Origin of the sequence: Curtobacterium sp. ME12 (assembly GCF_903970855.1) — a bacterium.
GTDB classification, from domain to species: Bacteria; Actinomycetota; Actinomycetes; order Actinomycetales; family Microbacteriaceae; genus Curtobacterium; species Curtobacterium poinsettiae_A.
Genome location: NZ_CAJCKD010000010.1, coordinates 57,293 through 104,921, shown reverse-complemented (window position 1 = coordinate 104,921; position 47,629 = coordinate 57,293). Strand labels below are relative to the sequence as shown.

At 70.6% G+C, this 47,629-nt stretch carries 50 protein-coding genes and 2 tRNA genes (1 of these 52 only partly in view); 32 read left to right on the top strand and 20 right to left on the bottom strand.

The window, feature by feature from the left end:
- Together H7A73_RS07415 and H7A73_RS07410 are read right to left on the bottom strand one after the other, a co-directional pair.
- Positions 1 to 232, bottom strand: a 232-nt coding sequence (locus H7A73_RS07415) for a GNAT family N-acetyltransferase (protein ID WP_182065344.1), incomplete at its 3' end; no start/stop codon positions are given.
- The gene (locus tag H7A73_RS07410; protein WP_017888078.1) at positions 232 to 915 is read right to left on the bottom strand and encodes a DNA-binding response regulator; all 684 of its coding nucleotides are present in this window, start codon (positions 913 to 915) and stop codon (positions 232 to 234) included. The genes H7A73_RS07415 and H7A73_RS07410, both read right to left, overlap by 1 nt.
- Before the next feature lie 129 nt (positions 916 to 1,044).
- Here H7A73_RS07410 and H7A73_RS07405 point away from each other — a divergent pair, with 129 nt between their 5' ends.
- From H7A73_RS07405 to H7A73_RS07395, 3 genes are all read left to right on the top strand, one after another.
- Complete coding sequence (locus H7A73_RS07405) at positions 1,045 to 1,326, top strand: hypothetical protein (protein WP_182065343.1); 282 nt, start codon at positions 1,045 to 1,047, stop codon at positions 1,324 to 1,326.
- Between the two features lie 136 nt (positions 1,327 to 1,462).
- Positions 1,463 to 2,065, top strand: coding sequence for an FABP family protein (locus tag H7A73_RS07400; RefSeq protein ID WP_182065342.1), 603 nt, complete (start codon positions 1,463 to 1,465; stop codon positions 2,063 to 2,065).
- On the top strand, positions 2,065 to 3,147 hold the full coding sequence (locus H7A73_RS07395; protein WP_182065341.1) for a YgfZ/GcvT domain-containing protein: 1,083 nt from the start codon (positions 2,065 to 2,067) through the stop codon (positions 3,145 to 3,147). The genes H7A73_RS07400 and H7A73_RS07395 overlap by 1 nt, the downstream gene beginning before the upstream one ends.
- A 95-nt stretch (positions 3,148 to 3,242) precedes the next feature.
- Here H7A73_RS07395 and H7A73_RS07390 read toward each other — a convergent pair whose 3' ends face one another.
- On the bottom strand, positions 3,243 to 4,016 hold the full coding sequence (locus tag H7A73_RS07390) for a class I SAM-dependent methyltransferase (protein ID WP_182065340.1): 774 nt from the start codon (positions 4,014 to 4,016) through the stop codon (positions 3,243 to 3,245).
- Between the two features lie 44 nt (positions 4,017 to 4,060).
- Here H7A73_RS07390 and H7A73_RS07385 point away from each other — a divergent pair, with 44 nt between their 5' ends.
- Entirely contained in the window at positions 4,061 to 4,807 is a 747-nt protein-coding gene (locus H7A73_RS07385) for a phosphoglyceromutase (RefSeq protein ID WP_182065339.1), read from the top strand.
- Between the two features lie 64 nt (positions 4,808 to 4,871).
- On the opposite strand, the gene H7A73_RS07380 is transcribed toward H7A73_RS07385, so the two are convergent.
- Positions 4,872 to 5,420, bottom strand: coding sequence for an AAA family ATPase (locus H7A73_RS07380; RefSeq protein ID WP_182065338.1), 549 nt, complete (start codon positions 5,418 to 5,420; stop codon positions 4,872 to 4,874).
- A 49-nt stretch (positions 5,421 to 5,469) separates the two neighbouring features.
- The gene (gene phoU / locus H7A73_RS07375) at positions 5,470 to 6,138 is read right to left on the bottom strand and encodes a phosphate signaling complex protein PhoU (protein WP_027466613.1); all 669 of its coding nucleotides are present in this window, start codon (positions 6,136 to 6,138) and stop codon (positions 5,470 to 5,472) included.
- A 146-nt stretch (positions 6,139 to 6,284) separates the two neighbouring features.
- On the opposite strand from phoU, the gene H7A73_RS07370 reads away from it, so the two are divergent.
- Both H7A73_RS07370 and H7A73_RS07365 read left to right on the top strand, forming a co-directional pair.
- Entirely contained in the window at positions 6,285 to 7,451 is a 1,167-nt protein-coding gene (locus tag H7A73_RS07370) for a sensor histidine kinase (protein WP_182065337.1), read from the top strand.
- Positions 7,448 to 8,128, top strand: coding sequence for a response regulator transcription factor (locus H7A73_RS07365; protein WP_027466611.1), 681 nt, complete (start codon positions 7,448 to 7,450; stop codon positions 8,126 to 8,128). The genes H7A73_RS07370 and H7A73_RS07365 overlap by 4 nt, the downstream gene beginning before the upstream one ends.
- A 124-nt stretch (positions 8,129 to 8,252) precedes the next feature.
- Here the strand turns inward: H7A73_RS07365 and H7A73_RS07360 are convergent, their stop codons facing one another.
- Positions 8,253 to 8,909 (bottom strand): hypothetical protein, encoded by a 657-nt coding sequence (locus tag H7A73_RS07360; RefSeq protein WP_182065336.1) that lies wholly within the window; start codon positions 8,907 to 8,909, stop codon positions 8,253 to 8,255.
- 141 nt (positions 8,910 to 9,050) lie between these two features.
- Here H7A73_RS07360 and H7A73_RS07355 point away from each other — a divergent pair, with 141 nt between their 5' ends.
- The 4 genes from H7A73_RS07355 (at position 9,051) to rlmB (ending at position 13,314) form a co-directional block, all read left to right on the top strand.
- A complete protein-coding gene (locus H7A73_RS07355; protein WP_017888066.1) occupies positions 9,051 to 9,533 on the top strand; it encodes a CarD family transcriptional regulator in 483 nt (160 codons plus the stop codon).
- 61 nt (positions 9,534 to 9,594) lie between these two features.
- Positions 9,595 to 10,833 (top strand): 2-C-methyl-D-erythritol 4-phosphate cytidylyltransferase, encoded by a 1,239-nt coding sequence (gene ispD, locus H7A73_RS07350; RefSeq protein WP_182065335.1) that lies wholly within the window; start codon positions 9,595 to 9,597, stop codon positions 10,831 to 10,833.
- A 32-nt stretch (positions 10,834 to 10,865) separates the two neighbouring features.
- Entirely contained in the window at positions 10,866 to 12,275 is a 1,410-nt protein-coding gene (cysS, locus tag H7A73_RS07345) for a cysteine--tRNA ligase (RefSeq protein ID WP_182065334.1), read from the top strand.
- A gap of 28 nt (positions 12,276 to 12,303) precedes the next feature.
- Positions 12,304 to 13,314: a 23S rRNA (guanosine(2251)-2'-O)-methyltransferase RlmB gene (rlmB, locus tag H7A73_RS07340; protein ID WP_182065333.1), complete on the top strand. Its 1,011-nt coding sequence runs from the start codon at positions 12,304 to 12,306 to the stop codon at positions 13,312 to 13,314.
- A 286-nt stretch (positions 13,315 to 13,600) separates the two neighbouring features.
- On the opposite strand, the gene H7A73_RS07335 is transcribed toward rlmB, so the two are convergent.
- The gene (locus H7A73_RS07335) at positions 13,601 to 14,908 is read right to left on the bottom strand and encodes a DUF4032 domain-containing protein (protein WP_182065332.1); all 1,308 of its coding nucleotides are present in this window, start codon (positions 14,906 to 14,908) and stop codon (positions 13,601 to 13,603) included.
- 84 nt (positions 14,909 to 14,992) lie between these two features.
- Positions 14,993 to 16,093 carry an ABC transporter ATP-binding protein gene (locus H7A73_RS07330; RefSeq protein ID WP_182065331.1) on the bottom strand — a complete coding sequence of 367 codons (1,101 nt, stop codon included), beginning with the start codon at positions 16,091 to 16,093 and terminating at the stop codon, positions 14,993 to 14,995.
- A gap of 242 nt (positions 16,094 to 16,335) precedes the next feature.
- On the opposite strand from H7A73_RS07330, the gene H7A73_RS07325 reads away from it, so the two are divergent.
- Entirely contained in the window at positions 16,336 to 17,268 is a 933-nt protein-coding gene (locus H7A73_RS07325) for a DsbA family protein (protein WP_182065330.1), read from the top strand.
- Between the two features lie 216 nt (positions 17,269 to 17,484).
- Here the strand turns inward: H7A73_RS07325 and H7A73_RS07320 are convergent, their stop codons facing one another.
- A complete protein-coding gene (locus tag H7A73_RS07320; RefSeq protein WP_182065329.1) occupies positions 17,485 to 18,378 on the bottom strand; it encodes a neutral zinc metallopeptidase in 894 nt (297 codons plus the stop codon).
- Between the two features lie 114 nt (positions 18,379 to 18,492).
- On the opposite strand from H7A73_RS07320, the gene H7A73_RS07315 reads away from it, so the two are divergent.
- Positions 18,493 to 19,635, top strand: coding sequence for a glycerol dehydrogenase (locus H7A73_RS07315; protein WP_182065328.1), 1,143 nt, complete (start codon positions 18,493 to 18,495; stop codon positions 19,633 to 19,635).
- 19 nt (positions 19,636 to 19,654) lie between these two features.
- Here H7A73_RS07315 and H7A73_RS07310 read toward each other — a convergent pair whose 3' ends face one another.
- Complete coding sequence (locus H7A73_RS07310) at positions 19,655 to 20,458, bottom strand: NAD(P)H-hydrate epimerase (protein ID WP_259362764.1); 804 nt, start codon at positions 20,456 to 20,458, stop codon at positions 19,655 to 19,657.
- Between H7A73_RS07310 and H7A73_RS07305 the strand changes: the two genes are divergently transcribed.
- Together H7A73_RS07305 and H7A73_RS07300 are read left to right on the top strand one after the other, a co-directional pair.
- Positions 20,457 to 21,242, top strand: coding sequence for an alpha/beta fold hydrolase (locus H7A73_RS07305; RefSeq protein WP_071244025.1), 786 nt, complete (start codon positions 20,457 to 20,459; stop codon positions 21,240 to 21,242). The two genes, H7A73_RS07310 and H7A73_RS07305, sit on opposite strands and share 2 nt — an antisense overlap.
- A 53-nt stretch (positions 21,243 to 21,295) precedes the next feature.
- The gene (locus tag H7A73_RS07300) at positions 21,296 to 22,327 is read left to right on the top strand and encodes an aldo/keto reductase (RefSeq protein ID WP_182065327.1); all 1,032 of its coding nucleotides are present in this window, start codon (positions 21,296 to 21,298) and stop codon (positions 22,325 to 22,327) included.
- Between the two features lie 231 nt (positions 22,328 to 22,558).
- Here H7A73_RS07300 and H7A73_RS07295 read toward each other — a convergent pair.
- Positions 22,559 to 22,634: transfer RNA gene (locus H7A73_RS07295), tRNA-Thr, on the bottom strand.
- A 37-nt stretch (positions 22,635 to 22,671) separates the two neighbouring features.
- On the bottom strand, positions 22,672 to 23,079 hold the full coding sequence (gene msrB, locus H7A73_RS07290; RefSeq protein ID WP_027466599.1) for a peptide-methionine (R)-S-oxide reductase MsrB: 408 nt from the start codon (positions 23,077 to 23,079) through the stop codon (positions 22,672 to 22,674).
- 65 nt (positions 23,080 to 23,144) lie between these two features.
- Between msrB and H7A73_RS07285 the strand changes: the two genes are divergently transcribed.
- The 7 genes from H7A73_RS07285 (at position 23,145) to H7A73_RS07255 (ending at position 29,151) form a co-directional block, all read left to right on the top strand.
- Positions 23,145 to 23,618: a GNAT family N-acetyltransferase gene (locus H7A73_RS07285; protein WP_182065326.1), complete on the top strand. Its 474-nt coding sequence runs from the start codon at positions 23,145 to 23,147 to the stop codon at positions 23,616 to 23,618.
- Positions 23,618 to 24,619, top strand: coding sequence for a DUF2332 family protein (locus H7A73_RS07280; RefSeq protein ID WP_182065325.1), 1,002 nt, complete (start codon positions 23,618 to 23,620; stop codon positions 24,617 to 24,619). Before H7A73_RS07285 ends, H7A73_RS07280 begins: the two co-directional genes overlap by 1 nt.
- 96 nt (positions 24,620 to 24,715) lie before the next feature.
- Complete coding sequence (locus H7A73_RS07275) at positions 24,716 to 25,057, top strand: DUF3263 domain-containing protein (RefSeq protein ID WP_259362763.1); 342 nt, start codon at positions 24,716 to 24,718, stop codon at positions 25,055 to 25,057.
- Positions 25,054 to 25,659 (top strand): LytR C-terminal domain-containing protein, encoded by a 606-nt coding sequence (locus H7A73_RS07270; protein WP_111235678.1) that lies wholly within the window; start codon positions 25,054 to 25,056, stop codon positions 25,657 to 25,659. The genes H7A73_RS07275 and H7A73_RS07270 overlap by 4 nt, the downstream gene beginning before the upstream one ends.
- A 203-nt stretch (positions 25,660 to 25,862) precedes the next feature.
- On the top strand, positions 25,863 to 26,066 hold the full coding sequence (locus H7A73_RS07265) for a cold-shock protein (protein ID WP_017888049.1): 204 nt from the start codon (positions 25,863 to 25,865) through the stop codon (positions 26,064 to 26,066).
- A gap of 257 nt (positions 26,067 to 26,323) precedes the next feature.
- A complete protein-coding gene (groL, locus tag H7A73_RS07260; protein ID WP_071404070.1) occupies positions 26,324 to 27,946 on the top strand; it encodes a chaperonin GroEL in 1,623 nt (540 codons plus the stop codon).
- A gap of 359 nt (positions 27,947 to 28,305) precedes the next feature.
- On the top strand, positions 28,306 to 29,151 hold the full coding sequence (locus tag H7A73_RS07255; protein WP_182065323.1) for a hypothetical protein: 846 nt from the start codon (positions 28,306 to 28,308) through the stop codon (positions 29,149 to 29,151).
- Positions 29,152 to 29,306: 155 nt separating this feature from the next.
- Here H7A73_RS07255 and H7A73_RS07250 read toward each other — a convergent pair whose 3' ends face one another.
- The 5 genes from H7A73_RS07250 to H7A73_RS07230 form a co-directional block, all read right to left on the bottom strand.
- On the bottom strand, positions 29,307 to 31,004 hold the full coding sequence (locus H7A73_RS07250) for a sensor histidine kinase (RefSeq protein ID WP_110863081.1): 1,698 nt from the start codon (positions 31,002 to 31,004) through the stop codon (positions 29,307 to 29,309).
- Positions 31,005 to 31,083: 79 nt separating this feature from the next.
- A complete protein-coding gene (locus tag H7A73_RS07245) occupies positions 31,084 to 31,779 on the bottom strand; it encodes a response regulator transcription factor (RefSeq protein ID WP_017888045.1) in 696 nt (231 codons plus the stop codon).
- 51 nt (positions 31,780 to 31,830) lie between these two features.
- Positions 31,831 to 33,528 (bottom strand): DNA repair helicase XPB, encoded by a 1,698-nt coding sequence (locus tag H7A73_RS07240; RefSeq protein ID WP_182065322.1) that lies wholly within the window; start codon positions 33,526 to 33,528, stop codon positions 31,831 to 31,833.
- A 48-nt stretch (positions 33,529 to 33,576) separates the two neighbouring features.
- On the bottom strand, positions 33,577 to 35,343 hold the full coding sequence (locus H7A73_RS07235) for a helicase-associated domain-containing protein (RefSeq protein WP_182065321.1): 1,767 nt from the start codon (positions 35,341 to 35,343) through the stop codon (positions 33,577 to 33,579).
- A gap of 28 nt (positions 35,344 to 35,371) precedes the next feature.
- Positions 35,372 to 35,671 (bottom strand): multidrug ABC transporter ATPase, encoded by a 300-nt coding sequence (locus H7A73_RS07230; protein ID WP_182065320.1) that lies wholly within the window; start codon positions 35,669 to 35,671, stop codon positions 35,372 to 35,374.
- 55 nt (positions 35,672 to 35,726) lie between these two features.
- On the opposite strand from H7A73_RS07230, the gene H7A73_RS07225 reads away from it, so the two are divergent.
- Entirely contained in the window at positions 35,727 to 36,104 is a 378-nt protein-coding gene (locus H7A73_RS07225) for a cold-shock protein (protein ID WP_017888041.1), read from the top strand.
- A 4-nt stretch (positions 36,105 to 36,108) separates the two neighbouring features.
- Entirely contained in the window at positions 36,109 to 36,936 is an 828-nt protein-coding gene (locus tag H7A73_RS07220) for a DUF3027 domain-containing protein (protein ID WP_182065319.1), read from the top strand.
- 82 nt (positions 36,937 to 37,018) lie between these two features.
- Here the strand turns inward: H7A73_RS07220 and serC are convergent, their stop codons facing one another.
- Complete coding sequence (serC, locus tag H7A73_RS07215) at positions 37,019 to 38,134, bottom strand: phosphoserine transaminase (RefSeq protein ID WP_182065318.1); 1,116 nt, start codon at positions 38,132 to 38,134, stop codon at positions 37,019 to 37,021.
- A gap of 184 nt (positions 38,135 to 38,318) precedes the next feature.
- On the opposite strand from serC, the gene H7A73_RS07210 reads away from it, so the two are divergent.
- From H7A73_RS07210 to H7A73_RS07175, 8 genes are all read left to right on the top strand, one after another.
- Positions 38,319 to 39,014 (top strand): metal-dependent transcriptional regulator, encoded by a 696-nt coding sequence (locus H7A73_RS07210; protein ID WP_182065317.1) that lies wholly within the window; start codon positions 38,319 to 38,321, stop codon positions 39,012 to 39,014.
- Between the two features lie 242 nt (positions 39,015 to 39,256).
- On the top strand, positions 39,257 to 40,228 hold the full coding sequence (locus H7A73_RS18200; RefSeq protein WP_182065316.1) for a C40 family peptidase: 972 nt from the start codon (positions 39,257 to 39,259) through the stop codon (positions 40,226 to 40,228).
- Positions 40,229 to 40,580: 352 nt separating this feature from the next.
- Positions 40,581 to 41,075 (top strand): HNH endonuclease, encoded by a 495-nt coding sequence (locus tag H7A73_RS07200; protein WP_027466591.1) that lies wholly within the window; start codon positions 40,581 to 40,583, stop codon positions 41,073 to 41,075.
- A gap of 142 nt (positions 41,076 to 41,217) precedes the next feature.
- Positions 41,218 to 42,321 carry an epoxide hydrolase family protein gene (locus H7A73_RS07195; protein WP_182065315.1) on the top strand — a complete coding sequence of 368 codons (1,104 nt, stop codon included), beginning with the start codon at positions 41,218 to 41,220 and terminating at the stop codon, positions 42,319 to 42,321.
- A 13-nt stretch (positions 42,322 to 42,334) separates the two neighbouring features.
- A tRNA-Arg gene (locus H7A73_RS07190) sits at positions 42,335 to 42,406 on the top strand.
- 73 nt (positions 42,407 to 42,479) lie between these two features.
- Complete coding sequence (argG, locus tag H7A73_RS07185) at positions 42,480 to 43,922, top strand: argininosuccinate synthase (protein WP_182065314.1); 1,443 nt, start codon at positions 42,480 to 42,482, stop codon at positions 43,920 to 43,922.
- A gap of 274 nt (positions 43,923 to 44,196) precedes the next feature.
- A complete protein-coding gene (locus H7A73_RS07180; protein ID WP_182065313.1) occupies positions 44,197 to 44,364 on the top strand; it encodes a hypothetical protein in 168 nt (55 codons plus the stop codon).
- Between the two features lie 70 nt (positions 44,365 to 44,434).
- A complete protein-coding gene (locus tag H7A73_RS07175) occupies positions 44,435 to 45,034 on the top strand; it encodes a copper resistance protein CopC (protein WP_182065312.1) in 600 nt (199 codons plus the stop codon).
- A 184-nt stretch (positions 45,035 to 45,218) separates the two neighbouring features.
- Here H7A73_RS07175 and H7A73_RS07170 read toward each other — a convergent pair whose 3' ends face one another.
- Positions 45,219 to 46,646 (bottom strand): MATE family efflux transporter, encoded by a 1,428-nt coding sequence (locus tag H7A73_RS07170; RefSeq protein WP_182065311.1) that lies wholly within the window; start codon positions 46,644 to 46,646, stop codon positions 45,219 to 45,221.
- A gap of 249 nt (positions 46,647 to 46,895) precedes the next feature.
- Positions 46,896 to 47,333, bottom strand: a complete 438-nt coding sequence (locus H7A73_RS07165; protein ID WP_182065310.1) for a MarR family winged helix-turn-helix transcriptional regulator — start codon at positions 47,331 to 47,333, stop codon at positions 46,896 to 46,898.
- A gap of 190 nt (positions 47,334 to 47,523) precedes the next feature.
- On the opposite strand from H7A73_RS07165, the gene nadE reads away from it, so the two are divergent.
- A protein-coding gene (gene nadE / locus H7A73_RS07160) for an ammonia-dependent NAD(+) synthetase (RefSeq protein ID WP_182065309.1) crosses the window boundary here: on the top strand, positions 47,524 to 47,629 show its beginning. The gene runs 722 nt beyond the window's last position; 106 of the gene's 828 nt are visible here — the first part of the coding sequence; its start codon is at positions 47,524 to 47,526; its stop codon lies beyond the right edge, outside the window.

Below are 47,629 nucleotides of genomic sequence, written 5' to 3'. Positions count from 1 at the left end.
GAGGAGCGGCCCCGCCGCCCAGCGCGAGTGCCTGGGACACCAGGGCCGTGCCGATGCCCTGGCCACGGGCCTCCTGGGCGACGACCATCTCGAGCTCACCGTCACGGACCACCGCGACCCCGTGATCGACGGTCAGGACGGTCGCGCGCCCCGCGCGGACGTCCACCAGGGTCTGATCGGAGAACGGGGGAGCCTCGCCGGGGGCGACGAAGCTGCCGAGGTCGGGCAGCACTACTGCCCCATCAGGCGCTCGGCCTCGTCGTCGTAGACGTTGAAGCGGTACCCGACGTTGCGCACGGTGCCGATGAGCGACTCGAGGTCGCCGAGCTTGGCGCGCAGCCGTCGGACGTGCACGTCGACCGTGCGGGTGCCACCGAAGTAGTCGTAGCCCCAGACCTCGCTGAGCAGCTGCTCGCGGGTGAAGACGCGTGACGGGTGGGTGGCGAAGAAGCGCAGGAGCTCGAACTCCTTGAACGTCAGGTCGAGGGGCCGGCCGCGCACCTTGGCCGAGTAGCTGGCCTCGTCGATGACGACACCGGATGCCTGGATCTTCGAGCTCGTCTGGCCCTTCGCCGCACGACCGGCCGACAGCCGGATGCGGGCGTCGATCTCGGCCGGGCCGGCGCTCTCGAGCACGACGTCGTCGACGTTCCAGTCGCTGTTCACGGCGGTCAGCCCGCCCTCGGTGACGACGAGAACGATCGGCGTGGTAGACCCCGACGAGGCGAGGATCTTGCACAGGGCCTTCGCGCTGACCAGGTCGGTGCGGGCGTCCACGAACATCAGGTCGCTCTGCGGGGCGTTCACCAGCTGTGCGGCCTCGGCCGGCACGTGGCGGATCCGGTGGCTCAGGAGGCCCAGGCTCGGCAGGACGTCTCCGGGCGCGGTCGAGGTGAGTACCAGGAGCTGTGCCACAGGACCTCCGGAGGTGGATGACGTCGTGGACACATCCTAGTGATGCTCGGGAAGTCCTCATCCGGCCGGACGGTTTGCGCGGCAAGCCGCAAGCGCGCGCCGGGCGTCACCCCTGCCATGATGGAGCGCGTGACCGAGCCCGTGCCCCCCACCGACCAGCGTCGCCTGCGGCTGACGTCCGTCCTGCCGGTCTGGGTGTTGGCGGTCGTCGGGGCCGTGCTCGTGCTGACCCTGGCCGAGCGCGACGCGTTCGCCTGGCTGCTGCTCGTCTTCGTCGCCTGCGTGATGGTCAGCTTCGTGCTGCAGCTCATCACCGCCACCAAGGACGGCCTGGTCGAGCGCATCAGCATCGCGTCGTCCGGGGCGTTCGTCGTGGTCCTCGTCACCGCGGTGGTGCTCCTGGTGCGTTGAGCCGAGCCGCGTAGACTCCGAGCATGGATTCGCTGCTTGCGCTCGAGCTCTTCTACGTCGGCCTCCTCGGCCTGGCGTCGCTCGCGATCGCGTTCATCTCGGTGGTCGTCGTCGTGAAGCTGTTCAAGGGTCAGCGTTGATCGAGCTGCCCGAGGGCCTCGCCCCCGAACTGGTCCCGCTGTCGTGGCTGGTCGGCGTGTGGGAGGGCACCGGCGTGGTCGAGTACCCGGTCGGTGACGACGACGCGGTCCGGAACTACGAGTTCGGCCAGCGCGTCAGCTTCAGCCACGACGGCCTGCCGTACCTGAACTACTCGTCGACCACCTGGCTGCTCGACGACGACCACACCCCGCTCGCGGCCGAGATGGGCTACTGGCGGATCGACCGTCCGACGGAGCCCGGTGACCGGGGTCCAGCGATGCTCCTGGGTGAGGGCCCGACGCCGTTCAGCACGGTCGAGAGCGTCGAGGCGCTCCGCAACACCACCGACGGCTTCGACGTCGAAGCCGCGATCATCCACCCGACGGGCGTCAACGAGCTCTACGTCGGCCGCGTGCTGAAGGGCCGGATCGACCTGTCGACCGACGCCGTGATGCGCTCGCCGAACGCGAAGGACTACTCCGCCGCGACCCGCCTGTACGGACTGGTCGAGGGCAAGCTCTTCTGGGCGTGGGACATCGCCGCGCTCGGTCGCGAACTCACCTCGCACGCCTCGGGGCAGCTCGCGAAGGTCGACTGATGTCGGTGTTCGCCGCGCGTGACGGCTTCGTCGCGGCCGACTCCGTCGCCGCACACTTCGGCAACCCGATCGGGGAGCAGCGCCTGCTGACCCGTGGGCGCGCCGTCGTCGAGCTCGGACTCGGTGTCGTCACCGTCTCCGGACCGGACCGACTGTCGTGGCTCAACTCGATCACCTCGCAGCAGCTCAGCGGGTTGCCGACCGGTGTGAGCACCGAGACGCTCGTGCTCGACCAGGCCGGACGCGTCGAGCATGCAGCGCGCGTCGTCGACGACGGTGCGACGGTCTGGCTGCTCACCGAGCGCGCTGACGCTGCGCCGCTCGCCGGCTGGCTGGACTCGATGCGCTTCATGCTCCGGGTCGAGGTCGCCGACCGCTCCGCCGACTTCGTCACCCTCGGCTGGTTCGGCGCGGACGCCCCGTTCGCGTCCGTGGAACTGCCGGAACCGCCCGTCGCCGAGTGGGTCGACCCGTGGGGTGCCGTCACGCCGGGCGGATGGGGCTACGCCGATCTGGAGGCCCACCCCGGCTCCGACTGGACCCTCCGCATCGCCGTGGTCACCCCCGGTACCGCGGCCGCGATCGCCGCGTCGGACGTCCCCGTCGCGGGGCTGCTCGCGTACGAGGCCCTGCGGATCGCCGCTTGGCGCCCGACCCTGTCCGACGTCGACGAACGGACGATCCCGCACGAGCTCGACTGGCTCCGTTCCGCGGTGCACCTGTCGAAGGGCTGCTACCGGGGGCAGGAGACCGTCGCGAAGGTCCACAACCTCGGGCACCCGCCGCGACGGGCCGTGCTGCTGCACCTCGACGGGTCCGACGGCGTGCTGCCGGCGCCGGGCACGCCCGTGCTGCTCGACGACAAGCAGGTCGGTCGACTGTCGGCGTCGGCGATCCACCACGAGCTCGGTCCGATCGGGCTCGCCGTGGTGAAGCGCTCCCTCGACCCCACCGCGACCCTGCGGCTCGAGGCCGACGACGTCGTGGTGACCGCGGCGCAGGAGACCATCGTCCCGCCCGAGGCCGGTGCGACGGCGAACGTCCCGCGCCTGCCCCGCCTCGGAGCCGTCAGACGCTCCTAGCTCCCCGTCGACGATTGCAGAACACCGGTGTTCGCCGGTCGCACCGCGGTTTGCGCGTGTTCGGAGCGCGAACACCGGTGTCTTGCGTCGGAGGGTCAGGCGGGCTCGACGGCCGACCACGGGACGCTGAGCTCGCCGAGCCGCCAGCGCGTCACCCCGTGCAGCACCGGCCAGCCGCGGTCACGCATCCCGCGCACCGTGGCGATCCACCGCTGCCGGGGCCCGTACGTGCCGAGCGGTGCGGCGACCGCCCACGACAGGTCGAGGTCCCGCAGGAAGGCGTGCACCCGTTCGCCGGGGACGTTGCGGTGGATCAGGGCCTTCGGCAGCCGCTCGGCGACGATCGAGGGCACGTCGAGCCCGGCGAGCCGGAGCGACACCGTGAAGGTCCGCGGCGCGACGTCGTCGAGCGTCACCCACGAGGCCACCCGGCCGACCTCGTTGCAGGTCCCCTCGACGAGCGCACCACCGGGCTGCAGCCGGTCCTGCATGATCCGCCACGACCCGATCACCGCGGACTCGTCGTACTGCCGCAGCACGTTGAACGCGCGGATGACGGCTGGTCGGCGCTGCCCGGGCGTCGGCGTCTCGAAGCCCCCCAGACGGAACGTCACGCCGTCGCGGGTCCCGGCGTTCGCGAGTGCGACCCGCGAGGGCTCGATCTCGATGCCCGTCACCTCGACGTCGGGTCGGACGGCGGCCAGCCGGTCGCGCAGTTCGAGGGTGGTGGTCGGCGACGCCCCGTAGCCGACGTCGGCGACGAGCGGGTCGTCCGTCCGGCGCAGCACCGGCAGGGTCGCGATCCACCGGTCGACGCGGCGGAGCCGGTTGTACCCGGTGGTCCCGCGCGTCACGTTCCCGATGGGCATGCGTCAAGGGTACGGGGCCGGTACCGCTCGGTAGACTCGCAGACATGACCTCCACGCTCGTCCTGCTCCGTCACGGCAACAGTGACTGGAACCAGAAGAACCTGTTCACCGGTTGGGTCGACGTCCGGCTCAGCGAGCTGGGCGAGAAGGAGGCGAAGCGCGCCGGCGACCTCATCGCCGAGTCCGGCATCGTCCCCGACGTCCTGTACACCTCGCTCCTGACCCGTGCGATCCAGACGGCCGACATCGCGCTGCTGCAGGCCGACCTGGCCTGGCTGCCGGTGAAGCGCGACTGGCGCCTCAACGAGCGCCACTACGGCGACCTGCAGGGCAAGGACAAGGCCCAGACCCTCGCCGAGTACGGCGAGCAGCAGTTCATGGAGTGGCGCCGCTCGTTCGACGTCCCGCCGCCCCCCATCGCCGACGACGCCGAGTGGTCGCAGTTCGGTGACCGCCGCTACGCCGAACTCGGCGACCAGCTGCCCCGCACCGAGTCACTCAAGCTCGTGATCGACCGTCTGCTGCCGTACTGGGAGTCCGACATCACGAAGGACCTCGCCGCCGGCAAGACCGTGCTGGTGACGGCCCACGGCAACTCGCTGCGTGCGCTCGTGAAGCACCTCGACGGCATCTCCGACGACGACATCGCCGGCCTGAACATCCCGACGGGCATCCCGCTGGTGTACGAGCTCGACGACGACTTCACGCCGACGAAGCCCGCCTCCTACCTGGACCCCGAGGCCGCCGCGGCCGGTGCCGCCGCCGTGGCCGCCCAGGGCGCCAAGAAGTAGCGGTACCCGCGAGAACGCCCCGTCCGGCATCCGGGCGGGGCGTTCGTCGTACCGGTCGCAGCGCTCAGACGAAGTGCGACGCGATCTCCTGCACCAGACCCCCGACGTCGTAGGGCTTCGTCGTGTCGACCCGGATCACCGGGACGCCGGGCAGCCCGACGGGGCGGGCGTCCTCGCCGTGTTCGTCCCAGAAGGCCAGCACGTCGGCCAGGTCCCCGTGCACCTCGTGCCGCACCGGCACGGTGCCCGGTTCGTACCGGTCGCGCAGCCGCTGCTCGGCGGTGGCGCGGTCCGTGTCGCACCACACCTCGACGGCGCGAGGCGACCCGGCGGAGGCGAGTCCGGCCTCCAGGCGGTCCCGGTCACGGGACGGCAGCCACACCGCGTCGAGGACGACCCCGTTCTCCACGGCCCGCGCCATGGACCACATCGTGTCCATCGCGATGCCACCGAGCGGACGCGAGGCGATCATCGGGCCGACGACGTCGGCGAGGGGCTCCTTGATGCGGTCCTTCGACAGGAACGGGCAGCCGAGCACCTCGGCGAGGGCCGTGCCGATGCTGCTCTTGCCGGAACCGGGCATGCCGTTGACGATGATCGCGACCTGGGCCATGCCACGATCCTCGCAGACCGATCGGGCCGGGTCAGACGATCGGGCCGGGTCAGACCGCCGCGGTCGAGGTGGACGCGCCGGTCCAGTCGCCGGTCGCCAGGTACTCGACCTTCTTCGCGATCGAGACCGCGTGGTCGGCGAAGCGCTCGTGGTAGCGAGAGGCCAGCGTGGCGTCGACGGTGTCGATCGGACCGCCCTTCCAGGCCTCGCCGAGCACGAAGTCGAAGACGCTGGCGTGCAGCTCGTCGACGGCGTCGTCTTCGTCGCGGATCTCGGCCGACAGCGCGATGTCCTCGGTGGCGAGCAGCCGCGTGAGCTTCTGCGCCATCGCGACGTCGTGCCGGCCCATCTCCTTGAAGGTGCTGCGCAGGCCCTTCGGCACGACCTTCTCGGGGAAGCGCTGGCGGGCGAGCTGCGCGATGTGCTCGGCCATGTCGCCCATGCGCTCGAGCGAGGAGCTGACGCGCAGGGCGGTGACGACGACGCGCAGGTCACGGGCAACCGGTGCCTGGCGGGCGAGGATGTCGATCGCGATCTCGTCGAGGCTGTTCGCAGCGAGGTCGATCTTCTCGTCGTCGGCGATCACCTCTTCGGCGAGGGCGACGTCGGAGTCGCTGAAGGCCTGGGTGGCTCGGGTGATGGCGGACTCGACGAGCCCGGCGATCTCGGTCAGTCGCTCCTGGACGTCCTGGAGTTCCTGCTGGAAGACTTCGCGCATGGGGGAGTACCTCTCTCTGCGTACCGGACGAGTGTCGTCAGCCCAGGTGAACGAACGGTGACGCGGGGCTGAACGCTTCGCGTTCTGGCCTTCCGCAGACGGTGAACGGTACCGGAACCCCGCATGACCATCCCTACACTGGCGGCATGGACAACGCGTGGCTCGTGCCACTGTCGATGCTCCTCGGCGGGGTCTTCGGCGCGGGCGTCGTGGTGCTGATCATCACCGCCGAGCGGACGGCACGTGCTGCCGACGTGGCGGAGCGGACCCTGCCGGACGGCGTCGCAGCGGTCATCGCGACGATGCACAACCCGGCGGTCGTCATCGACCCGTCGAACACCGTCGTCGCGGCATCCCCCCAGGCCCTCACCGCCGGGCTCGTCGTGCGCCGACGCCTGGTGCACCACGAGCTGCTCGAGCTCATCGACCGGGTGCGCAAGAGCGGGGAGATGGGGTCGGAGGACCTCGAGCTGCCGCGCGGCCGCCACGGGGAGCTCATCGGCTACCTCAGCTTCCGTGCCGCCCAGCTCGGCAACCGGTACGTCCTGCTCACGGCGGACGACCTGACCGAGAGCCGGCGCATCGACGAGGTCCGCCGCGACTTCGTCGCCAACATCTCGCACGAGCTGAAGACGCCGATCGGCGCCATCGGCCTGCTGTCCGAGACCCTCGTCCTGGCCGCCGACGACCCCGTGCACGTGAAGAAGTTCGCCGCGCAGCTCATCACCGAGTCCGAGCGGCTCGGGGCGCTGACGAAGGACATCATCGAGCTGTCCCGGCTGCAGTCGGTCGACGCCCTCGAGAACAGCGAGGAGACCGGCATCGACAAGATCGTGCAGGCTGCGATCGATGCGAACGAGGTCGTCGCCCGAGCCCGCTCGATCGAGATCATCCGCGCCAAGAAGTCGAAGCTGCGGGTGATGGGCGACCGGGGACTGCTGCAGGTCGCGGTGTCGAACCTCATCGCCAACGCGGTGAAGTACTCGCCGGACAACACCCGCGTCGGCGTGGGCGTCCGGTCGTCGAAGGGCTTCGTCGAGATCGCCGTCACCGACCAGGGCGTCGGCATCCCCGAGGCCGACCTCGACCGCGTCTTCGAACGGTTCTACCGTGTCGATCCCGCACGGTCGCGCGCCACCGGGGGCACCGGCCTCGGGCTCGCGATCGTCAAGCACGTCGTCAGCAACCACGGTGGTGACGTGCGCGTCTGGTCGCAGCCCGGCAAGGGCTCGACCTTCACCATCCGTCTGCCCGAGGCAGATCCCGAACTGACCACAGCACTCGAAGAGCAACTGGAAGAGCAGCCATCGTGACCAAGATCCTCATCGTCGACGACGAGCCGGCCCTGAGCGAGCCCCTGGAGTTCCTGCTGCAGCGTGAGGGGTACGAGACCTCCGTCGCTGCCGACGGTGTGACCGCGCTGTCGAAGTTCGACGCGGAGAACCCCGACCTGGTGCTCCTCGACCTCATGCTGCCGGGCCTGAGCGGCACCGAGGTGTGCCGGCAGATCCGGACCCGCTCGAACGCACCGATCATCATGCTGACCGCGAAGGACTCGGAGGTGGACATCGTCGTCGGGCTCGAGCTCGGCGCCGACGACTACGTGACGAAGCCGTACTCGACCCGGGAGCTCCTCGCCCGGATCCGTGCCGTGCTCCGTCGTCGCACCGAGGACGACCCGGCGGACAGCGGCATCCTGCAGGTCGGCGGCATCCGGATGGACGTCGAGCGGCACACGGTGTCGGTCGACGGGTCCGAGACCCCGATGCCGCTCAAGGAGTTCGAGCTCCTCGAGCTGCTGCTCCGGAACGCCGGCCGAGTGCTGACCCGCGGGCAGCTCATCGACCGGGTGTGGGGTTCCGACTACTTCGGCGACACCAAGACCCTCGACGTGCACATCAAGCGCATCCGCTCGAAGATCGAGCGGGTCCCGTCGACCCCCGAGATCCTGGTGACGGTCCGCGGTCTCGGGTACCGCATCGAGGCCTGATGCAGACGGCCTGATGCAGACGGCCTGAGACGCACGGACAGGAGGCCCGGTGCGAGTCCGTGGGACTCGCACCGGGCCTCCTGTGCGAACGGTCCGGGCGCGGTGTCAGCCGCGCCCGTCGGGGTCAGTCGGTGCCGTTGTCGCCCTCGGACGAATCCGTCTGCGAGTCGGTCGGCTGCGTGCCGGGCACGGCCTCGCCGGTCGACTGTGCGCCGCTCTCGGACGGGGACGTCGAGGTGGGCGTCGGGGTCGGGCTCGGCGCGAGGGTCTGGTACTCCTCCTGCGAGCTCGTCAGCACCGGCACGTTGGCCGAGGTGCCCTCGGCGTCGGGGTAGCTGAAGTAGACCTTCACGAGCGAACCGGGCTCCGCATCCGCGTTGTCGAACACGATCGGCTCGGCGTCACCGGCGGTGGTGCCCTGCGTGGTGTCGCCCTCCTGCACGCTCGACTCGTCGTCGCTGCCCGCACCCGCGGCCATGGCGAGGTCGACGTGGGTGTTCGCCGGCACGTCGACGGTCTGGGTGTCGCCGCCGATCTCGATCGAGACGGTGTAGTCGTCCTGGTCGTCGTTGTTCACGAGCGTGCCGATGAAGCGGGCGCTCGCTCCGTCGTCCGAGATCAGCAGGGCGTTCCGCACGTCGACCTTGCCGGTCGAGACGTCCACGCCGTCGGTGATCTGCTTGATGTCGACGGTGTGGGCCGGCGACATGAACTCGCACCCGGTGGCGCCGAGCGCGATGGTTGCCGCAACGGCGACGGACACGAGTACCCGAGGTCGCAAGAGATTCCTCCGTAAGTCACGATGGAGACCGGGCGGTCCCCGCGCCCATCCTAGCGATCACCGGGAGGGGTGAGCGTTGAGGGTCCCCTTACCGGAACGGCCCTTGTGGTAAACTGGACGTCTGGGAACGGAGCCTGATACATGCAATTCGAGGTCGGCGAGACCGTCGTCTACCCCCATCACGGGGCGGCAACCATCTCTGAAGTCAAGACTCGCGTCATCAAGGGCGAGGAAAAGGTCTACCTGAAACTGCGGGTGACGCAGGGTGACCTGACGATCGAGGTCCCGGCGGACAACGTCGACCTGGTCGGCGTCCGCGACGTGATCGGCAAGGAAGGACTCGACAAGGTCTTCGAGGTCCTCCGGGCGCCGTTCACGGAAGAGCCCACCAACTGGTCACGCCGCTACAAGGCGAACCTCGAGAAGCTCGCTTCCGGTGACGTCATCAAGGTGTCCGAGGTCGTCCGCGACCTCTGGCGGCGCGATCAGGACCGCGGGCTCTCCGCGGGTGAGAAGCGGATGCTGGCCAAGGCCCGGCAGATCCTGATCTCCGAGCTCGCGCTGGCCGAGAAGACCGACGAGGACAAGGCATCGACCGTCCTCGACGAGGTCCTGGCTTCCTGAGCCTGACGACAGCGCACTGAACGCGACAGCACGAACGACGACCGCACGGTTCCCCGAAGGGGTGGACCGGGCGGTCGTCGTCGTTGCGGCGGGCTCCGGCACCCGGCTCGGCATCGGGACCGCGAAGGCGTTCGTGCCCGTGGCCGGTTCGCTGATGCTCGCACGGGCGCTCGAACCCCTGTTCGCGTTGCCGTCGCCGACGCTCGTCGTCGTGGTCGCACCGGCGTCGCACCTGGACGAGTGTCGGCAGGTGGTCGGTTCCGTCGCGGGTGCGGCTGCCGCGTACACGGCCGTCGTCCCAGGAGGCACGGATCGCCACGGTTCCGTCGAGGCCGGCCTGGCCGTCCTGCCGGACTCCGTCACCACGGTGCTCGTGCACGACGCGGCGCGCTGCCTCACGCCCGCCGCACAGTTCTCGCGGGTGTTCGAGGCCGTCGCCGCCGGCGACGGTGCGGGTGTCGTGCCGGCGCTCCCCGTCACGGACACGGTGAAGCGGGTCGACGGTGACGTCGTCGTCGAGACCGTCGACCGTGCGGCGCTCGTCGGGGTGCAGACGCCGCAGGGCTTCCCGCTCGCGGCACTGCGGCAGGCCTACGCGGTGTCGTCGCAGTCCGAGACGGACGACGCCGGGGTGTTCCAAGCCGTCGGGGGCACCGTCCGGTTCGTGCCGGGTGACGCCGACGCCTTCAAGATCACGACGCCGTGGGACCTCGGCCGGGCCGAGTCGATCGTGCGGGCGCGGACCGAGGCTGGTGCTGGTGCTGGTGCTGGTGCTGGTGCTGGTGCGGCTGCCGGAGCGGCGGCGGGTGCCAACCCGGCGGACGCTGTCGCCGCGGTCCGCCTCGGGCTCGGCGTCGACGTGCACGCCTTCGACGACGCCTCGCCCTGCCGTGTCGGGCTGCTCGACTTCCCCGGCGAACCCGGCCTCTCCGGGCACAGCGACGGCGACGCGGTGGCGCACGCGGTGTGCGACGCCCTGCTCTCCGCCGGGGGCCTCGGCGACATCGGCGGACGCTTCGGCACCGCTGATCCGCAGTACGCCGGCGCCACGGGCGACGTGTTCGTCCGCGGCGCGGTCGCGCTGCTCGCGGACGCCGGGCTCGTGCCGTTGTCCGTCACCGTGCAGGTCGTCGGCAACCGGCCGCGCATCGGTCGTCGCCGCGACGAGATGCAGGACGCCCTGTCCGCGGTCGTCGGCGCGCCCGTCGCCGTGTCCGGCACGACGACCGACGGGCTCGGGTTCACCGGCCGTGGCGACGGGCTCGCGGCGATCGCCACGGCACTCGTGCGTCCCTCCTGAAACCGCAGCCCCGCGCCGATTAGGGTTGAGGCGTGACCGTTCGCCTCTACGACTCCCGCGCCGCAGCCGTCGTCGACCTCGTGCCCCTGGTCGACGGACACGTGAGCGTCTACGTCTGTGGTCCGACGGTGCAGTCGTCGCCGCACATCGGGCACCTGCGGTCCGCGCTCGTCTACGACATCTGGCGCCGGTGGCTCACCCACCGCGGGTACCGGGTGACCCTGGTGCGCAACGTCACCGACATCGACGACAAGGTCCTCGACCTGGCCGCCGGCACGGACGAGGAGTGGTTCGCCCGCGCATACCGGGTCGAGCTCGAGTTCACGGCCGCGTACAACGCCCTCGGCATCCTGCCCCCGACGTACGAACCGCGGGCCACGGCGAGCGTGCCGCAGATGCACGAGATCATCCAGCGCCTCATCGACCGCGGGCACGCCTACGCCGCCGACGACGGCTCGGGTGACGTCTACTTCGACACCGGCAGCTGGGCCCACTACGGAGCGCTCACCCGGCAGCGGCGCGAGGACATGGTCGAGGCCGCCGACGCCGATCCGCGTGGCAAGCGCGACGCCCGTGACTTCGCGCTCTGGAAGGGTGCGAAGCCCGGCGAGCCGTCGACGGCCAACTGGGACTCCCCCTGGGGCGCCGGCCGCCCGGGCTGGCACATCGAGTGCTCGGCGATGTCGCGCCGGTACCTCGGCCCCGCGTTCGACATCCACGGCGGCGGGCTCGACCTGCGCTTCCCGCACCACGAGAACGAGCTGGCGCAGTCCACGGCCGCCGGGGACCCGTTCGCGTCGTACTGGCTGCACAACGGGCTGGTGACGGTCGAGGGGCAGAAGATGTCGAAGTCGCTCGGCAACTCGATCTTCGCCGCGGACTTCCTCGGATCCGCCCGTCCCGCCGTCGTCCGCTACTTCCTCGGTGCCGCCCACTACCGCTCGTCGATCGACCACCACGAGGGGTCCCTGGCTGAGGCCGAGGCTGCGTACGACCGCATCGCCGGGTTCCTCGAGCGCGCCGAGACCCGGCTCGAGGGCGTCCACCTCGCCGACGCCCCGGCCGTGCCCGAGGCCTTCGCCGCAGCCATGGACGACGACCTCTCCGTGCCCCAGGCCTTGGCCGTGCTGCACGAGACCGTGCGCACCGGCAACGCCGCCCTGGACGCCGACGATGCGGAAACGCTCGGGACCGCGTACCATCAGGTGGCTGCGATGGTGGAGGTGCTCGGCATCGACCCGCGAGCCGCCCACTGGTCGGGCGGTGGCCACGACACCTCGGCAGGCCCGCTCGCCGCCCTCGTCGAACGCCTCGTGCAGGAGCGCGCGGACGCCAGGGCAGCACGGGACTTCACCGCGGCCGACCGCGTGCGCGACGACCTCGCCGCCGCGGGCATCACGATCGAGGACACGCCGTCCGGAACACGCTGGAGCATCGCCTGAACACGGCAGTGCCGAACAGGAGCTACGCATGAAGAACGTCTCGGGAAGCAAGAAGGGTCGGCCCGGCGCCGTCCGTTCCGGTCGGAAGGGCAACAAGCAGGTCGGCTCCGGCGGCCAGGGCGCACAGGCCCTCGAGGGTCGCAAGCCGACCCCGAAGGCAGAGGACCGTCCGTACCACCCCGCCGGCAAGCGCAAGGCCGCGAAGGACCGCTTCGAAGCGGCCAAGGGCCGTCACGGTTCCTCGAGCACCCCGCAGGGCCGCACGGGCCGTCCGCCGGCACGCAAGACCGACGACTCCGAGCTGGTGACCGGACGCAACTCGGTGCTCGAGGCGCTCCGCACGAAGACCCCCTCGTCAACGCTCTACATCGCGTCCCGCATCGAGGTCGACGACCGCGTCAAGGAGATCCTGGCGCTCGCGAACCACCGCGGCGTGCCGATCATCGAGCTCATGCGTCCCGAGCTCGACCGCATCACCGGCCACGACAGCGTGCACCAGGGTGTCGCGCTCAAGGTGCCCGCGTACCAGTACGCCGTCGCCGAGGACATCGTCGAGCAGGCGTTCTCGCGCGACCAGGTGCCGCTGCTCGTCGCGCTCGACGGCATCACCGATCCGCGCAACCTCGGTGCGATCATCCGCTCGACCGCGGCCTTCGGCGGACACGGCGTCATCGTGCCGCAGCGACGTTCGGTCGGCGTGACGGCGTCGGCGTGGAAGACCTCGGCAGGTGCCGCGGCACGCACGCCCGTCGCGATGGCCCCGAACCTCACGCAGACCCTGAAGTCGCTCAAGTCGATGGGCCTGTTCGTCCTCGGCCTGGACGGCGACGGCGACGTCGAGCTCGACGGCCTCGAGCTCGCCGACCGGCCGATCGTGATCGTCGTCGGTTCCGAGGGCAAGGGCCTGTCGCGCCTGGTCACCGAGACCTGTGACGCCATCGTGTCGATCCCGATCTCGAGCGCCACCGAGTCCCTGAACGCCGGCATCGCCGCGAGCGTCACCCTGTGGGAGGTCGCGCGGCGCCGTCGCACCGCGTAGCCGCAGCACTTCGTGCGCAGGAATGGTCGCCTCCCCGAGCGGGAGGCGACCATTCCTGCTCACGGTGGCGTGCGGGGCTGGGCGTGACGGTCTGGAGGGCCGGTGCCGGTCTCCGGGACGTGGGCCGGGCCTCCAGGCGGTCACGTTCTCGACCCCCGAACGGTCAGGACACGTCGGATGGTGCCCGCCGTGTGGTCACGAGTCGTCGCTGCGCGACGCCCCAGGCGACGGTCTGCGACCAGTCGGCGTCCACCCGGCGGGGTGTCGTGACCGAGCGGAGACCGCGTCAGACCGTGGCGCGCCAGTCGTCGACGTCGTCGGACTCGTCGGACACGTCGTCGTCCAGCACCGGGATCGGCACGGTGATCGACGAGGTCGGCGGGTTGATGAGCAGGCGCTCGTCACGACGGTGTCGGAGCACGTCGTTGATGTAGGCGGTCGTGGCCTCGGGCAGGGAGACGGAGCGCTCCTCTTGCTGGGACATGAACCAGCGGTGCTCGAGCAGCTCGTGGAACACCTCGGCGGGTTCGAGCCGGCCGCGCAGGTCACGGGGGATCGAGCGGACGACGGGCTCGAAGACCCGTGAGACCCACTCGTGCGCCACCATCTCCTCGTCGAGTTCGTCACGGCCGTTCCGGGCGCGGTACGAGTCGAGGTCGTTGAGCAGGCGCCGGGCCTGGTTCTCGCCGGCGTCGAGCCCGGTGAGCCGCAGCAGTCGTCGCTGGTGGTGCCCGGCGTCGACGACCTTCGGCTGGATCCGGACCTGCGAGCCGCCCTCGGTCGTGTGGATCGAGAGCTCCTCGATGTCGAAGCCGAGCCCGTTCAGGCGCTCCACGCGGTCGTTGATGCGCCAGCGTTCCTTGATGTCGAACTGCTCGGTGCCGGTGAGCTCGGTCCAGAGCGTCCGGTACTGGGCGACGATGCGGTTCGAGACGTCGACGGGGTCGGCGTTCTCGTCGAGCCGGCCGCCGGCCTCGAGGTCGAGCAGCTCGCCGGCGATGTTCACACGGGCGACCTCGAGGTCGTTCTCGCGCTGGCCGTTCGACAGCCCGCCGGGGTAGAGCTTGCCGGTCTCGGCGTCGACCAGGTACGCGGCGAAGGCTCCGGCGTCGCGACGGAACAGCGTGTTCGACAGCGACACGTCGCCCCAGTAGAACCCGATGACGTGCAGGCGGACGAGCAGCAGCGCGAGGGCGTCGACCAGACGGGTGGCGGTCTCGGGGCGCAGCGTCTGCGAGTAGAGCGCGCGGTAGGGCAGGGAGAACCGCAGGTGGCGGGTCACGAGCACGGGGTGCAGTGGTTCACCGTCGGCGTCGACGCGGTTCGTGATGACCGCGACAGGGTCCACGCACGGCACGTCCATGCGCTGCAGGGTCCGGAGCATCTCGTACTCGGACCGGGCGACCTCTTCGCCGGTCTCCTTCACCGCGGCGACGTACCCGCTCAGGTGCACGAACCGCACGAGGTGCCGCGAGATGCCCTTCGGCAGCGCGACGATCGTGTCGTCGGGCCAGTCGGCGAGCGGCAGGTCCCACGGCAGGTCGAGCAGGCCGGGGTCGACGGTGGCGGCGGTGATGGACATCGAGTCGGGCACGGTGGTTCCTCTGGTGTCGGGGACAGCCGAGAGCCCGCGTCCGCCCTTGTGAGGCGGGCGCGGGCTCTCGGGGGAGTGCGCTGGTTACGCGCTGACGACGGCCTTGTCGTCGAGGCGGTCGCCCGACTCGGTGTCGAAGGCGTGGACGTGGCCCTGCTTCGGCGTGACGACGATCGTGTCACCGATCGACGGGTGCGCACGGCCGTCGACACGGGCGACGATGTCGGCGCGCTGGCCGTTCACGTCGGCGTGACCGTAGAGGTAGCCGTCGGCGCCGAGCTCCTCGACGACGTCGACCGTGACGGGCAGGCCCTCGCCGGACTGCGACACGATGACGTCCTCGGGGCGGATGCCGACCGTGATCTGTGCGGCACGGGCGTTCGACAGGGTGTCGCGGTCGATCGCGTGGTTGAGCGTGCCGAACTTGATGCCGCCCTCGATGACGTCGGCGGGCAGCAGGTTCATGGCCGGCGAACCGATGAAGCCGGCGACGAACACGTTGTTCGGCTTCTCGTACAGGTCGCGCGGCGTGCCGACCTGCTGCAGGATGCCGTCCTTGAGCACCGCGATGCGGTCACCCATGGTGAGGGCCTCGGTCTGGTCGTGCGTGACGTAGACCGTGGTGACGCCGAGGCGACGCTGCAGCGACGCGATCTGCGTACGGGTCTGGACGCGGAGCTTGGCGTCGAGGTTCGACAGCGGCTCGTCCATGAGGAACACCTGCGGCTGACGGACGATCGCACGGCCCATCGCGACGCGCTGACGCTGACCACCGGAGAGCGCCTTCGGCTTGCGGCCGAGGTAGTCCTCGAGGTCCAGGAGCTTGGCGGCCTCCTGCACGCGGGTGGCGCGCTCTTCCTTGCCGACACCGGCGATCTTGAGCGCGAAGCCCATGTTCTCGGCGACGGTCATGTGCGGGTACAGCGCGTAGTTCTGGAACACCATCGCGATGTCGCGGTCCTTCGGCGGGACGTCCGTGACGTCGCGGTCGCCGATGCGGATCTGACCGGAGTTGACCTCTTCGAGGCCGGCCAGCATGCGGAGCGAGGTGGACTTGCCGCAGCCCGAGGGGCCGACGAGGACGAGGAACTCGCCGTCGGCGACGTCCAGGTCGAGGGAGTCGACCGCGGGACGGCTGCCTCCGGGGTAGAGACGGGTTGCCTTGTCATAGGTGACGGACGCCATGAGCGTTCGGTCCTTCCTTCACCGGCAGGTACGTGCCGGACGATCCGAGTGAAGCGGTGTGCCCGGAGGGGCCCCGGACAGTCGCCGTCGACTGTCGGTGTTCATACAACACGAGTTCACCCGGGCGCGCCAGTGTTTTCCCCGTGGTCGGCGGCTTCCCAGAGCGCCCCACTACAATCGCCGGGTCCGTCCGCCGAGCAGGGGAACGCCGAGCGGACACCGATCAGGAGGACGACGCACCGATGAACAACCGCCCCGAGGGTGCCGCCCGCGCCGCGCGGAACGAGCGCCGTGAAGCCGCCCGCCAGCGAGCCCAGCGTGCCCGGACCCAGCAGAAGCGACGCCAGCGTGGTGTCCGGCTCGGCCTGCAGATCGGGCTCGGGGTCGTGCTCCTCGCCGCCGCGACGATCGTCACGCTCGTGCTGGTCGACTCCGTGAAGCCCGCCGGCCCCGGCCCGTCGACCATGTCGCAGGGCGGCATCACCATCGGGCAGGGCCTGGAGCCGGTGACGGCATCGGCGTCCGGATCGGCCTCCGCGTCGCCGAGCAGCGCCGCGACCGACAGCGCCGGCACCGTCCGGATCACCCTGTACGTCGACTACCTCTGCCCGGGCTGCGGTCAGTTCGAGCAGGCGAACGGCGACTACATCGAGGACCTGGTCGACTCCGGTGCAGCCACGGTCGACATCCACCCGGTCGCGATCCTGTCGAACCGCTCGCAGGGTACGAAGTACTCCCTCCGCGCCGCGAACGCCGCCGCCTGCGTGGCCGAGCACTCCCCGAACCAGTTCTACGCGGTGAACCAGGCGCTCTTCGCGAAGCAGCCGGACGAGGGCACCCCGGGCTTGACGGACGCCGAGCTCACCGACGTCGTCACGGGCGTGCAGGGGCTGCAGGAACGCAGCGCCGTCCGGAGCTGCATCGCCGACCAGGACTACGCCAAGTGGGTGGACGAGCAGACGACGGCGGTGTCCGACGGCACGATCCCCGGGTCGACGCTCAAGGAGTTCCCCGGCACGCCGCTCGTGCTCGTGAACGGGCAGCGCTACGAGCTGACCTCCCCGGTCACGAACGACGACTTCCGCACCTTCGTGGTGACGGCCGCCGGGGCGACCGACGCCACCCCGACGCCCACGCCGAGCGCGACCCCGTCGCCCACGCCGACCAAGCGCTGACGTCCGGACGAGCGCTGACGCCTCGACGAGCGCTGACGCCTCGACGAGCGCTGACGCCTCGACGAGCGCCGATGTCCCGACGAGCGCCGACGCGCTGACCACGGACGGAAGGCCCGGTGCCAGCTGGCACCCCTCCCTCGCAGGCTCGGTCGGCGCGCCCCGCGCGACGCTCCGCGTCGCCGCTGAGCGGGTCGCGCCCGTCCGTCACCGGTGCGGCTAGAGGGCAGAACCCGGGATGCTCAGGGTGTCGCAGCTCGTCGCGCCCTGCTGGTAGCCCTGCAGGAACCAGCGCTGTCGCTGCTCGCTCGACCCGTGCGTGAACGAGTCCGGGTCGACGCGGCCGGTCGCACGCTCCTGGATGCTGTCGTCGCCCACGGCGCTCGCCGCGGACAGGGCGTCGGTGATCTGCGAGCGGGTGATCGGTTCGAAGAAGGTCTCGCCGTTCGCGTCCTCGGTGGTCGCGGCGTCGCCGACCCAGGCCCCGGCGTAGCAGTCCGCCTGCAGCTCGACGCGGACACTGCCCGACGAGGCACCCGTGCCGGAGCGGTCGGTGTTCGCGAACGACCCCTGCAACTGCTGCACGTGGTGGCCCCACTCGTGTGCGACGACGTACATCTGCGCGAGCGGACCGCCGGACGAGCCGTACTGCGACTGCAGGTCGTCGTAGAACGCGGTGTCCAGGAAGATCGCACGGTCCGGCGGGCAGTAGAACGGGCCGGTCGCGGCCGAGGCCTGCCCACACGAGGTGTCGGTGGAGTCCTGGAACAGGAAGAACTCCGGTGACGTGTACGAGATGCCGAGCGACCGCGCCTCGGAGGTCCAGTAGGCGTCGAGGGACTCGGCCGCGCCCTCCATCCGGCACTCGACGCGCAGGTTGGCGTCGCGGCCGGTCCGGCACTCGGGGGCGGCGTCGACCGACTCGCCGCCCTGCTGGATCGTCGTCAGGCCGGTGCCGCCACCGACGATCCGGCTCAAGTCGAAGCCGGTGAACTGCGCGATCAGGAACACCACGATGGCGCCGACGCCCACGGCACCTCCGCCGATCGCGGTGGTGCGACCCCGCCGCTTGACCTTGCCGCCCCGGAGTTGCGAGTCGTCGTTGAACGTCATGGTCCCGAACCTACCGATCGGCACCTCCCGATCAGCAGCCCCGCGTACCGTCGGCGGCGTCGGGCACCCCGACACCTGTCGTACACCTGTCGTACAACCGGAAGGAACCGCACGATGGCCACTCCCATCAGCACCGTGATGAGCCCCGCCCGCTACGTCCAGGGCAAGGACGCGATCACCCGCGTCGGCGAGTTCATCGCCCCGATCGGCAAGCGGCCCCTGATCGTCGCCGACGACGTGGTCTGGGGCATCGTCGAGACCGCCGTCTCCGAGAGCTTCCGGTCCGCCGACCTGGCCGTGGAGCGTGTCGGGTTCGGCCGCTTCGCCACCCCCGAAGCCGTCGACGAGCTCGTCGAACAGATCCGCGCGAAGGACGCCGACGTCATCGTGGGGCTCGGCGGTGGCTCCGCGATCGACGCCGCGAAGGCCGCGGGACACCTGGCCGGCATCCGGTGGGCCAGCGTGCCGACTGCCGCGTCCACGGACGCCCCGACCTCGGCGCTCGCCGTGATCTACACCGACGAGGGTGAGTTCATCGAGTACCGCTTCTTCCCGCACAACCCGGACCTCGTGCTCATCGACACCAGGCTCGTCGCCAACGCGCCGGTGCGGTTCCTGGTCGCGGGCATCGGCGACGCGCTGGCGACCTGGGTCGAGGCCCGTGCCGCGAAGCGCGCCAACGCCGACACCATGGCCGGCGGCCTGCAGACCCAGACCGGTGTCGCGCTCGCCGAGCTGTCGTGGAAGCTCCTGCACGAGAACGCCCTGCAGGCCATCGAGGCAGTCAAGGCCCGGGTCGTCACCCCGGCGCTCGAGAAGGTCGTCGAGGCGAACACGCTGCTGTCGGGCCTGGGCTTCGAGTCCGGTGGGCTCGCCGCCGCCCACGCGATCCACAACGGGCTGACCGCGGCTCCGCAGGCGCACGGCCTGGCGCACGGGCAGAAGGTGAACATCGGGACGATCGCGCAGCTGGTGCTCGAGGGTGCCCCGGCCGAGGAGATCGAGGACTTCGTCGTCTTCACCACGAAGGTCGGCCTGCCGAACACCCTCACCGAGATCGGCCTGACGGTGGACGACCGGGACGTGCTGCGCGCCGTGGCCGAGGCCGCGACGGTGGCGGGCGAGACCATCCACAACATGCCGTTCCCGGTGACGCCCGAGCTCGTGGTCGATGCCCTGGTCGCGATCGAGGGCATCGCACGCAGCGTCCGCGCCGAGCACGGTCTGCCGGAGCCCGTGCTGTACGAGCACCACTGACGCACGGACGTTCGAGGGGTCAGGTGCGGATCAGCGGCTCCATCGTCGCCAGGTCCGCACCGATCCCGACGTCGACGAGTTCGATCCGCCCGGCGAGGGTGGCGGCGGGTCCGGTCAGCAGGCCGGCCTTCACCCCGCCGAAGGTGACGGTGACGTCGGCGTGCAGGACGTGGTCGTCGGCGACCCCGCCCGTGTCCACGTCGACGCCGCTCGGCACGTCCACCGCGACGACGAACGGCGCACGCTGGTCGCGGGCGAGCTCGCGGATGGCGTCCACGACCTCCCGCGCGGGGGACCGCAGTGCGGTCGCGCCGTGCACCCCGATGCCGAGGATGCCGTCGAGCACGAGGTCGGCCTCGAGTGCCGCCTCGGTCGCGACGTCCGCCAGCCGCTCGCCGTCGCTCCGGCCGGCGGCCCGCAGGATGTCCGCCGCCCCGCCCGCGTTCGGTCCCGAGGCGCCGGACGGGCCGTCCAGCAGACGCGCGCCGGCGTCCAGCGCCGCTGCCAGGCCGGCCTCGTGGACACGGGAACCGACGCGCAGGACCGTCACGTGCCTCCCGGCCGCTGCCAGGCGAGCACCGGCGAACAGCGCGTCACCGCCGTTGTCGCCGCTGCCGGCGAGCACGAGGACGGAACCCGGCCCGTCGACCGGCCGCACGGCCGGGTCGTCCAGCAGGTCGCCGACGATGCGAGCGAGCCCGTCGGCGGCGCGCTGCATCAGGGGTTCCCCCGCGTCGAGGTGGGGGCGTTCCGCCGCCCGGATCTGATCGCCGCCGTAGCCGTCCATGGCCACCACACTGCCCCGGTACGCTGGAGAGGACATGTCACTCGTCCCCGAAGCGCCCCGCCCCCGGTTCGTGATGTCGCCCGACGGGCTGCGACTCGCGACCTACGACTTCGGCGACCCGGACGCCCCGGCCGTCATCGCGGTGCACGGTTTCGCCTCCGGTGCGGTGCTCAACTGGCACGCCTCGGGCTGGACACGACACCTGGTCCGTGCCGGGTACCGGGTCCTGGCGCTCGACCAGCGCGGACACGGCGCGAGCGCGAAGCCGCACGACCCGGGTGCGTACTCGATGGACCTGCTCGTCGCCGACGTCACCACGGTCATCGACACGTACCTGCTCGACGACGTCGCGTTCCTCGGCTACTCGCTCGGCGCACGGGTCGGCTGGCACACCGCCGAGCGGCTGCCCGGCCGGATCTCGCGCGCGGTGTTCGGCGGGATCCCGGACGCCGACCCGATGCGTCGTGTCCGCGTCGACCAGGCGAAGGCGTACATCGCCGACGGCACCCCCATCGAGGACCGCGTCACCAACGGGTACCTGACGATGGCGGGCAACGTCGAGGGCAACGACCTCGGCGCGCTCGTGGCCATGGTCGAGGGGATGCGGAACAGCATCGAGCCGACCCCGGAGAACGCCCCGGCGCAGCCGCTCCTGATCGCCGCGGGCAGCGAGGACGGCATCCGGGACAGCGCGGTCCGGCTCGCCGAGGCCGCACCGGACGCCACGTTCTTCGAGATCCCGGGGCGCAACCACTTCAACGCCCCGACCTCGCGACCGTTCCGCGAGGCGGCGCTGCGGTTCCTGTCCGCCCCGCGCTGAGGGGTACTCGTGGGTCCCCTCGGTCGGACGGCACCGGGCGTACCGTCCCCGCCATGGACTACAGACTCCTCGGCAACAGCGGGACATCGGTGTCGACGCTGACCCTCGGCACCATGACGTTCGGCAGCGAAGCCGACGAACCCACCTCACACGCCATCCTCGACGCCTTCGTGGCCGCCGGTGGCACGCTCGTCGACACGGCGGACGTCTACTCCGGCAACGAGTCCGAGCGGATCATCGGCCGCTGGCTCGCAGCACACCCCACCGAGGCCGCGCAGGTCGTCCTCGCCACCAAGGGCCGGTTCCCGCAGGGCGACGGCCCGAACGACCTCGGCCTGTCCCGACGACACCTGCGCGTGGCCCTCGACGCCTCGCTCGAGCGGCTCGGCGTCGACCACATCGACCTGTACCAGATGCACGCGTGGGACGCCCTGACCCCCATCGACGAGACCCTGCGGTTCCTCGACGACGCCGTGTCCGCCGGCAAGATCGGCTCGTACGGGTTCTCGAACTACCTCGGCTACCAGGTCACCAAGGCCGTCTACGAGGCGAAGGCGCACGGCTGGGCACCGCCCGTCACCCTGCAGCCGCAGTACAACCTGCTCGTCCGCGACATCGAGCACGAGATCGTCCCCGCCTGCCTCGACGCCGGCATCGGCCTGCTGCCCTGGTCCCCCCTAGCCGGCGGCTGGCTCTCCGGCAAGTACCAGCGCGACGAGGCCCCGTCCGGTGCCACCCGCCTGGGCGAGAACCCGCAGCGCGGTATGGAGGCCTGGGAAGCACGCAACGGTGACGAGCGCACGTGGGAGGTGCTCGACGCCGTCTCCGAGGTCGCCGACGCCCACGACGCGTCGAAGTCGCAGGTCGCACTGGCCTGGCTGCTGGCCCGGCCCGCGGTCACGAGCGTGATCCTCGGCGTCCGCACCCTGTCGCAGCTCGAGGACAACCTCGGCGCCGCGGACGTGGTGCTCACCGACGACGAACTCACCCGACTGACCGACGCCAGCGCTCCCCGCATCGACGACTACCCCTACGGCACCGCCGGCGTCGCGCAGCGAGAGCGGAAGATCACGGGCGGACGCTGAGCTGGCGGGCGCTGAGCCGGCGGACGCTGAGCGGACAGGGCCGCTGCGCGTTCGTGCACATCGTGCGGATTTCCGCGGATGTGGGGTCAGGGTGTGGACGCGCAGGTCGGTGAGGTGTCATCCTCGTCGCACGACCGGCTGGTTACCGCGTCCAGCGCCCGGAACGCCCCCTGATCCGCGTTCCGTGTGCCGATGCCCCGGGCGAGACTTCGCCCGGGGCATCGCTTCGTGTGGGGCCGGCAGCGGGACTTGAACCCGCAACCCCCGTATTACAAGTACGGTGCGCTACCAATTGCGCCATGCCGGCTGACGCCGCTCATCTTACCGGTGAGGGCGTCCGGGGCTCACTCGCCCGACTTCTCCGAGAAGTTCAGCGAGATCGAGTTCATGCAGTACCGGTCACCCGTGGGGGTGCCGAACCCGTCCGGGAACACGTGGCCCAGGTGCGAACCGCAGTTCGCGCACCGGACCTCGGTGCGGGCCATGCCGAGGGAGTTGTCCTCGATGAGCTGCACGGCGTCCGGGTTCACCGACTCGTAGAACGACGGCCAGCCGCAGCCGGAGTCGAACTTCGTGCCGCTCTTGAACAGCTCCGCGTTGCAGGCCGCACAGGTGTAGACGCCGGCACGCTCCTCGTCGAGGAGTTCACCGGTCCACGGTCGTTCGGTCCCCGCCTGGCGGAGGACGGCGTACTGGTCCGGGGAGAGCTCCTCGCGCCACTGGGCGTCGGACTTGTCGACGTTGTATGCCATTGGTTCCTCCTGCTTCCGGCCGGGCTCTTCCGGGCGCTCCCGACCACTTCACTAAACTCGCCACGATGTCCGAGCATTCCGTGCACCACGCCCGCTGGACCCGTCTGACGACGGACGAACTGTACGGCATCGTCGTCCTGCGCAACCGCGTGTTCGCGCTCGAGCAACGGGTCACCGCCGAGGACTTCGACGGCCGTGACCGCGAGCCCGACACCGAGCACTGGTGGTTCGGCACGGACACCGATGCGGTTGGGTACCTGCGGCTCATCCGCCCGGCGGTCGACGAGGTCCACCCCGACGGCGAGGAGTCGCCGGCGTGGGTGATCGGCCGCGTCGCGACCGACCCGGACCACCGTGGGCAGGGGATCGCCGGCCGGCTCGTCGCCGCCGTGCTCGACGAACACGGACACGAGCCGTTCGTCCTGCACGCCCAGGAGTACGTCGCAGCCCTGTACGAGCGGTACGGCTTCGTGCGGTTCGGGGAGCCGTACGACGAGGCCGGCATCCGCCACGTGGGCATGTACCGGCCCGGGCGCTGATGGGCACCCGCGCCCGGTACGACGCGTTCGCGGACCGGATCCAGGCCGTCTCGCCGTCGTACGCCGCCTGGGCACGGTCGCTCGACGACTCCCTCGTCGCGCTCCTCGCCGAGGTCCCCGAGCAGCAGCGGCAGCCGGAACTGTTCTTCGCCGTCGCGCGGCGGCTGGGCGCGGACCCGTCGGACCCGGGTGCGCTGCGCGCGCTCGGCCTGGAGGCCCGCCCCGCGCTCGTCACGGCCCTCGCCTCCGCCACGGTGCAGGCCAACGACCCGCAGCGGCTCGCGCCGGTCGTCCCGCTGTTCGCGGCGCTCGCCGAGCGGTCGACGCGTCCGCTCGGCCTGGTCGACGCAGGGGCCGCCGCCGGGCTGTGCTCGATCCCGGACCGGGTGACCCTGGACTACCGGGTCGGTTCCGGAGCCGCGGTCCTGCGGATGCACACGGCCGTTACCGATCCCTCGGTCCGGCTGGTGGCGGACGCCTCCGGGGCCGTCCCCACACCGGCGATCGTCCCGATCAGGGTCGGTGCCCGTGTGGCCCTCGACCCGAACCCGATCGACCTGTCGGTCCCCGGTGCGTTCGACCGGCTCGTCGAGGCCGTCCCACCCGAGGCGTCGGACCGGACCGCCCTGATGCGTCAGGCTGCGCGCGCGACGCTCGCCGTGCCTCCAGACCGGCTCGTCGGTGTCGTGCCGGGTGACCTCGACCGTGCACTGGACGCCCTGCCGGACGACGTCGAACCGGTCGTCCTGACCACCGGGACCCTGGTCTACGTGCGGGGCGCGGACCGGCAGCGGTTCGTCGACCGGATCCGTGAGCGGGGGGTGCACTGGATCGCCCTCGAACGCACCGGGATCCTGCGCGGGGTGGCGGCGACGCTGCCCGACGACGTGGACGCGGCCGATCCGGACGCCTTCGCGACGGTCTCACTCGACGGGGGCGCGGTGGCCGTCTCCGACCCGTTCGGGACACGAGTGCGCTGGTTCCGCGCGCCGGACCTGTGACCGGTGTTCGCGACAGTCCAGCGCCGTGCCAGGGTCCGGATCGACTCCACCCCTACGATGTGCGAGACCCGTTACCCGACCGTGATCGGAACCGCCGTGACCAGCCCCACCGACGAACGCAGCGTCGACGAGCGCAGCGCTGACCAGCTCAGTGCTGACCAGCTCAGTGAGCTCGCGAAGCACGTGCTGACGTTCGAGCAGGACCGGGCACGGCACGACCGCACGAAGGAAGCGGAGATCCGGGTGGAGTTCGAGATGTCGGCGGCGCGCTACTACCAGGTGCTGAACCGCGTGATCGACTCGCCCGCGGCACTCGCGTACGACCCGCAGCTCGTCAGCCGGCTGCAGCGGCTCCGTCACGCGCGCACCAGCGCCCGGGCGACGCGCAGCTTCGTCGCGCCCGGCGCAGCTCCCGAAGGACGTGAAGAGGAACGATGAGCACGAGATTCCCCCGAGACCGGTTCGACGACGTCGCCGACGGCCCGCGGGTCGGTGCGCACCGCGGTGCCCAGCGTCGCGGCCGTGGCTGGATCGCCTTCGCCTGGGCAGCACTCGCCACGGGTGTGCTCGTCGGCATCGGGGTGCTCGTCCTCGCACTGCTGAACGGCAGCTACTCGTTCAACGGATCCGACTCGCCCTCGGCCTCCACGTCGGCGTCGGCGACCGCGAAGCCCTCGGCGACGTCCAAGCCGTCGGCGTCCTCGTCCGCCGGTTCCGGCTCCGCGGGGTCGGGCAGCGCTGCGGCCGCGACGCCGGCACAGCAGGGCACCACCACCGTCGTCGTGCTGAACGGCACGACCACCACGGGCCTCGCAAGCCGGGCGAGCGCGGCGCTGACCGGCGCCGGCTGGCAGGTCGCCTCCACCGGTGACGCCGGGACGACCGGGTCGACGTCGACGATCGTCTACTACCAGCAGGCGTCGCAGGCGGCGGTCGCGCAGGGCATCGCGAAGCAGCTCGGCGTCACGGCGGTGCAGCAGTCGGCGGCGTTCCCGAACGCCGACGTGAGCGTCGTCCTCGGCGCCGACTACACCGGCTGATCGGCCGCCGCGGGGCGTCCTGCCGGTCGTCGAGCCGCGTTTTCCGCGCATTGTGTGACGGCTGTGTTTCGAGCACGTTGATTTCTGACGGAATCGACGTGAAACAACGTCACACCTCTTGCCTGATCGGACGGGTTCGGTCAGAGTCCCATGCAGACGACGATCACGTCGTTCCGCACTGCAGTACCAGGGAGCAAGAGATCATGGCCAACGGAACCGTGAAGTGGTTCAACGCTGAAAAGGGCTTCGGCTTCATCACCGTGGATGGAGGGGGCCAGGACGTGTTCGTGCACTACTCGGCCATCGACATGTCGGGTTACAAGGTCCTCGAGGAGGGCCAGGCCGTCGTGTTCGACGTCGGGACCGGGTCGAAGGGCCCGCAGGCAGAGTCCGTCCGCCCCGCCTGAGCACCACCACTTCCAGAACGCGCCGTCCCGCCAGGGGCGGCGCGTTCGTCGTGTGCGGGGACCGCGACCGGCGCGGGGAGCGCGACCGCGGCGGTGGTGCGGGGTCCGCCGGACGCGACGTGTCCTGGGAAGTCGTCACGAGCCTCCCGACTGTGTTGCACTCACACCCGTCGAGTGCCAGAATCGGCGTTGGCACTCGCTCACGCTGAGTGCCAGCACGACCCCCAAGACGACGTCCGGGAGGGACGAAAAACCACATGGCTAAGATCATTGCTTTCGACGAGGAGGCCCGCCGTGGCCTCGAGCGCGGCCTGAACCAGCTGGCCGACGCCGTGAAGGTGACGCTCGGCCCGCGCGGCCGCAACGTCGTCCTCGAGAAGAAGTGGGGTGCCCCCACGATCACGAACGACGGTGTCTCCATCGCCAAGGAGATCGAGCTCGACGACCCGTACGAGAAGATCGGTGCGGAGCTCGTCAAGGAGGTCGCCAAGAAGACCGACGACGTCGCCGGTGACGGGACGACCACCGCGACCGTCCTCGCCCAGGCGCTCGTCCGCGAGGGCCTCCGCAACGTCGCCGCCGGTGCCGACCCCGTGTCGCTCAAGCGCGGCATCGAGAAGGCCGTCGCCGCCGTCTCCGACCAGCTCCTCGCCAACGCGAAGGACATCGAGACCAAGGACCAGATCGCCGCGACCGCGTCGATCTCGGCCGCTGACCCGACCATCGGCGCGCTCATCGCCGAGGCCATCGACAAGGTCGGCAAGGAAGGCGTCGTCACCGTCGAGGAGTCGAACACCTTCGGCACCGAGCTCGAGCTGACCGAGGGCATGCGCTTCGACAAGGGCTACCTGTCGCAGTACTTCGTCACCGACCCCGAGCGTCAGGAAGCCGTCTTCGAGGACGCCTACATCCTGATCGTCAACTCGAAGATCTCGAACATCAAGGACCTCCTGCCGGTCGTCGACAAGGTGATCCAGGCGGGCAAGCAGCTCCTGATCATCGCCGAGGACGTCGACGGTGAGGCCCTGGCCACGCTCGTCGTGAACAAGATCCGCGGCATCTTCAAGTCCGTCGCCGTCAAGGCCCCGGGCTTCGGTGACCGCCGCAAGGCCATGCTGCAGGACATCGCGATCCTCACCGGTGGCCAGGTCATCTCGGAAGAGGTCGGCCTCAAGCTCGAGAACGCGACGCTCGACCTGCTCGGTCGCGCCCGCAAGGTCGTCATCACCAAGGACGAGACCACGATCGTCGAGGGTGCCGGCGACGCCGAGCAGATCGCCGGCCGTGTCCGCCAGATCCGTGCCGAGATCGAGGCGACCGACTCCGACTACGACCGCGAGAAGCTCCAGGAGCGCCTCGCGAAGCTCGCCGGTGGCGTCGCCGTCATCAAGGCGGGTGCCGCGACCGAGGTCGAGCTCAAGGAGCGCAAGCACCGCATCGAGGACGCCGTCCGCAACGCGAAGGCTGCCGTCGAAGAGGGCATCGTCGCCGGTGGTGGCGTCGCCCTCATCCAGGCCGGTGCCGTTGCACTCGAGGCCCTCGAGCTCGAGGGTGACGAGGCGACCGGTGCGAACATCGTCCGCGTGGCCATCGACGCGCCGCTCAAGCAGATCGCGCTGAACGCCGGTCTCGAGCCGGGCGTCGTCGCCGCCAAGGTCCGCGAGCTCGAGTCGGGTTGGGGCCTCAACGCCGCGACCGGCGAGTACGTCGACCTGATCGCCGCCGGCATCATCGACCCCGCCAAGGTCACGCGTTCGGCGCTGCAGAACGCTGCGTCTATCGCCGGTCTGTTCCTGACCACCGAGGCCGTCGTCGCCGAGAAGCCCGAGCGCACCCCTGCTGCTCCGGCTGGCGACCCGACGGGTGGCATGGACTTCTAGAGTCCGTCTGACGGAAGGGCCCCGCACGCTGCGCGTGTGGGGCCCTTCCGTGTGTGGGGGGGTGTTCGGGAGGTCACAACACCCCGCTCAGGTCCGCCGAGCGGTCACGAATTGTCGGTCTGGCCCGTTCCAGTCGACTGGGTGTGACCGCTCGGCGGCGCGGGGGCGGGGAGTCATGGCCGGTTCGTGCCTGTGGCTTGCGCTTGTGTGGGGTCCTCTCTCCCGCACAGGAGGCCCGGCTCTCCTCGTTCTCCACAGGTTCCGAGCACACATGGTCGGCTCTCGTGCCCCGCAACGACCATGGCGGCATGTCAGCTGCCCGTCGCCTCCCTGCTCCGTTCGACCGGTCCACTTTTCGCGTGGCAGATGCGGTGGGGCACGGCATCGATCCGGAACGTCTCCGACGCGCCGACCTGGCAGCCCCGGTCCACGGTGTCCGTGCGCCGATCGATTCGGTGGACTTCATCGACGCCCTCGCCCTGGTCATGCGTCCCGATCAGTTCTTCAGTCACACGACCGCCGCCGCGATCTGGGGTGCGCCACTGCCGCATCCGGTGCGGTCGGTCGGCCCGGTGCACGTCTCGACCACGAGGGACGGGAGCCGGATGCGTCGGCCGGGCGTGGTCGCGCACCGCCTCGACCAGCCGAGGACCGTGGAACACCGCGGGTTCCTGGTCAGTGTCCCTGCGCAGATGTGGTTCGAGTGCGCCGGCGTGCTCGCACGTGACGCGCTCGTCGCCATCGGGGACCACCTCGTCGGACCGGCCGGGCTCGCGACGGCGGACGACCTCCGAGCGTCGATCCGCCCCGGCACACGCTTCGCGCTCGCTGCTCGGCGCGCGCTGGACCTCGTCCGGGCCGGGGCGGAGTCGCCGCAGGAGACCTGGCTCCGACTGGCAGTGGTCGACGCGGGGTTCCCCGAGCCGGAACTGAACGTCGACGTGCACGATGGTGCGGGGCGGTTCCTCGGCCGCGTCGACATGGCGTGGTCCGAGTTCGGCATCGCGTTGGAGTACGACGGCGATCACCACCGCGAGCGCGACACCTTCCGAAACGATCAACGACGGGACAACGGGTTCGTGGTGAACGACTGGCTCGTGATCCACGCGACGGCATCGGACGCACACCGACCCGCGGTGTTGTTCGAGCGACTCCGCCAGGCGTTCGAGGTCGGAGCGGTCGGAGGTCGTCGACGGTCAGCCTGACGGCCGTGATCGCCACGCTGAAGATCTCGTCGTCGGGCGGTCACGACACGTCGTCGGCCGTGCGCCGGCCGGTCACGAACTGTCGGTCAGCAGGCATGCAGACGACAGATCGTGACCACTCGGCGGCCTCGAACGGGGTGTTGTGACCGTTCGGGTCAGGCGGCGAAGTCGCGGGGGAGCAGGGGGAGCCAGACGCGGAAGGTGGCGCCGCCGCCCTCGGTGTCGAAGACCTCGACCGAGCCGTGGTGCGCCGCGACGATACCGGACACGATGGCGAGCCCGAGGCCCGAGCCGCCGGTGTCGCGGGCGCGGGAGGTGTCCGCACGCCAGAAGCGCTGGAAGATCTTCTCGCGCAGCTGCGGCGGGATGCCCTCACCGTGGTCGATCACGTCGAGGTGCGCCATGCCACGCTCGTCGTCCACGCCGATGCCGATCTCGATCGGGTCATCGTTCGCCGTGAACCGCATGGCGTTGCCCATCAGGTTCGTGACGATCTGGCGGATCTTGTTCTCTTCCGCCAGGACGATCGGTGGGCGCTTCGGCAACACGACCGTGGGCAGCGGCGTGGTCTCGTCGGTCGGCGCGGCACCGGCGTCGATGTTCATGGCGCGGGTGCGACGGGCGCGCAGACGTGCGATGGTCTGGCGCGAGAACGCGATCGGGCCGGTGGTGTTCGCCGAGGTGGGCGACACGGGCGGTGCCTCGCCGGAGTCCGGAGAGCCGATGGACGACGACGACGCCGACGGACGGACGGCCTGGGGCACGCTCTCGCCGGTCAGGGAGTCCTCGACGAGGACCTGGATCTCGCGGTCCGGGTTGGAGGCCATCGTGTCGAGCGCCGAGTCACGGGCGATCGCGACGAGGTCGACCGGGCCGAGCTCGAGCGGCTTCGACTCGTCGATGCGCGCGAGCTGCAGCAGGTCCTGCACGAGCAGGCCCATCCGCTGCGCTTCCTTCTCGATGCGCTCCATCGCCTGGGCGACGTCCTCTTCCTTGCGCAGGGCACCCATGCGGTACAGCTCGGCGTACCCGCGCAGGGACACCAGCGGCGTGCGGAGCTCGTGCGAGGCGTCCCCGACGAACCGGCGCATCTGCGCGATGGTGCGCTCGCGGTCCTCGAACGCCGAGTCGATCCGCTCCAGCATGACGTTGAGGGAGCGGTTGAGGCGCCCGACCTCGGTGTTCGGGGTGTCGGCTTCGAGGCGCTGGTTGAAGTCACCCGCGGCGAACCGGGCGGCGGTGTCCTCGACGTCCCGCAGCGGGTCGAAGGTCGCGGTGACGAGCAGACGCGTGAGCATGGCGCCGAGCAGGATCACCGACGCACCGAACCCGAGGAAGATCGCGGTGAACTTGCCGATCGTCTCGTCGGTGCCGGCGCTGGAGACCGCGATGAGCACGTAGCCGGTCTCGGTGGTGCCGTCGGACTGGTTCTGCAGCGACGCCGGGATGATCTGGGCGCGCCACTCGTGGTTGTGCTGGCTGTCGTAGAGCGAGATGCGCTGGTTCGCCTGCGAGGCCTCGACCAGGGTGGCTTCGCGGACGTCTGGCCGGCTCGACGCCTTCGTTTGGCAGATCCGATCCCCGTCGGCGTCGTACGCGGCGACGTAGGCACTCTGCGAGACCACGACGGACAACTTGCAGTACTGCTCACCGTCACTGATGTTCTGACCCTCGAGCTGCTCGGTCGTCTGCTTGACCGTGTTGTCGAGCTGCTGCATGAGGTAGGTGGACAGCACCGTCATCGTGCCGAGTCCGGCGACGAGCAGTCCGAGCGCGACGAGGAGCACCGTGATCCCGGTGATCTTGGTGCGCAGGGAGATCCCGTCCCACCAGTGGTTCATTCGCGTGTGCATGCTGCCCCAACGATAGACAGCGGCCGCCCGGTGAAACCGGACGACCGCCGTGAAGTCGAGCCCCGGAGGACTCTCGGGCCTAGGAAGCCTTGGACGCCTTCAGCATGTAGCCGAAGCCGCGCTTGGTCTGGATGATCGGCTCGGCGGAGTACTGGTCGAGCTTGCGACGCAGGTACGAGATGTAGCTCTCGACGATGCCCGCGTCGCCGTTGAAGTCGTACTCCCACACGTGGTCGAGGATCTGCGCCTTCGACAGCACGCGGTTCGGGTTGAGCATGAGGTAGCGGAGCAGCTTGAACTCGGTGGGCGAGAGCTCGATCTGCGCGTCGCCGATCGTGACCTCGTGCGTGTCCTGGTCCATCGTGAGCTCGCCGGCGCGGATGATCGCGTCTTCCTCGTCGTTCATGGTGCGACGGAGGATCGCCTTGATGCGGGCGACGATCTCGTCGAGCGAGAACGGCTTGGTGACGTAGTCGTCGCCACCGACGGTGAGGCCGGTGATCTTGTCCTCGGTGTCGTCCTTCGCCGTCAGGAACAGGATCGGCGAGGTGTAGCCCGAGGAACGCAGGCGCTTGGTCACGCCGAAGCCGTTCATGTCGGGCAGCATCACGTCGAGGATGATGAGGTCCGGCTCTTCCTCGAGCACGGCGGAGATCGCCTGTGCCCCGTTGCCCACTGCACGCACGGCGAAGCCGGCGAAGCGCAACGAGGTCGTCAGGAGGTCGCGGATGTTCGGCTCGTCGTCGACGATCAGGATCTTGGGGCCATCGCTCATGGTCCTATCTTCTGACCGTTCCCTCGGGGTTTCCTGAGAGCGGTTCGTACGTCAGCCCACGGGCGTCTGGACCTGGTCGGCGTCCAGGATCGTGTACGAGTACCCCTGCTCCGCCAGGAACCGCTGCCGGTTCTGGGCGAAGTCCTGGTCCACGGTGTCCCGGGCCACGAGCGTGTAGAACGACGCGGGCAGGCCGTCCTTGTTCGGGCGGAGGAGCCGCCCGAGCCGCTGGGCTTCTTCCTGCCGGGAGCCGAACGAGCCGGAGACCTGGATGGCGACCGTCGCGTCGGGCAGGTCGATCGAGAAGTTCGCGACCTTCGAGACGACGAGCACGTCGACCTCGCCGGACCGGAACGCGTCGTAGAGCCGCTCCCGTTCGTCGACGGGTGTCGCTCCCGTGATCTCCGCGGCGTCGAGCGACGCGGCCAGTTCGTCGAGCTGGTCGATGTACTGCCCGATCACCAGGATCTGCTCACCGCGGTGCTTCTCGATGAGTTCCCGCACCACCGGCGTCTTCGCCGGCGACGTCGCGGCGAGCCGGTAGCGCTCGTCGTCGCTCGACGCCGCGTACTCCAGGCGGTCCTGGTGCGGCAGGTCGATGCGGACCTCGTAGCACGAGGCCGGCGAGATGTAGCCCTGCGCCTCGATCTCCTTCCACGGGGCGTCGTACCGCTTCGGCCCGATGAGCGAGAAGACGTCGCCCTCGCGGCCGTCCTCGCGCACGAGCGTCGCCGTCAGGCCCAGGCGTCGGCGAGCCTGCAGGTCGGCGGTCAGCTTGAACACCGGCGCCGGCAGCAGGTGCACCTCGTCGTAGACGATGAGGCCCCAGTCGAGGGCGTCGAGGAGCGACAGGTGCGTGTACTCGCCCTTCCGGCGGGCGGTGAGGATCTGGTAGGTCGCGATCGTGACCGGCCGGATCTCCTTGACGCTGCCCGAGTACTCGCCGATGTCCTCCGGCGTCAGGGTCGTGCGCTTGAGGAGCTCCGTGCGCCACTGCCGTGCCGAGACGGTGTTCGTGACGAGGATGAGCGTGGTCGCCTTGACGGTCGCCATCGCACCCGCGCCGACGAGCGTCTTGCCCGCGCCACAGGGCAGCACGACGACGCCGGAACCCTGGGCGAAGAACGTGTCGACCGCCTGCTCCTGGTACGGCCGCATGTGCCACTCGGCGGTGTCCAGGTCGATCGGGTGCGGCTGGCCCGGGGTGTAGCCCGCCAGGTCCTCCGCCGGCCAGCCGAGCTTGACGAGCTCCTGCTTGACCTGTCCGCGCGCCCACGGCTGCAGCTCGATCTCGGTCGGGGACCGCATGTCACCGAGCAACGGCTTGATGCGCTTCGACCGGATGACCTCGGCCAGCACCGATGGGTCCTCGGCGGTGAGGAGCAGGAGCGGCAGCCGCTCGAGTTCCTCGGTGGGGGAGTTCGCGATCACGGGGGCGTCGGGCCGTTCCTCGCGACGGATCACGAGTCGTCCGTATCGCGAGACCGTGTCGCGGATGTCGACCGTGACGCTCTGCGGCACGGGGAACTTCGCGAAGCGTTCCAGGGTGTCGATCATGGCCTCGGCGTCGTGCCCCGCGGCGCGCGCGTTCCAGAGTCCGAGGCGGGTGATCCGGTAGGTGTGCACGTGCTCGGGAGCGCGTTCGAGCTCGGCGAAGGCCGCGAGCTCGTGGCGTGCGTCCTCGGCGTCGGGGTGCGCGACCTCGAGGAGCACGGTGCGGTCGCTCTGCACGATCAGCGGTCCGTTCATGACCTGCCAGCCTAGCCGTCGGCACCTGCGTGCGGGTGACCGCGCGGCTCAGGCGTCGCTCTCGACCGACACGACGAGCGACAGCGGCAGGGTGCGTTCGACGTCGACTGCCGTGTCCCGCCCACGGACGCGTCCGGCCGCGACCGAGGTCGGCACGATCGAGAACGGCCGCTCCGAACCGTCCGGCATCCGGACGGTCACACGGATCGGCGTGCGTCCGCGCACGGCCAGGTCGATCTGCCGACCGAGCCACTCCTGCTCCGGCTCCGCGTCGCCGCGCTGCGTCGTCAGGCGGAGCCGTTCGACGAGTGCGTGCGCCGACTGTTCCGGCGAGCGTCCGGTGGGGCTGCGCCGGCCGGGAGGCCCGTGGTGCGCCTCGGGACGGGCTGCGGTCGTCAGGACGGCCGGGTAGCGCTGGTCCTCGAGCGCGGTGTGCACGACGTGCGGCGGGTAGCGCGTGGTCAGCGTCGTCAGGTCCGGCCGCTCCCACGCGAGCTGCCGGAGCTCGGCGTCCACCCCGACGAGGTCGAGCTGGTCGGCGGTGCCGCGGACCTCGGTCCCGACGCCGCCCGGTCCCCGGTCGACGACGATGCTGCCGTCGCGTCCGGCCACCTGGTCGATCAGGTAGGCGAGGGGCTGCGGGATCCCGGTGGCCGACAGCCGCCCGAGCAGGGACAGCAGGTCGTCGCGGGAGTGTCCGGCCCGGAACGCCGTGCGCAGGGTGTCCTCGGAGATGCGGTAGCGCGCCGCGAGCCCCGGTGCCTCGAGCACGGCGACGGTGCGCAGGGCGTCGTCGTCCACCGGCGCGAGCGGCCCCGGTGCGATGACGGTGAGGTCGTGCTGCAGGTAGACCCGTTCGACGGTGCCCGGCAGGTCGTCGGCGGCCTGCTCGGCGTCGCCGTCGAGGAGCGCCCGACCGGTGCTCGTCACGGTGCCGTCGACCGCCAGGCCGAGCGACGCCGCGGTGCCGGCGACGTCGAGCAGCAGGGCGTCGAGCCAGCGGGACCCCGCCGGGTACGCCCAGCGCCCGAGCGGCACGAGGTCGCGCAGGTCCCCGTCGGCCAGCTCCAGCACCTGGTGCACGGCGGGCGGGAGCGTGTCCGACCACGCGGCCACCAGCGACACCCAGCGCTCCGGCCAGCCGGCGAGCAACCACACGTGGCCGGCGTCGGTGACGATCCACCGCCCGGTGTCGGGGTCGGCGAACCCGATGTCGTCGAGCAGCGCCAGGCGACCGGCGACGAGCTCGGCGTCGGTGCCGATGCGCTCGGCGAGGGTGCGGGCGAGCGGCATGCCGATCCCGCCCTTGACGAGTTCGCGGACCGCGCCGGCGTCGACCGCCCGCAGCAGTTCGGCGAGCACGGTCATCGTCGCGAACGCCTGCTCCGCGCCGGTGGTGCGCGCACGCTCGAGCGCCGCGGCGTCGAGGGCGGGAGCAGCGGGGCGGACCTGCTCCGGGCCTCCAGGCTGCTCGTCGAGCGAGGTGAGGTCGGGGTGGGCGGCCACGCGTGCGGCGACCGCGTCGTCGACCGCGCCGTCCTCGTCGGCGAGGCCGAGCTCGATCGCGGGGCCGAGCGCGTCGACGGCGCCGCCGTCACGCAACGCGAGGATCGTGGCGCGCGGCAGGTGCTCGACGGCGGCGTCCACGGCGTCGTCGCTGCGGAGCGCCTCGGCGAGGTCGAAGAAGTCGGTGATGCGCTGCGGGCCGGTCTCGGCGAGTGCAGCGGTGGGGAGTCGCCTCGCCGCGACGAGGCGCTCGAGCGCATCGTCCGGCATCGCCCGGAGTCGGGCGGCGAGGTCGGCGGTGGTCGTCATCGTCCGGTGCCAGCGTCCGGGCCGGACGTCAGCGAGCCGTCCGGTTCGCTCGTGCGCGACGCGTCCAGGTGATGCCGAGGAGCGTGAAGACCAGCACCATGGCGATCGGGAAGCCGTAGAGCGGGATCGCCATGACCACCGGCCACGGCATCGAACCCTGGGCGGCGGGGGCGGTGAGCCACATGATGATCATCGCGACGAAGCAGAGCAGGCCGAGGATGATGATCCCACCGATCATGAACGCCAGAGCGCGTTCGGTACGATTGAACGTCACCGGGGGTTCTGCGGAGTCCTGCGGGTTCCCGGTTGATCGGGTCGGCTTGGCCATCGACCCAGGATATCCGACGCACCACGGCCGTACCACGACCTCGAGGAGTCCACGCATGCCCACCGGCAAGGTCAAGTTCTACGACGACGACAAGGGCTTCGGCTTCATCACCGGAGACGACGGCGACCAGGTGTTCCTGCACGCGTCCTCGCTGCCCGACGGCGTCGTGACCGTCAAGGCCGGCACGCGGCTCGAGTACGGCGTCGTCCAGGGCAAGAAGGGGTCGCAGGCGTTGTCCGTGCGGCTTCTCGAGCCCCAGCCGTCGCTGTCGCGGATGACCCGTCGCTCCGCGGACGACATGGCCGTGATCGTCGAGGACCTGGTGAAGGAACTCGACCGGATCAGCGGAGACCTCCGCCACGGCCGCTACCCGAAGAACGGCGATCGCATCGCCGCCATCCTGCGGCACGTCGCAGACCAGTTGGAGGCGTGACCCCATGACCGAGTCCGAGACAGCAGGGGCCGAGACGGCTCCCGACGCAGTGTCCGTCGACGCAGCGTCCATCGACGCAGCGTCAGTTGACGCAGCGTCCATCGACTACACCGACCTGGCGCGCGAGGCGTTGCTCGAGGTCACCCCGGAGTCGACCGTCGGTGCCCCCGTCGGCACGGTGGACGAAGGGGACGGCGTCGTGTCCGTCCTGTTCGCCAACCGGCTGCCCGGCTACCCCGGGTGGCGGTGGACCGTCAGCGTCGCCAAGGTCGGCGACGACGAACCGACCGTGCTCGAGGTCGAGCTGATGCCCGGGGACGGCTCGCTCGTCGCGCCGGAGTGGGTGCCGTGGTCCGAGCGGCTGGCCGAGTACCGGGCGGCGCAGGAGCACGAGGGCGAGGACGGCACCGGGGACGCGTCGGACGAGGACTCGGACGAGGACTACGACGACGAGTCGGATGACGATGAGGACGACGACGAGGACTCGGACGAGGACGACGACTACGACGACGAGGACGACGACGAGTCGGACGACGACGAGTCGGACGACGACGACGATGACGACGAGTTCGACGCCGACGAGGACGACCTCGACGAGTCGGACGACGACGACATCGAGGGTGTGGACGTCGATGCGCTCGCCGACGTGAGCGGCACCGACACCGGCGCCGGCACCGACAGCACCGCCGCTGCATCGGCCGCCGAGGACGAGGCCCCGCAACCGGCCCGTCGTCGCCGTGCCCGTCGCGTGCAGCCGTTCGAGCCCGACGCCGATCTCGAGGTCGACCAGCTCGACGCCGGCGAGACCGACCCGGGCTTCCACCGCGCCTGATCCACCCGGACCGACGAACGGGCCCGGCACCACCGATCCGGTGGTGCCGGGCCCGTTCTGGTTCCGGCGGGTGTCCCCGGGATCAGCGCAGGGCGTCGATCGTGAAGTCGATCGCGCGCACGAGCTTCGCGACGTCGTCCGGGTCGATCGCGGTGAACGTCGCGACGCGCAGCTGGTTGCGGCCCAGCTTCCGGTACGGCTCGGTGTCGACGATGCCGTTCGCACGCAGGGTCGCGGCCACGGCCTTGGCGTCGATCGAGTCGTCGAGGTCGATCGTGGCGACGACCTGGGACCGAGCGGCGGGGTCGGAGACGAACGGGGTCGCGGAGTCGCTGGCCTCGGCCCAGTCGTAGATGGTCGACGACGAGGTCCTCGTGCGGAGGTCCGCCCACGCCAGGCCGCCGGACTCGTTCGTCCACCGCACCTGCTCGTCGAGGAGCAGCAGCGTGGAGATCGCCGGGGTGTTCAGGGTCTGGTCCAGGCGCGAGTTGTCGACGGCGTTCTTGAGCGACAGGAACTCCGGGATGTACCGGTCGGAGGCGGCGATCCGCTCGATCCGCTCGATCGCTGCGGGGGAGAGCAGCGCCAGCCACAGGCCGCCGTCCGAGGCGAAGTTCTTCTGCGGGGCGAAGTAGTAGACGTCGGTGGCGCTGACGTCGAACAGGGCACCGCCGGCGGCGCTGGTCGCGTCGACGACGGTGAGGGCGCCGGCGTCACCGGTCGCGCGGACGACCGGGGCCATGACGCCCGTCGAGGTCTCGTTGTGCGGGTAGGCGTAGACGTCCACGCCCTCCACGGGCTCGAGTGCGGCGAGGGAACCACCGGGTGCCTCGACGACGTGCGGGGCCTCGAGCCACGGGGCGGCTGCGGCCTTGGCGAACTTCGACCCGAACTCGCCGAAGGACAGGTTCTCGGCACGGCGTTCGATGAGGCCGAACGCGGCGGCGTCCCAGAACGCGGTCGAACCGCCGTTGCCGAGGACGACCTCGTAGCCCTCGGGGATCTGGAACAGGTCGGCGAGGCCGGAGCGGACGCTGCCGACCAGGTCCTTCACGGGCTTCTGGCGGTGCGAGGTGCCGAGGATCGTGGCGCCGCGCGTCACGAGGGACTCGAGCTGGGCACCGCGGATCTTCGACGGACCGCAGCCGAAGCGACCGTCGGTGGGGAGAAGTTCGGCCGGGATGACGATGTCTGCCATGCACCGATCCTACCGACGAGGATCCGCCTGCCCGAGCCCGTGTACCGGCCGGACGGGGAGGGTTCGGCCCACCCGACCACCGCGTCGGATGACCCTTTCTCAGGTGCACCCGGGCGCCGGTCGGTGTTCGTCGGTGCGAACAAGTAGTGTGGTCGGCGCTGGGCCCAGACATGAGAGGCGGACCGTGACCGATCTCGTCGACACCACGGAGATGTACCTTCGCACCATCCTCGACCTCGAGGAAGAGGCGATCGTGCCGCTGCGCGCGCGCATCTCCGAGCGCCTCGGACACTCGGGCCCGACGGTCTCGCAGACCATCGCCCGCATGGAGCGTGACGGCCTGGTCGTCGTCTCCGGTGACCGCCACCTGGAGCTCACCGACGAAGGTCGTTCCCGCGCCACCCACGTGATGCGCAAGCACCGCCTGGCCGAACGCCTGCTGGCCGACGTCATCGGACTCGACTGGGCCTTCGTGCACGACGAGGCCTGCCGGTGGGAGCACGTCATGAGCGAGCAGGTCGAGGTCCGCCTGCTCGAGATGCTCGGCAACCCGACCGAGTCGCCGTACGGCAACCCGATCCCCGGACTGGCAGAGATCGGTGGCCCCGCGGCAGCCGGCTTCCTCGACGGCGTCCAGAACATCGTCGCCGCGACCGAGGGCACCGACGCCGTCACGACCGGCGTGGTCCGACGCCTGGGCGAGCCCGTGCAGTTCGAACCGGAGCTCCTGCACCAGCTCCGCACCGCGGGCGTCATGCCCGGACGCATCGCGAGCGTGCAGCGGGCGGGCGCCTACGTCGCGGTCCGCGTCGAGGGCGAGGACTCGGGCATCGAGCTGCCCATCGAGGTCGCGCAGCACGTCTACATCGAGCGCGACTGACCCTTCGCGGTCCTCCCTGAGAGTCTTTACCGATTCGTTACCCACGGGGCGTTTGGTCTCGACACGGTAACGGTGCCTCCGTACACTCGTCCGAGTCGCCGCGCTGCCCCTGAGCCGGTGACCCGTGGCAGGACGTCTCGAACCCGTCTCCTGCCTCGATCGGAAACGATGACGAACGGATGGGGTTGCACACCGCCGGACACCCACGGCGGCGTGATGACGAGACGTTGGAGACACACCTCTTGACGCAGACCGGTACCGCCGCGGACGACCAGACGCCCGCGAACCCGACGAACACCGAGAACGCCACCACCGCCCCGCTCACCCGGCGGGCCGTGCGCGAGACCGAGGGCCGCCCGGTCCGCACGGTCGTGCCGGTGCGCTCCGCCCCGCTGCCCGGTGGTCGCCGTGCCGCGCAGGCCGCCGCAGCCGCGAGCACGGCGAAGGCCAGCTCGTCGTCGCGCAAGCGCAAGTTCCTCGCGCCGGTCGTCCTCACCGTGGCCGCGGGCATGTTCGGCACGGTCGCGGTCGCCCCGGCCTTCGCCGCGACGACCTCCAGCAACTCGACGGCCGTCGCCGACGCCCAGCGGCAGGCCCGTGCCACGCAGAGCCAGGAGCTGTCGGTCTCCGACGCCGTGGCGCTGGCCGACACGAGCCGTGACGGCTACGGCGCGACGTCGACCGCGACGCTCGACGCCGAGAAGGCCGCGAAGCAGGCCGCCGCCGACCAGGCCGCCGCAGCGAAGGAAGCCGCCGAGCAGGCCGAACAGACGGAGACCGCCCGCGCCGCGACCGCGAAGCAGTACTCCTCGTACACCGGGCCCACGGCCGCCGAGTACGCGGCCAGCTCCTCCGCCGCCGACACCCCGTTCTCGCTGCCGGCCGTGGTCGCCACCGGCAAGCAGTACATCGGCACCCCGTACGTCTTCGGTGGCGCGGACCCGTCGGGCTTCGACTGCTCCGGCTTCATCATGTTCGTGTACGCCCAGTACGGCATCAACCTCGCGCACTCCGTGCCGCTGCAGGACCAGGCCGGCACCACGATCCCCGAGTCCGAGGCGCAGCCCGGTGACGTCGTCATCTTCAACAACGAGGCGCACGACGGCTTCTACATGGGGAACGGCATGATCATGGACGCCCCGAAGCCCGGTGGCACCGTGCAGATCCGTCCGATCTGGACGAGCGACTACCACATCGTTCGTTTCGGCATCTAGCGACCACTGCCCCTCCGGCGTGTGAACTTCACCGGAACCGGCCTGCGCACCCTCGTGCCGGGCCGGTTTCTGGGTTAACCTGACGCTGCACCGGTCCGCACCGGCGCGAACAGGAGACCCTCATGTCGATGTTCCGCACGACCCGCACCATGGGTCGGCGCGCGCGCGTCGACATATGGTCGAGCACAGCCTGCGTGCACGAGCACGCCCCTGCATGACGAGAGCACTGCCCATCCGGGTGGTGCTCTTCGTGGTTCCAGGGGTGTGAACAGGTCGTCCTCACCCGTTCGCGTCGTCGGTCCGACGCACCCGCAGCGCCTGGAAGCCGTCCAGGCACGTCGGAAGGGAACCCATGCGCACTCTCGTCCTCAACGCCGGTTACGAGCCCCTCGCGGTGATCTCGTTCCGACGAGCCCTCGTGCTGGTCATGAACCAGAAGGCCGCCATCGTCGCGGCCGACGTCGAACACCCGGTCACCGGGTCGACGTCGAGCTACGACCGTCCGTCCGTCATCATCCTCACCCGCTACGTGCGCATCCCGCACTCCCGCCTCGTGCCGGTGTCCCGTCGCGGTGTGCTGCGTCGGGACGGCAACCACTGTGCCTACTGCGGCCGGCACGCCACCACGATCGACCACGTGCAGCCGCGGTCGCGCGGTGGGCAGGACTCGTGGGAGAACCTCGTCGCCTGCTGCCTGGCCTGCAACAACACCAAGGGTGACCGCACCCCGCAGGAGATGGGGTGGCGCCTCCGGTTCCCGCCGAAGGTGCCGCACGGGTCCTCGTGGGTCGTGCGCGGCATCGAGCGCCCGCAGGCGGAGTGGGACGAGTACCTCGTGGCCGCGTAGCGGCCGCAACCGGTGAGCAGAAGACGCCGGGTCGCCGTCTGCCACCCGGCATCTTCTGCTCACGCGACGGACTGGAGGCCCGTGGTGATGCCGCCACGGGCCTCCAGTCCGCCTGTCGGCGGCGCCGACTAGCGTCGCCGGCATGGGCGAGACACCGCACATCGACGACGCGACCATCGACGACCTGCGCGCTCGGCTGCGCGCGACGCGCTGGCCGGATGCACCCGCCGGGGTCGGCTGGTCGCTCGGCGTGGACCTCGACGTCCTCCGCCCACTCGTCGAGTACTGGGCCGACGGGTTCGACTTCGACACGCACCGTGCCGGGCTCGCCGCCCTGCCCTCTCGTCGTGTCGTCGTCGACGGCATCGGCATCCACGTGCTGCACGCTCGCGCTTCCCAGCCCGACGCGCTGCCGGTCCTGCTCGCGCACGGCTGGCCGGACTCCGGGTGGCGGTACCGCAAGGTACTGCCGATGCTCGTCGACGCCGGGTTCGACGTCGTCGTGCCGGACATGCCCGGGTACGGCTTCTCGGAGGCACCACCGCAGGTGCTCGACGCCCGGCAGGTGGCCGACATGTGGGCGGCACTGATGACGGACCTCGGGTACGAGCGGTTCGCGGTGTCCGGCGGCGACATCGGCACACACGTCGCCCGCTACCTGGCGCTCGACCACCCCGATCGGGTCGTCGCCGTGCACCGGATCGACGGCGGGCTCGCCTGGCCGGGGCTGGACGTGTCGACGCTGTCGGCAGCGGAGCGGGAGTTCGTCGCCGCGACCGGCCGCTGGCGCACCGCCGAGGGCGCCTACGCGATGCTGCACCGGACGAAGCCGCAGACCGCGGCCGTCGGGCTGAACGACTCACCCGCGGGGCTGGCCGCCTGGATCGTCGAGAAGCTCCGGGCGTGGAGCGACTGCGACGGGGACCTGTGGTCGGTCTACACGCGCGACGAGGTCCTGGCGCTGCTCACCGAGTACTGGGCCACCGCCACGATCGGCTCAGCGATGCGGATGTACCACGCGAACGCGGCGATCCCGGCGGATCAGTTGGAACGACGCGTCGAGGTGCCGTCCGGGTTCTCGATCTTCCCCGGTGACATCGTGCGGGCGCCGCGGGAGTGGCTCGAGCGCACCACGAACCTCGTGTTCCACCACGAACTCGACCGCGGCGGGCACTTCGCGCCGTTCGAGCAGCCCGACCTGTTCGTCGACGAACTGCAGGCGTTCCTGCAGGGCTTCCGCCGCTAGAGTGGACGAGCCAGCCTCTGTAGCTCAATGGAAGAGCAGTTCCGTCCTAAGGAAACGGTTGGGGGTTCGAGTCCCTCCAGGGGCACTTTGCAGGGGAGTTCTCCACAACCGTCGCGCTGGACGGTAGGGATCCCCGGTCTCCCCGTACGATTGACCCCGTGTCCAAGGTCCTGAGCAGTCTCCCCGTCGGCGAACGAGTCGGCATCGCGTTCTCAGGGGGTCTCGACACCTCCTGCGCCGTTGCCTGGATGCGCGAGAAGGGAGCGATCCCCTGCACGTACACGGCCGACATCGGCCAGTACGACGAGCCGGACATCGACGCCGTCCCGAGTCGCGCCCACGAGTACGGCGCGGAGATCGCCCGACTGGTCGACGCGAAGAGCGCCCTGGTCGAAGAAGGCCTGGTCGCCCTGCAGACCGGCGCGTTCCACATCCGCTCCGGCGGCAAGACGTACTTCAACACGACGCCGCTCGGCCGCGCGGTCACGGGCACGATGCTCGTCCGCGCGATGAAGGAAGACGGCGTCGACATCTGGGGCGACGGCTCCACCTACAAGGGCAACGACATCGAGCGGTTCTACCGCTACGGCCTGATGGCCAACCCGCGTCTGCGCGTCTACAAGCCGTGGCTCGACTCCGAGTTCGTCGAGGAGCTCGGCGGCCGCAAGGAGATGAGCGAGTGGCTCGTTGCCCGCGGGTTCCCGTACCGCGACTCCACCGAGAAGGCGTACTCGACCGACGCGAACATCTGGGGCGCGACGCACGAGGCGAAGAGCCTCGAAGAGCTGTCGAGCGGCCTGGACATCGTCGAGCCGATCATGGGCGTCGCCGCCTGGCGTGACGACGTCGAGGTCGCGACCGAGATCGTGAGCGTCCGGTTCGAGGCCGGTCGCCCCGTCGCGATCAACGGTGTCGAGTACACGGACGCCGTCGCCCTGGTCTACGAGGCGAACGCCATCGGTGGCCGCCACGGCCTGGGTGCGTCCGACCAGATCGAGAACCGCATCATCGAGGCGAAGAGCCGCGGCATCTACGAGGCACCGGGCATGGCGCTGCTGCACATCGCCTACGAGCGCCTGCTCAACGCGATCCACAACGAGGACACGGTCGCCTCGTACCACAACGAGGGCCGCCGTCTCGGTCGCCTGATGTACGAGGGCCGCTGGCTGGACCCGCAGTCCCTCATGCTCCGCGAGTCACTGCAGCGCTGGGTCGCCTCCGCCGTCACCGGCGAGGTCACGCTGCGCCTGCGTCGTGGTGACGACTACACGATCCTCGACACGACGGGTCCGGCGCTGTCCTACCACCCGGACAAGCTGTCGATGGAACGCGTCGGCGACGCCGCGTTCGGCCCGGACGACCGCATCGGCCAGCTCACCATGCGCAACCTCGACATCGCGGACTCCCGTTCGCGGCTCGAGCAGTACGCAGCCTCCGGTCTCATCGGCGGCGCGACGGCCGAGCTCGTCGGTGAGCTCGAGGCTGGCGAGGCCGAGGAGATCCTCGGCGGTGCCATCGTCGCGTCCGACGCTGAGGACGCCATGGGCCGTCGCACCGACCTGGCCTCCGAGGGCGCGGCCTTCGACTCGGGCACCGACTGACCGAGCGGAACCGCGCCGTGGGCGCGACTCCTTGATGACGGGAGGCTCGGCGCCAGCTGGCACCGAGCCTCCCGTCTGCCGTCGGCGGGTGACCCCGTCGGCCGAGAAGCGCACTGCGTTCGACGCAGTGCTCCCCAGCCCCTAGCGTGGAGGAACCGGGTCGGTCATCAGGGATCCGTCGTCACGATGCTCCTCACGTCCTGTGAGGTCTGGCACAGCGGGTCGACCCGGTCGGATCCGAGATGCGCATCATCTCGACGAAGGGCTGGTCGTCATGACCGCCAGAATGCCGATCGACTGGCACCGCCACGGACTCCGTTCGCCCGAAGACCTCGCCGCGCTCGTCGCCGAACGCCTCGAGGGGACGGGCCACCAGCTGATGAGCGTCGGCGACGTCCGCTGGGAGCCGTCCTACGCCGACTTCCTCGGCGAGCAGCTCTGACCGCGAACGACGCTGACCCTCGGGTTCCGACCCCAGCTGGTCGTCGCTTCACCATCGGTAGAGTCTGCGCATGCGCACAGCCCGAACCACGGCAGCGGCACTGGCGATCGTCGCGGCGGGACTGCTGACGCTCGTCGGTGTCCAGCCCGCGTCGGCCCACTCGGCCCTGACCAGCAGCACCCCGGCGGACGGGGCGGTCGTCACCGAACCGCTCGAGTCCGTCGATCTGACCTTCTCCGAGGCGCCGCTCGCCGGCCTCGACGCCGGACTCCGGATCCAGGTGACCGACGCTTCCGGCACCGAGGTCGCCACGGGTGACGTGACGGTCTCCGGGACGACCATGCGCCGCGCGGTCGACCTCGACCAGGGCGCCTACACGGTGCTCTGGCGGTACGTGTCGCCCGACGGCCATCCGATCGAGGGCACGCTCGCGTTCGAGTACCGGGCCGCAGCGCCCGTGTCGACCCCGAGCGCGAGCGTCACCCCGACCCCGACGGCGAGCAGCACGCCGACACCGAGTGCCACCGCGACGGCCACCGGAGCCTCGGACGGTGCTCCGTCCTCGTCGCCGGGGATCGCGCCGGGCGTGTGGATCGGCCTCGGCGCCGGAGCCGTCCTGGTGGCCGGCGCGGTCGTCGTGCTGCTGCTGCGGCGCGGCCGCAGCGCGTAGCGCGCGGCGCCAGCCCACTCCGTGAGCAGAAGCGGTCGGGTCGCAGGCGCGCACCCGACCGTTCCTGCTCACGAAGCGCGCGCGGCGCACGGAACGCGTCCACGGGACGGACGGGAGGCCCGGTGCCGGACCGGCACCGGGCCTCCCGTCCGCACGTGGTCCCTGACGCCGGGGGCGACGCGCCTCACGCCACGGGGGCGGCCTCCGGCTCGGCGTCGGCGCGCGCCGGGCTGCCCTCGGCCAGGCCTCGGGCGATGCGGCCCCGCGTCGCCAGCCAGAGGACGACGGCGGCGATGAACACGATGCCCTCGGTGACGGTGAGTGCCCAGATGATCCCGGCGAGCCCGAACCACACGTTGCCGGCGATCACGATCGGGATGAACAGCACACCCTGCGCCATCGACAGCACCATCGCGGGCATGACCATCCCGGTCGCCTGGAACAGCGAGGTGAGCAGTCCCGTGAACCCGTTGACGACGGCGGCGACGAGCTGTGCCGTCAGGATCGTCATGCCGATCGCGAGCACCGAGTGGTCACCGGAGAAGATCGTGAAGACCTGCTCGCGGAACACGAACACGGTGCCGGAGAAGACGAGCACGATGCCGCTGACGGTCAGGGCCGCGGCGCGCAGTCCGGAGCGCAGTCGGACGGCGTCACCCGCTCCGAACGCGTAGGCCAGCAGCGGCAGCACGCCGACGGTCACCCCCATCACCAGGAACTCCGGCACCTGGGCGATGCGGACCGCGACGCCCATCGCCGCCAGTGGATCGTCACCGTAGGCAGCGGCGAGGTTGTTGAGGACGAGTGTCGTGACGATGAGGAACGCGGACTGCAGCAGCTCGCCGACGCCGATGCCGAACACGGGCTTCAGGATGTCCGCACGCAGGGTGAACCACTTCGGCGCGAAGCTGACGTTCTCGCTGTTCCGCTGCAGCCAGGTGACCCAGTAGACGATCGAGACCACGTTGGCCAGGCCCACCGCCAGTGCGGCGCCGCCGACGCCCCAGTGCAGCCCCAGGATGAACAGGACGTCGAACACCAGGTTGCCGACCGTGGACAGGACCAGGCCGATCATCGCCTGCCGAGCGGCGCCCTCGGAGCGGACGATCTGCTCGAGCGCGAAGGACGCGGCGAGGACGGGGACGAACGCGAGCATCACGGCGACGTACTCGCTCGTGGCGGGGACCGCTGCCGCGTCGGCACCGAGGACGGCGACGAGCGGGCGGAGCAGCAGGAGTCCGACGACGCCGAGCACGGCACCGGTCACGACCGCTCCCCACAGCGCGAACGAGGCGACGTGCTTGATGTCCCGTGCCTTGTCGGGGTCGTGTTCCGATGCGCCGAGCAACCGGGACATCAAGGCGCTGCCGCCGACGCCGAACACCCCGCCCACGGCCATCACCAATCCGAGCAGCGGCGTGCCGAAGGTGATCGCGGCGAGCAGGGACGTGTCGTGCTGGGCGCCGATGAAGCCCGCGTTGATGACGTTGTACAGGGCGCTGACGACCATCGCGGCGGCCATCGGCACGCACAGGTGCACCAGGGCTCGAGCGATCGGGGCAGCGGAGAGGTACCAGCGGTTCGTCGCCGCAGCGGTGGTGGTGGTGGACATGACGGTTCCCTTCCGGGCATGGCGGTGGGCGCGCCGACGGACGCCGGCACGGCAGGGGGGAGCGCGCGACCGACGGGGTCGCGGGGTCGTGGGATCGCGAAGGCGCGGGGTCGCGGGGTCGCGGGGTCGCTGGGTCGCGAGGGCGCGCCGGCGGATCCGGCCGGGAGGCGCGTGGTGCATGGAGCGGGTCGGTGCGGTGGCGCGGGTGGAGCGGGTCGGTGCGGTGGCGCTGGTGGTGCGGTGGTCCGACTAGCGGGTCGGCGGCGCGAGTTCCGCGGTCACCTTCTGCAGCAGTCGCCGCAGGGTGGCGCGTTCGTCCGCGTCGAGTGGTGCGAGCAGGGAGTCGTCGAGGGCGACCATCGCGTCGGTGAACCCGGCGATGAGGTCGATGCCCGCCTGGGTGGCGTGCACCGTCTTCGTCCGCCCGTTCATGGCGTCCGGTCGTCGTTCGATCAGGCCACGCCGCTCGAGCCCCTGCAGGAGACTCGAGACGCTGGCCGCGCTGGTCCGTGTGGCCTCGGCGATGTCCCGCTGGATGGCGCCGGGGTGTTCCTGCAGGTACCCGAGCACGAACGACTGTTCGTGGGTGAGGTCGCGCTCACGGACCCACTCCTCGGCGCCCTTGCGCTGCGCCCATCCGATCCACCGCATGAGCTGGAGCGGTGTCGTGAAGTCCGGTGCCTGCATGATCAGGACTCTAACTGTTAGCCATCGAACTGTCAACGATCCCGGTCCGAGCGGTGACCGGATCGGGTTCGGGGGTCGCCGGTTCCCGTGGTGATGGGGTCACCGCCGCTCCGGGACCTCCCGGTCGATCCGATGGACGTCTTCGGGAACCCGCCGGTCCACGGAGCCGGATCGGCGCGATACTGGGGTGGTGCGTGAACTCCAAGCCGCCATCGCAGCGGACCTCAACGTCCAGCCGACCATCGACCCGGAGCAGGAGGTCGCCCGTCGTGTCGGGTTCCTGCGCGACTACCTGC

Coding starts and splice junctions, on each gene's coding strand:
- H7A73_RS07395 (WP_182065341.1), top strand. CDS start 2,065: ATGTCGGTGTTCGCCGCGCGTGACGGCTTCGTCGCGGCCGACTCCGTC.
- H7A73_RS07390 (WP_182065340.1), bottom strand. CDS start 4,016: ATGCCCATCGGGAACGTGACGCGCGGGACCACCGGGTACAACCGGCTC.
- H7A73_RS07385 (WP_182065339.1), top strand. CDS start 4,061: ATGACCTCCACGCTCGTCCTGCTCCGTCACGGCAACAGTGACTGGAAC.
- H7A73_RS07380 (WP_182065338.1), bottom strand. CDS start 5,420: ATGGCCCAGGTCGCGATCATCGTCAACGGCATGCCCGGTTCCGGCAAG.
- phoU (WP_027466613.1), bottom strand. CDS start 6,138: ATGCGCGAAGTCTTCCAGCAGGAACTCCAGGACGTCCAGGAGCGACTG.
- H7A73_RS07370 (WP_182065337.1), top strand. CDS start 6,285: ATGGACAACGCGTGGCTCGTGCCACTGTCGATGCTCCTCGGCGGGGTC.
- H7A73_RS07355 (WP_017888066.1), top strand. CDS start 9,051: ATGCAATTCGAGGTCGGCGAGACCGTCGTCTACCCCCATCACGGGGCG.
- rlmB (WP_182065333.1), top strand. CDS start 12,304: ATGAAGAACGTCTCGGGAAGCAAGAAGGGTCGGCCCGGCGCCGTCCGT.
- H7A73_RS07330 (WP_182065331.1), bottom strand. CDS start 16,093: ATGGCGTCCGTCACCTATGACAAGGCAACCCGTCTCTACCCCGGAGGC.
- H7A73_RS07325 (WP_182065330.1), top strand. CDS start 16,336: ATGAACAACCGCCCCGAGGGTGCCGCCCGCGCCGCGCGGAACGAGCGC.
- H7A73_RS07320 (WP_182065329.1), bottom strand. CDS start 18,378: ATGACGTTCAACGACGACTCGCAACTCCGGGGCGGCAAGGTCAAGCGG.
- H7A73_RS07315 (WP_182065328.1), top strand. CDS start 18,493: ATGGCCACTCCCATCAGCACCGTGATGAGCCCCGCCCGCTACGTCCAG.
- H7A73_RS07305 (WP_071244025.1), top strand. CDS start 20,457: ATGTCACTCGTCCCCGAAGCGCCCCGCCCCCGGTTCGTGATGTCGCCC.
- H7A73_RS07310 (WP_259362764.1), bottom strand. CDS start 20,458: ATGTCCTCTCCAGCGTACCGGGGCAGTGTGGTGGCCATGGACGGCTAC.
- H7A73_RS07300 (WP_182065327.1), top strand. CDS start 21,296: ATGGACTACAGACTCCTCGGCAACAGCGGGACATCGGTGTCGACGCTG.
- msrB (WP_027466599.1), bottom strand. CDS start 23,079: ATGGCATACAACGTCGACAAGTCCGACGCCCAGTGGCGCGAGGAGCTC.
- H7A73_RS07285 (WP_182065326.1), top strand. CDS start 23,145: ATGTCCGAGCATTCCGTGCACCACGCCCGCTGGACCCGTCTGACGACG.
- H7A73_RS07280 (WP_182065325.1), top strand. CDS start 23,618: ATGGGCACCCGCGCCCGGTACGACGCGTTCGCGGACCGGATCCAGGCC.
- H7A73_RS07270 (WP_111235678.1), top strand. CDS start 25,054: ATGAGCACGAGATTCCCCCGAGACCGGTTCGACGACGTCGCCGACGGC.
- H7A73_RS07265 (WP_017888049.1), top strand. CDS start 25,863: ATGGCCAACGGAACCGTGAAGTGGTTCAACGCTGAAAAGGGCTTCGGC.
- groL (WP_071404070.1), top strand. CDS start 26,324: ATGGCTAAGATCATTGCTTTCGACGAGGAGGCCCGCCGTGGCCTCGAG.
- H7A73_RS07250 (WP_110863081.1), bottom strand. CDS start 31,004: ATGCACACGCGAATGAACCACTGGTGGGACGGGATCTCCCTGCGCACC.
- H7A73_RS07245 (WP_017888045.1), bottom strand. CDS start 31,779: ATGAGCGATGGCCCCAAGATCCTGATCGTCGACGACGAGCCGAACATC.
- H7A73_RS07240 (WP_182065322.1), bottom strand. CDS start 33,528: ATGAACGGACCGCTGATCGTGCAGAGCGACCGCACCGTGCTCCTCGAG.
- H7A73_RS07235 (WP_182065321.1), bottom strand. CDS start 35,343: ATGACGACCACCGCCGACCTCGCCGCCCGACTCCGGGCGATGCCGGAC.
- H7A73_RS07230 (WP_182065320.1), bottom strand. CDS start 35,671: ATGGCCAAGCCGACCCGATCAACCGGGAACCCGCAGGACTCCGCAGAA.
- H7A73_RS07225 (WP_017888041.1), top strand. CDS start 35,727: ATGCCCACCGGCAAGGTCAAGTTCTACGACGACGACAAGGGCTTCGGC.
- H7A73_RS07220 (WP_182065319.1), top strand. CDS start 36,109: ATGACCGAGTCCGAGACAGCAGGGGCCGAGACGGCTCCCGACGCAGTG.
- serC (WP_182065318.1), bottom strand. CDS start 38,134: ATGGCAGACATCGTCATCCCGGCCGAACTTCTCCCCACCGACGGTCGC.
- H7A73_RS07200 (WP_027466591.1), top strand. CDS start 40,581: ATGCGCACTCTCGTCCTCAACGCCGGTTACGAGCCCCTCGCGGTGATC.
- H7A73_RS07195 (WP_182065315.1), top strand. CDS start 41,218: ATGGGCGAGACACCGCACATCGACGACGCGACCATCGACGACCTGCGC.
- H7A73_RS07180 (WP_182065313.1), top strand. CDS start 44,197: ATGACCGCCAGAATGCCGATCGACTGGCACCGCCACGGACTCCGTTCG.
- H7A73_RS07175 (WP_182065312.1), top strand. CDS start 44,435: ATGCGCACAGCCCGAACCACGGCAGCGGCACTGGCGATCGTCGCGGCG.
- H7A73_RS07170 (WP_182065311.1), bottom strand. CDS start 46,646: ATGTCCACCACCACCACCGCTGCGGCGACGAACCGCTGGTACCTCTCC.
- H7A73_RS07165 (WP_182065310.1), bottom strand. CDS start 47,333: ATGCAGGCACCGGACTTCACGACACCGCTCCAGCTCATGCGGTGGATC.